The 40,648-nt window shown below is 47.4% G+C and carries 40 protein-coding genes and 3 tRNA genes; 32 read left to right on the plus strand and 11 right to left on the minus strand.

Features of this window, described 5'->3' with window-relative positions:
- The first annotated feature begins 295 nt into the window (after positions 1 to 295).
- Positions 296 to 718, plus strand: coding sequence for a GNAT family N-acetyltransferase (locus tag CIK04_RS16870; protein WP_038939872.1), 423 nt, complete (start codon positions 296 to 298; stop codon positions 716 to 718).
- 56 nt (positions 719 to 774) lie between these two features.
- Here CIK04_RS16870 and CIK04_RS16875 read toward each other — a convergent pair whose 3' ends face one another.
- Positions 775 to 2,484: a phospho-sugar mutase gene (locus tag CIK04_RS16875; RefSeq protein WP_097352171.1), complete on the minus strand. Its 1,710-nt coding sequence runs from the start codon at positions 2,482 to 2,484 to the stop codon at positions 775 to 777.
- Between the two features lie 353 nt (positions 2,485 to 2,837).
- On the opposite strand from CIK04_RS16875, the gene coxB reads away from it, so the two are divergent.
- Genes coxB through CIK04_RS16895 form a run of 4 tightly spaced genes read left to right on the plus strand, consistent with a single transcriptional unit; the run spans position 2,838 to position 7,101 of the window.
- On the plus strand, positions 2,838 to 3,974 hold the full coding sequence (coxB, locus tag CIK04_RS16880) for a cytochrome c oxidase subunit II (protein ID WP_232708608.1): 1,137 nt from the start codon (positions 2,838 to 2,840) through the stop codon (positions 3,972 to 3,974).
- Entirely contained in the window at positions 3,971 to 5,602 is a 1,632-nt protein-coding gene (ctaD, locus tag CIK04_RS16885) for a cytochrome c oxidase subunit I (protein ID WP_097352170.1), read from the plus strand. Before coxB ends, ctaD begins: the two co-directional genes overlap by 4 nt.
- A 6-nt stretch (positions 5,603 to 5,608) precedes the next feature.
- Complete coding sequence (locus CIK04_RS16890; protein WP_017419618.1) at positions 5,609 to 6,220, plus strand: cytochrome c oxidase assembly protein; 612 nt, start codon at positions 5,609 to 5,611, stop codon at positions 6,218 to 6,220.
- Positions 6,217 to 7,101: a cytochrome c oxidase subunit 3 gene (locus tag CIK04_RS16895; protein ID WP_097352169.1), complete on the plus strand. Its 885-nt coding sequence runs from the start codon at positions 6,217 to 6,219 to the stop codon at positions 7,099 to 7,101. Before CIK04_RS16890 ends, CIK04_RS16895 begins: the two co-directional genes overlap by 4 nt.
- 10 nt (positions 7,102 to 7,111) lie before the next feature.
- Here the strand turns inward: CIK04_RS16895 and CIK04_RS16900 are convergent, their stop codons facing one another.
- A complete protein-coding gene (locus tag CIK04_RS16900) occupies positions 7,112 to 7,336 on the minus strand; it encodes a DUF2909 domain-containing protein (RefSeq protein WP_015728103.1) in 225 nt (74 codons plus the stop codon).
- 1 nt (position 7,337) lies between these two features.
- Here CIK04_RS16900 and CIK04_RS16905 point away from each other — a divergent pair, with 1 nt between their 5' ends.
- The 4 genes from CIK04_RS16905 to cyoE are packed head-to-tail and all read left to right on the plus strand — an operon-like array spanning position 7,338 to position 10,559.
- Entirely contained in the window at positions 7,338 to 8,114 is a 777-nt protein-coding gene (locus tag CIK04_RS16905) for an SURF1 family protein (protein ID WP_039537446.1), read from the plus strand.
- A complete protein-coding gene (locus tag CIK04_RS16910) occupies positions 8,095 to 8,628 on the plus strand; it encodes a hypothetical protein (RefSeq protein WP_038969018.1) in 534 nt (177 codons plus the stop codon). The genes CIK04_RS16905 and CIK04_RS16910 overlap by 20 nt, the downstream gene beginning before the upstream one ends.
- 13 nt (positions 8,629 to 8,641) lie before the next feature.
- Positions 8,642 to 9,667 (plus strand): heme A synthase, encoded by a 1,026-nt coding sequence (locus CIK04_RS16915; protein ID WP_176463362.1) that lies wholly within the window; start codon positions 8,642 to 8,644, stop codon positions 9,665 to 9,667.
- On the plus strand, positions 9,660 to 10,559 hold the full coding sequence (cyoE, locus tag CIK04_RS16920) for a heme o synthase (RefSeq protein ID WP_097352167.1): 900 nt from the start codon (positions 9,660 to 9,662) through the stop codon (positions 10,557 to 10,559). The genes CIK04_RS16915 and cyoE overlap by 8 nt, the downstream gene beginning before the upstream one ends.
- Before the next feature lie 115 nt (positions 10,560 to 10,674).
- Here cyoE and CIK04_RS16925 read toward each other — a convergent pair whose 3' ends face one another.
- Positions 10,675 to 11,748, minus strand: a complete 1,074-nt coding sequence (locus tag CIK04_RS16925) for an OmpA family protein (protein WP_038939858.1) — start codon at positions 11,746 to 11,748, stop codon at positions 10,675 to 10,677.
- Between the two features lie 379 nt (positions 11,749 to 12,127).
- On the opposite strand from CIK04_RS16925, the gene aroG reads away from it, so the two are divergent.
- Positions 12,128 to 13,180, plus strand: a complete 1,053-nt coding sequence (aroG, locus tag CIK04_RS16930) for a 3-deoxy-7-phosphoheptulonate synthase AroG (protein ID WP_017419625.1) — start codon at positions 12,128 to 12,130, stop codon at positions 13,178 to 13,180.
- Between the two features lie 312 nt (positions 13,181 to 13,492).
- On the plus strand, positions 13,493 to 15,055 hold the full coding sequence (locus CIK04_RS16935) for a methyl-accepting chemotaxis protein (RefSeq protein ID WP_097352166.1): 1,563 nt from the start codon (positions 13,493 to 13,495) through the stop codon (positions 15,053 to 15,055).
- Positions 15,056 to 15,104: 49 nt separating this feature from the next.
- Here the strand turns inward: CIK04_RS16935 and CIK04_RS16940 are convergent, their stop codons facing one another.
- From CIK04_RS16940 to tkt, 3 genes are all read right to left on the minus strand, one after another.
- On the minus strand, positions 15,105 to 17,498 hold the full coding sequence (locus tag CIK04_RS16940) for an EAL domain-containing protein (RefSeq protein WP_097352165.1): 2,394 nt from the start codon (positions 17,496 to 17,498) through the stop codon (positions 15,105 to 15,107).
- A complete protein-coding gene (locus tag CIK04_RS16945; RefSeq protein WP_176463363.1) occupies positions 17,495 to 18,103 on the minus strand; it encodes a methylamine utilization protein in 609 nt (202 codons plus the stop codon). The genes CIK04_RS16940 and CIK04_RS16945 overlap by 4 nt, the downstream gene beginning before the upstream one ends.
- 264 nt (positions 18,104 to 18,367) lie before the next feature.
- Positions 18,368 to 20,362, minus strand: a complete 1,995-nt coding sequence (gene tkt / locus CIK04_RS16950; protein WP_128824634.1) for a transketolase — start codon at positions 20,360 to 20,362, stop codon at positions 18,368 to 18,370.
- A 329-nt stretch (positions 20,363 to 20,691) separates the two neighbouring features.
- Between tkt and metK the strand changes: the two genes are divergently transcribed.
- From metK to CIK04_RS16970, 4 genes are all read left to right on the plus strand, one after another.
- Positions 20,692 to 21,846, plus strand: coding sequence for a methionine adenosyltransferase (gene metK / locus CIK04_RS16955; protein ID WP_011079472.1), 1,155 nt, complete (start codon positions 20,692 to 20,694; stop codon positions 21,844 to 21,846).
- Between the two features lie 253 nt (positions 21,847 to 22,099).
- Positions 22,100 to 22,894: a DUF2189 domain-containing protein gene (locus tag CIK04_RS16960; protein ID WP_038941472.1), complete on the plus strand. Its 795-nt coding sequence runs from the start codon at positions 22,100 to 22,102 to the stop codon at positions 22,892 to 22,894.
- Positions 22,895 to 22,967: 73 nt separating this feature from the next.
- Positions 22,968 to 23,474 (plus strand): SprT family zinc-dependent metalloprotease, encoded by a 507-nt coding sequence (locus CIK04_RS16965; protein WP_097353558.1) that lies wholly within the window; start codon positions 22,968 to 22,970, stop codon positions 23,472 to 23,474.
- A 102-nt stretch (positions 23,475 to 23,576) separates the two neighbouring features.
- Positions 23,577 to 24,272, plus strand: a complete 696-nt coding sequence (locus CIK04_RS16970) for an endonuclease (RefSeq protein ID WP_038941475.1) — start codon at positions 23,577 to 23,579, stop codon at positions 24,270 to 24,272.
- 45 nt (positions 24,273 to 24,317) lie between these two features.
- Here the strand turns inward: CIK04_RS16970 and CIK04_RS16975 are convergent, their stop codons facing one another.
- Positions 24,318 to 25,652, minus strand: a complete 1,335-nt coding sequence (locus CIK04_RS16975) for a hypothetical protein (protein WP_097353559.1) — start codon at positions 25,650 to 25,652, stop codon at positions 24,318 to 24,320.
- 236 nt (positions 25,653 to 25,888) lie between these two features.
- Between CIK04_RS16975 and rsmE the strand changes: the two genes are divergently transcribed.
- From rsmE to ruvX, 4 genes are read left to right on the plus strand one after another with little or no spacing between them, the layout of a single operon-like run.
- Complete coding sequence (gene rsmE / locus CIK04_RS16980) at positions 25,889 to 26,620, plus strand: 16S rRNA (uracil(1498)-N(3))-methyltransferase (protein WP_017428735.1); 732 nt, start codon at positions 25,889 to 25,891, stop codon at positions 26,618 to 26,620.
- A 14-nt stretch (positions 26,621 to 26,634) separates the two neighbouring features.
- Positions 26,635 to 27,588, plus strand: coding sequence for a glutathione synthase (gene gshB, locus CIK04_RS16985; RefSeq protein WP_097353560.1), 954 nt, complete (start codon positions 26,635 to 26,637; stop codon positions 27,586 to 27,588).
- Between the two features lie 52 nt (positions 27,589 to 27,640).
- Positions 27,641 to 28,204, plus strand: a complete 564-nt coding sequence (locus CIK04_RS16990; RefSeq protein ID WP_011079465.1) for a YqgE/AlgH family protein — start codon at positions 27,641 to 27,643, stop codon at positions 28,202 to 28,204.
- A 21-nt stretch (positions 28,205 to 28,225) separates the two neighbouring features.
- Positions 28,226 to 28,648: a Holliday junction resolvase RuvX gene (ruvX, locus tag CIK04_RS16995; RefSeq protein ID WP_011079464.1), complete on the plus strand. Its 423-nt coding sequence runs from the start codon at positions 28,226 to 28,228 to the stop codon at positions 28,646 to 28,648.
- Between the two features lie 90 nt (positions 28,649 to 28,738).
- Here ruvX and CIK04_RS17000 read toward each other — a convergent pair whose 3' ends face one another.
- Entirely contained in the window at positions 28,739 to 29,845 is a 1,107-nt protein-coding gene (locus CIK04_RS17000) for a PilT/PilU family type 4a pilus ATPase (RefSeq protein WP_039449206.1), read from the minus strand.
- 18 nt (positions 29,846 to 29,863) lie between these two features.
- Positions 29,864 to 30,901 (minus strand): type IV pilus twitching motility protein PilT, encoded by a 1,038-nt coding sequence (locus CIK04_RS17005; protein WP_026050359.1) that lies wholly within the window; start codon positions 30,899 to 30,901, stop codon positions 29,864 to 29,866.
- A gap of 24 nt (positions 30,902 to 30,925) precedes the next feature.
- Here CIK04_RS17005 and CIK04_RS17010 point away from each other — a divergent pair, with 24 nt between their 5' ends.
- From CIK04_RS17010 to hemW, 7 genes are read left to right on the plus strand one after another with little or no spacing between them, the layout of a single operon-like run.
- The gene (locus CIK04_RS17010) at positions 30,926 to 31,636 is read left to right on the plus strand and encodes a YggS family pyridoxal phosphate-dependent enzyme (protein WP_038969416.1); all 711 of its coding nucleotides are present in this window, start codon (positions 30,926 to 30,928) and stop codon (positions 31,634 to 31,636) included.
- Positions 31,637 to 31,670: 34 nt separating this feature from the next.
- Entirely contained in the window at positions 31,671 to 32,489 is an 819-nt protein-coding gene (gene proC / locus CIK04_RS17015; protein WP_097353561.1) for a pyrroline-5-carboxylate reductase, read from the plus strand.
- 41 nt (positions 32,490 to 32,530) lie between these two features.
- Entirely contained in the window at positions 32,531 to 33,088 is a 558-nt protein-coding gene (locus CIK04_RS17020) for a YggT family protein (RefSeq protein ID WP_013571095.1), read from the plus strand.
- A complete protein-coding gene (yggU, locus tag CIK04_RS17025; RefSeq protein ID WP_013571094.1) occupies positions 33,088 to 33,378 on the plus strand; it encodes a DUF167 family protein YggU in 291 nt (96 codons plus the stop codon). The genes CIK04_RS17020 and yggU overlap by 1 nt, the downstream gene beginning before the upstream one ends.
- Before the next feature lie 42 nt (positions 33,379 to 33,420).
- On the plus strand, positions 33,421 to 33,852 hold the full coding sequence (locus CIK04_RS17030; RefSeq protein WP_038941482.1) for a DUF4426 domain-containing protein: 432 nt from the start codon (positions 33,421 to 33,423) through the stop codon (positions 33,850 to 33,852).
- A gap of 10 nt (positions 33,853 to 33,862) precedes the next feature.
- A complete protein-coding gene (locus CIK04_RS17035) occupies positions 33,863 to 34,465 on the plus strand; it encodes an XTP/dITP diphosphatase (protein WP_038964745.1) in 603 nt (200 codons plus the stop codon).
- A 9-nt stretch (positions 34,466 to 34,474) separates the two neighbouring features.
- Positions 34,475 to 35,647, plus strand: coding sequence for a radical SAM family heme chaperone HemW (gene hemW, locus CIK04_RS17040; protein WP_097353562.1), 1,173 nt, complete (start codon positions 34,475 to 34,477; stop codon positions 35,645 to 35,647).
- A gap of 72 nt (positions 35,648 to 35,719) precedes the next feature.
- Here hemW and glsB read toward each other — a convergent pair whose 3' ends face one another.
- Positions 35,720 to 36,640 carry a glutaminase B gene (gene glsB / locus CIK04_RS17045; RefSeq protein WP_045589549.1) on the minus strand — a complete coding sequence of 307 codons (921 nt, stop codon included), beginning with the start codon at positions 36,638 to 36,640 and terminating at the stop codon, positions 35,720 to 35,722.
- A gap of 126 nt (positions 36,641 to 36,766) precedes the next feature.
- On the minus strand, positions 36,767 to 37,486 hold the full coding sequence (gene trmB / locus CIK04_RS17050; protein WP_026050362.1) for a tRNA (guanosine(46)-N7)-methyltransferase TrmB: 720 nt from the start codon (positions 37,484 to 37,486) through the stop codon (positions 36,767 to 36,769).
- 165 nt (positions 37,487 to 37,651) lie between these two features.
- On the opposite strand from trmB, the gene mutY reads away from it, so the two are divergent.
- The 6 genes from mutY to CIK04_RS17080 all read left to right on the plus strand — a co-directional run bounded on the left by mutY (position 37,652) and on the right by CIK04_RS17080 (position 40,634).
- The gene (gene mutY, locus CIK04_RS17055; RefSeq protein ID WP_097353563.1) at positions 37,652 to 38,704 is read left to right on the plus strand and encodes an A/G-specific adenine glycosylase; all 1,053 of its coding nucleotides are present in this window, start codon (positions 37,652 to 37,654) and stop codon (positions 38,702 to 38,704) included.
- A gap of 21 nt (positions 38,705 to 38,725) precedes the next feature.
- Positions 38,726 to 38,998 carry an oxidative damage protection protein gene (locus tag CIK04_RS17060; RefSeq protein WP_097353564.1) on the plus strand — a complete coding sequence of 91 codons (273 nt, stop codon included), beginning with the start codon at positions 38,726 to 38,728 and terminating at the stop codon, positions 38,996 to 38,998.
- Positions 38,999 to 39,077: 79 nt separating this feature from the next.
- Positions 39,078 to 40,217, plus strand: coding sequence for a membrane-bound lytic murein transglycosylase MltC (gene mltC, locus CIK04_RS17065; RefSeq protein WP_038941486.1), 1,140 nt, complete (start codon positions 39,078 to 39,080; stop codon positions 40,215 to 40,217).
- Positions 40,218 to 40,318: 101 nt separating this feature from the next.
- Positions 40,319 to 40,394, plus strand: a tRNA-Phe gene (locus tag CIK04_RS17070).
- Positions 40,395 to 40,443: 49 nt separating this feature from the next.
- Positions 40,444 to 40,519 (plus strand) — tRNA-Thr (locus tag CIK04_RS17075).
- 39 nt (positions 40,520 to 40,558) lie between these two features.
- Positions 40,559 to 40,634: transfer RNA gene (locus tag CIK04_RS17080), tRNA-Asn, on the plus strand.
- Positions 40,635 to 40,648: the final 14 nt, after the last annotated feature.

Genomic DNA, 40,648 nt, shown 5'->3' on the forward strand with positions numbered 1-40,648 from the left:
GCGACGTTTCGGCTTTATCAGCKACAAAGTGATGGGGGCGGTGTTTGTTTTCTTATCTCTTTGGATGTTATTGAATTTTAACTCGTGATAGATTGTTTGACCTAAAAGCCGGCGCCGCTGGCTTTTTTCTTAACTAGGGCTCGTAATAGCAAAAACCAAAGCATAAAAAACTAAGCCGGCGCCGCTGGCTTTTTTCTTAACTAGGGCTCGTAATAGCAAAAACCAAAGCATAAAAAACTAAGCCGCGATGCTTACGTTTAGCGTTGCGGGTAACGATCACACGGGAGGAAGGCGCATGGACTTGAAAACAGAATTTACCTTTGACCTACAAAATGAAGAATTTGAAACCATTCGTCAGGGGATTCGTGCTTACAATGCTCAACATCTTCCTGATGGCGAAGTGAAAAAGATCGGCTGTTTTGTTCGTAATGAGGACGGCAAATTGGTCGGCGGCCTAACGGGTGAGTGGTTTACCAACAGCGTCTTTGTGGAATTTCTTTGGTTAGATGAACACTACCGTCAACATGGCTTAGGCAGCCAATTGATGCAGCGTTTAGAACACGAGGTAAAACCTCAAGGGGTGACGGATATTTGTCTTGATACCTACAGTTTCCAAGCGTTGGATTTTTATCTCAAATTGGGGTTTGAGAAGGTTGGCCAATATAGCAATTACCCAGCAAAAGGCATCAATAAGTACTTCTTGCAAAAAGTCATTTAATCATTAGACAGGTATAGCAAAAGAGCACACTCATACGTCGAGTGTGCTCTTTGTTTTTATGACGATGACAAACTTTGTTGATGGGCTGCAATGAGCGTATTCATTTTGCTCTCGGCCTTAAACTGTGCGGTTTGGTAATCCAACTCAGCAGGAAAATCGCTAATCACCTCGTAGTAGCACTTCAGCTTCGGCTCAGTGCCTGAAGGGCGGACGATAACGCGTGAGCGATCTTCAAGGTGATAGATCAGAACATCGCTGGCAGGCAGGTTAATCGCTTCTGTCACGCCATTGGTCACGTATCGTAACGACGCTTTGAGATCTTCAATCACCGTTACTTTCTGCCCTGCTATGATTTTAGGCGGTTTGGCTCTCAGTTGGTCACCGATGGGTGGCGAATCAGGCGATAAGGCAATACTGCGCTGCGCGTTAAAATAGAAGCCATGTTGACGATAAAGCTGCTCTAATTTATCCCACAAGGTAAGGCCATTTTCTTTCAGTTGTGCCGTTAGCTGGGCAAACGCGACCAGCGCTGACAAACCGTCTTTATCCCAAACTTTATTGCCTACGGTGTAGCCTAGCGCTTCCTCATACGCAAACAGGAACTGCTTGTTATCGCTTTGCTGAGCCATAGCAACATTAGTGAGCCACTTAAAGCCTGTGAGCGTTTGGTAGTAATGGGCACCGTGCTGTTTGGCGATGTCAGCCAACAAGCGAGAAGAGACAATGGTGTTGCCAACCAGTTGTTTGCTGGCATCCACGCTGCTGAGGAGATAGTCGGCGAACAACGCACCCACTTGATCCCCTGTGAGCATTTGGTAGTTGCCATCCGGTTTGCGAACAGCAACGGCGAAGCGGTCGGCATCTGGGTCATTGGCACAAGCAATCTCTGCATCGACGGTTTTTGCCAGATCCATCACCATATCCATTGCCCCAGCTTCTTCTGGGTTCGGGAAGTTGACCGTCGGAAATGTGCCATCAGGCTCTCGTTGTTCAGGCACACTCAGTACATGAGTAAAACCGGCATCGGCCAGCAATGTCTCGGCCATCTCAGCGCCGACACCATGCATAGCGGTGTACGCGATGGAGATACCAACCGCATGGTCCGATTTTAACAATGGGTGAGTGTTCATCGCTTGGCGATACGTTTGGTAGTAGTCATCTTTGAGCCAAACCAAAAGGCCGTGTTTTTCCGCATCACTCAATGACATGAGAGGGATAGGTTTGTGCGTCGCTTGCTCAATCTCGCCGGCAATACCCGCGTCATGAGGTGGAATGATTTGTGCGCCATTTTCCCAATAGACTTTAAAGCCGTTGTATTCCGGTGGGTTGTGGCTTGCGGTAACCACTACTGCCGCAGCGGCATTAAACTGTTTGACACCAAATGCCACCACTGGTGTTGGGGCCACTTTATGGGTGAGGTAAACCTTAATACCCAACGCCGTGAGTACAGCGGCCGTGTCGTGAGCAAATTGCTTCGAATCGGTTCGGCCATCATAGCCAATCACCACACCACGACCAGCCGCGTTACGAATCGTCTCGATGAGATAATGTCCGAGCCCTGTCGCGGTTTCTTGAATGACAAGTCGGTTCATGCGATTTGGTCCCGAACCGACTTTTCCACGTAATCCGGCGGTACCAAATTCAAGCCTGCCGCGAAAACGGTCTTGCAATTCTTCCGTCATCTTCTCATCAATGAGGTACTGAAGTTCTTCACGGGTGCGTGGATCCGGATCTCTGGCCAACCAGTCGGTGACTTGTTTGAGCATACGATTTTTCCTTACTCTCTCTGTTTTCTTTAAATTAAATGATAATAAATATCATTTCCGTGATGCCAAACGATTACTGAAATCATAAAAATTTCATTTGTTCTAAAGATAGACAATTTCTCTACCTTAAGTGTTCTTATTGACAAGATTGTTTGTTGTTTTGTGGATATTTTCTTGAAGAAAGCCATAACTGAGTCTAGCTTTTTAACATAAATATAACAAAGAGTGTTGAAATCAGGGTTTTGCCCTTTTTTTACTGGTTTGTTCGGTAGTTGCAGTCCGAAATGATCAATCTCAACGTTGGCGCGGTGAGTCAGAGGAGACAGCTTTTGAAGAAACGATTTCTCACACTGATGGGGCTGTTTGACCTGATGCTAGTAGGCTTCGGTGCGCCAGCCATTGCATCGCAAACAGAGTTCAATATGACCCAAGGGGTCACACAGATCAGTCAGCAGGTGTATGAGCTGCACATGCTGATTTTTTATATCTGCTGTGCCATTGCATTGACTGTGTTTGGGGCCATGTTCTATGCCATTTTCAAACACCGAAAATCGAAAGGGGCCGTCGCCGCGCATTTTCATGAAAGCACCAAAGTGGAAGTGATATGGACGGTGATTCCGATTTTGATCCTCGTCGCGATGGCGATTCCTGCCACCAAAACGTTGGTAGCGATGGAGGACACATCTCAATCTGATCTGACGGTTAAAATTACCGGTTCTCAGTGGAAATGGCACTACAGCTATTTCGGGGAAGACGTTGAGTTTTTCAGTTTACTGGCGACCTCGCAAAAGCAGATTGATGGTCTTGAAGTTAAAGGGGCCAATTATTTGTTGGAAGTGGATAATCCTCTGGTCGTTCCCATCAATCGTAAGATCCGTTTTCTTCTCACTTCTGATGATGTCATTCATTCGTGGTGGGTGCCCGACTTTGCGGTGAAGAAAGATACTATCCCCGGTTTCATCAATGAAGCATGGACGCGCATCGACAAGCCCGGGGTATACCGTGGCCAGTGTGCTGAGTTGTGTGGTCGAGCGCATGGTTTTATGCCCGTAGTGGTGCATGCCATGGAAGAGAACGATTTTGAACAATGGCTTGCGAGCAAGAAAACCGAGTTAGCCGAAGCGAAACAAGCGGCAGCATCGGCACTGACGCAAACATTGTCGCTGGATGAGTTGATGGCTCAAGGTGAAGCAATTTACGCCGCGCGATGCGCGGTTTGCCATCAAGCCAATGGCATGGGGATCCCTGGAGCCTTTCCGGCCATTAAAGGCAGTGCGATTGCGACTGGGGATCGCGACAAGCACATCGACATTGTTCTTAATGGTAAAGCAGGAACCGCAATGCAAGCTTTTGCCAATCAGCTTTCCGAGCAAGAGATTGCTTCGGTGATCACGTATCAACGCAATGCCTTTGGTAATGACACAGGTGATGCGGTGCAAGCGGCTGACGTCAACGCCCATAAAGCGCAGAGTCGCGGGGAGGGACAATGAGTCAATTTGAAAAACCGGTCAAATCTGCGTCGGCAGAAAGTGAACTGCCTAGTGCTGTGGCAGTGGAAAGCGATGCTCATGAACATCATCAACCTTCTGGCATAGGCCGTTGGATCTACTCCACCAATCACAAAGACATTGGCACGCTCTACCTTTGGTTTAGCTTCATCATGTTTTTAACCGGTGGTGCGATGGCAATGGTTATTCGCGCCGAACTCTTTCAACCGGGTTTGCAATTGGTGGACCCGCAATTCTTTAATCAAATGACCACAGTTCACGGTTTGGTGATGGTGTTTGGCGCGGTGATGCCGGCCTTTACTGGCCTTGCCAACTGGATGATCCCGATGATGATTGGTGCGCCCGATATGGCGTTGCCAAGAATGAATAACTTGAGCTTTTGGATTTTGCCTTTTGCTTTTTTAATCCTCATTGGTTCGCTGTTTTTGCCCGGCGGCGGTCCTGATTTTGGTTGGACTTTCTATGCGCCACTTTCGACCAAGTATGGCCCCGATAGTACGGCGCTGTTTGTGTTTTCTGTGCACATTATGGGGATCAGCTCCATCATGGGCGCGATCAATGTGATAGTGACCATCGTCAATATGCGTGCACCGGGTATGACCTGGTTTAAGCTACCTATGTTCGTTTGGACTTGGTTGATTACGGCATTTTTGTTGATTGCTGTGATGCCCGTGTTGGCAGGGGCTGTGACCATGGTGCTGACCGATAAGTATTTCGGCACCAGTTTCTTTGACGCGGCGGGTGGTGGTGACCCTGTGATGTTCCAACACATCTTTTGGTTCTTCGGCCACCCTGAAGTCTACATCATGATTTTGCCGTCTTTCGGTATTGTCTCCGCCATCATCCCAGCGTTTAGTGGCAAAAAGCTTTTTGGCTATCATTCTATGGTTTACGCCACCTGCAGTATTGCATTGCTCTCGTTTGTTGTGTGGGCACACCATATGTTCACCACTGGCATGCCGGTATTTGCCGAGCTGTTCTTTATGTATTGCACCATGCTGATCGCTGTTCCGACTGGGGTTAAAGTGTTTAACTGGGTTGCGACTATGTGGCGCGGCTCGTTGACGTTTGAAACGCCGATGTTGTTTGCAATTGCCTTTATTGTGTTGTTCACCATTGGTGGTTTCTCCGGCCTGATGTTAGCGATTGTTCCAGCGGATTTTCAATATCACGACACCTATTTTGTGGTGGCCCATTTCCACTATGTACTGGTGTCTGGTGCTGTGTTCTCCATCATGGCGGCGGCCTATTATTGGTTGCCCAAGTGGACGGGGCATATGTACGACCAGCGGCTAAGTTTGTGGCATTTTTGGTGCTCGGTGATTTCAGTCAATGTCCTTTTTTTCCCAATGCATTTCCTTGGCTTGGCGGGTATGCCGCGACGTATTCCAGACTACGCGATTCAGTTTGCTGATGTGAATCAGATTGTCTCGATTGGCGGATTTGCCTTTGGCTTGTCGCAGCTTATCTTCCTCTGGTTGGTGATTAAATGCGTCAAAGGGGGTGACAAGGCCGCAGCCAAACCGTGGGAAAGAGCGGAAGGGTTGGAGTGGACAGTGCCAAGCCCAGCCCCACATCACACTTTCTCGACCCCGCCAAAAGTGGATTGAGGTGACATGATGACGAAAGGAAGATCGAATCACGTTCTGACTCTTAAGCTGACGATGGCGGCTTTGGCGATGTTTGGTTTCGGTTTTGCTTTGGTGCCTCTGTATGACGTGATGTGCGATGTGCTTGGCATCAATGGTAAAACCGATAACGTTGCCGTGGCGGCTCCGGTAGGGTTACAGATTGATACCAGCAGAACCATTCGCGTCGAGTTCATGGCGCATGTTTCACCGGATATGCCGTGGAGCTTCAAACCACAATCGGTCACGCTCAATGTGCATCCGGGAGAAGTGATTCAAACGGCGTATCTGGCGCAAAACCTCAGCCAAGAGATCTTAGTTGGTCAGGCCGTGCCTTCGGTGTCTCCGGGGCAGGGCGCAGCATTTTTCAACAAGATTGAGTGTTTTTGTTTTAATCGCCAACCCATTGAAGGAAATCAGTTGGCACAGATGCCACTGATTTTCTACATCGAGCCTGACTTACCAACCGAGATTCACACATTAACGCTCTCTTATACCTTGTATCGTTTACCCGTTGAACAAGCCGACAGAGAGAAACTCGCGCAACTATCTGGACTCAAGGAGGCAACCAATCCAGTGCCTCAGGGAGCTGAGCTATGAGTAACAAACATCCGTCCTATTACGTTCCTGCCCAAAGCAATTGGCCGATTCTTGGCGCTTTTGCGCTGTTTATGATTGCTGTCGGGGCTGGCATGACCGTTCAGGGAACGCAAATAGAAGGGCCCGTGGGGCCAATCGGCAATGTGATTTTAATCATCGGTTTTTTCACCTTGCTGTATATGTTGGCAGGGTGGTTTAGCAATGTGATCACCGAGTCACTCACCGGAAAATACAGCGAGCAGATTGCCCGCTCGTTTCGACAAGGAATGAGTTGGTTTATTTTTTCTGAGGTGATGTTTTTCGGGGCGTTTTTTGGTGCGCTTTTCTATGCAAGAATGGTGGCAGTGCCGTGGCTTGGCGGGGCCGATAACAATGTGATGACGCATGAGATCTTATGGCCAAGCTTTGAAGCCCTGTGGCCTTTGACCACCACACCGTCTGGTCAAGAAACACATGCGATGCCATGGCAGGGAATCCCTTTGGTTAACACCATCATTTTGTTGACCTCATCGATTACCCTGCATTTGGCGCATACCAGCTTAGAGAAAAATCAACGTATGGCGTTGATTGTTTGGTTGGAGATCACCATCGTTCTTGCGGGCTTCTTCCTTTTCTATCAAGTAGAAGAATATGCCCATGCTTATCAGGAAATGGGATTGACACTGCAATCGGGCATTTATGGCAATACCTTCTTCCTCTTGACGGGTTTTCACGGCATGCATGTGTTCTTGGGTACGACGTTTTTGATCGTGTTACTCGGACGCATCGCCAAAGACCATTTTACGCCGAAAGATCATTTCGCCTTTCAAGCGGGTAGTTGGTATTGGCATTTTGTTGACGTGGTTTGGCTCTGTTTGTTTGTTTTTGTCTACGTTCTGTAATGCAATCAATTTAGTATGGTCTTGGGTTGGGTTCTACCCAACCTGTTGTTAATGCAATCAGCAGAAACAGCACGACCAATGCGGAGAGCATCACTCTGCGCCCCAAATAGTGGCTCATGGATTTCCCATTGGGAGAAGAGTCGGCTCGCACCATATGGAATAGGGCTAAACCCAAGTTGGCAATAATGAACAATAGCAAAAGAACCAGTATCAATTTGAATAGAAATATCGGCATAGTGACTCCGAAAGCTGCGTTGATCCGATCGCCCGGCGCCATTGTCGCCGCATTGTTAACTTTGGTCGTATTTACCCTGTTGGTCAAACTGGGTTTATGGCAGCTCTCGCGTGCAGAGGAAAAATCGCAACTTGAAATAGAGTTACAACAGCGTGCTTTGCAAGCACCGCAGCCCTTGCTTGATGTGCTCAACGTGGAACACGCAGCCGCGTTTTCGGTGACGGGAGTGAGAGTGGAAACCAATGTCGCGCCAAGTGCGTTGCCCATTGTGCTGCTCGACAACCAAACGTGGAACGGGAAAGTGGGTTATCTCGCTTATCAAGTGATGGCATTGATGGATGAACCGGGAAGTTATCTGCTGGTGGAACTCGGTTTTGTCGACGGTGGTTTACAACGCCAATCTCTCCCCAAAGTACAAGGCTTTCATGAGCCTCTGTTTTTAACCGGGCGGTTGTACCAAAAATCCGTTAACCCATTGAGTGACCGCCTCCATTTAGAACTGAGTGATCCCATACGAGTGCAAAACATGGTGATAGCGGATCTCAGTAAACAACTCAACGTAAGTCTCATACCGACATTGTTTCAGCCTGATAACCTCACCCATTGGCCCTATCCTCAACCTTGGCAGCCACTGAATATGGGGAGTCAAAAACATTTTGCCTATGCGATGCAGTGGTTCGCGATGGCTCTGGTTCTATTGTTGATTTCTTCGATGATTTTTGTTCGCTACCTACGCATTCGCCGCAAGGAGGTGTCGCATGATTTCCACACAAAATAGAGGGCGTTTCATTCTGCTGCTGTTGGTTTTCACATTTGCTTTGCCCGCCATTGTCGCGAAGGTGGTATTGGAACAACATTGGTACCAATCCGGTGTTTCAAATAAAGGGGAGTTAATAGAACCCTACACCACCTTACAAAGTCTCGGGCAGGAGAACCCATTTCAGGGAAAAGGGTGGCAACTGGCGTATTTGTTGCCCACGTCTTGTGAAGCACTTTGCCAGCAGCAACTTCATCTCTTAGGCCAAAATCATCTCGCTTTGGGCAAATATCAAGAGAGAGTCGAAGCAGTAGTTTGGGCATTTTCTCCAACAACAACTAATCTTAATTATGAGCAGGTTGTGATAACAAAACAGATTGAAAGCGTTTTGAAACCGGGGGATATGGTGATCGTCGATCCACTAGGTCAGTTGGTGATGCGCTACCCAGTGAATGCCACCAAGTCACTCATAGAGCAAAATAAAGAAATACTCTCAGATCTGAGGAAGCTGCTTAAACTTTCGCGAGTTGGTTGAAGGGGAGGGAACCATGAATCTTCATCGGATTATGGTACAAATTGCGTTGGTGTTAACGTCGGTGGTGATACTACTTGGTGCTTACACGCGGCTTTCTGATGCAGGGTTGGGATGCCCTGACTGGCCCGGTTGTTACGGCCATCTCACGGTGCCGAATACCGCGGCGGAATTGAGCGTCGTAGAGGATAACTTTCCAGGCATGATGGTTGAGCCAAGCAAAGCGTGGCTGGAAATGATTCATCGCTATTTTGCAGGTAGCTTGGGTGTGCTGATTTTCGCCATTACGTTACTCTGTCTGTTTAAAGCCAAAGCACCGAAGGTGGTGCCGATTGTGCTCTCACTGTTGGTTGTTGCTCAAGCGTTGCTAGGTATGTGGACTGTGACCATGAAACTCATGCCAGTGGTGGTGATGGCGCATTTGCTCGGTGGCTTCTTACTGTTTGTGTTGCTTGCGATTCTCTATTGCCAACTCAAACCAACCGAATTTATGGTGGACTGGCAGTTTGTCGATCCCAGACTGCGGTTTTTCTCATTTTTCGTTATCGCCGTGGTGGCTTTGCAAATCCTTTTAGGCGGGTGGACGTCATCCAATTACGCGGCACTAATGTGCAGTGAACTGCCGATTTGTGAAGGGGATTGGGTAAGCTATCTGGATTGGAAGAACGCGTTCGATTTTTGGAGTTTAGGCCACCACACCTATGAGTTTGGCGTTTTGGAATACCCAGCCAGAATGACCATTCACGTCACGCATCGTATCGGCGCCATGGTTACATTTTTCTGTGTGATGACCTACTGTTTTTGGCTCTATCAACAAAGCGAACCTATCGTTCAGCAACTGGCCATTGCGATTGGGTTGATTCTGTTGGCACAGGTGGGATTGGGCATCAGTAATGTTCTCTATCAGTTGCCACTCTCTGTCGCGGTGGCTCACAACTTAGGTGCCGCACTACTGATTATGTTGGTGAGTGTGAGCAGCTATGTGCTTTGGCAGGAACAGCCGGGTATAGAACTCAATTTCGAGGGATTTAAATATGAGTAAAACATTATCCGTCGACAAGCCACAAACACGATCTTCATGGAGTACTTACTGGACGCTTACCAAGCCCAAAGTGGTCGCGTTGATGTTGTTGACATCAGTGGTTGGAATGAGCTTGGCGCCTCATGAGCAGTTTACGTGGCATCAGGCACTGATCGCCTTGATCGGCATTGCGCTCATGGCGGGATCGGCGGCAGCGTTCAATCATCTGATTGATAGAAGAATCGATGCCAAAATGGCAAGAACATATCGTCGGCCGCTTCCTAAAGGGGATGTCAGCCCCTTCAATGTGCTGTTGTTTGCGCTTCTGATTGGTTCGTTAGGGTTTCTATCGCTAATGCTTTGGGTAAATAGCCTCACTGCCTATCTCACCTTTGCCAGTTTGTTGGGCTATGCGGTGGTTTATACGCTCTATTTAAAACGAGCGACCCCTCAAAATATCGTGATTGCAGGTATTGCTGGTGCGATGCCGCCTTTATTGGGTTGGACATCGATAACGGGTGAGTTACATCCTCATGCATGGTTGTTGGTGATGATCATTTTCATTTGGACCCCTCCGCATTTTTGGGCGTTGGCGATTCACAGAAAAGAGGATTATGCCAAGGTGAATATCCCCATGCTGCCAGTGACGCATGGCGTTGAATACACCAAAACGTCGATTCTTCTCTATGCCATTCTGCTGGCGTTGGTTTGTATGCTGCCCGTATTGGTTGGAATGGCCAGCTATCTCTATTTATTTAGTGCACTGGTGCTGAATGTCTGTTTTGTGCTGTATGCGATAAAACTCAAGTTTCGAGCTGAAGAACGCACCGCGATCGAGATGTTTCGTTTCTCGATCTACTTTTTGTTGCTGTTGTTTTGCGCTTTGTTACTTGATCAGAAACTGGCTGGGTAAGTTGCGACTCATCCTCTTTGTCTTGCGATGGAGAAGCATGCTGAGAATCGATGGGATGGTGGTTAAGATGGCAAAAAGGGAGCAACTTGCTCCCTTTTGTCATAATGTCACAGGCTTACTGTGCTGGTTGTTGTAGCTCTTGGTACTCAAAGCTAGGAATCGTCACTTCTACACGACGGTTTTGAGCACGACCTTCAGCTGTTTTGTTTGAAGCAATAGGTTGAGATTCACCGGCACCACGCACCTTAAGCTGCTCTGCTTTTACACCTTGCTCGACCAAGTAATCCGCGACCGCTTGAGCGCGCTGCTCAGAGATACGTTGGTTCACTTTTTCAGAGCCGGTTGAATCGGTATGGCCAACAATTTCAGCTTCTGCATCTGGGTATTTAATCAATACTTCAGCCAATGGAGCTAACGCTTGTTTACCGCCAGCAGACAATTTGCTGCTGCCTGTTGCGAATAGCTCTTGGTTGTATTGCTGATTAGAGAATTTGGTCACCCACTCTGGTTTAGGTTCAGGTTTTGGCTCTTCAGCTAAAAGAATTGGTTCAGCAACAGGCTCTTCTTGCTTCACTTCTTCAGCTGGTCTTGGCTCAACTGCCGTTTCATTAGCTGCCGCCGCCGCAGTGGCTGCTGAGCTGGCACCACCAAACAGATAGGTAATACCGATACCAAAGAAATTCGCGTCCATATCTTTCACGATGTCATCGGACATATCTTGATAACGCTGGTACTCTGCACGCGCTTTAAAGCTTTCGGTTAATGCGTATTCAAGCCCCAAAGAGCCAGTCGGAACAAGGTCTTTGTCATCGCCATAGATCATGTATGCCGCGCCAATTTTGGCAAAAGCATCGAGTTTTTCATTCAGTGGTAGGCTGAACTTCGGTGCCAGTGTGTAAGCGGCCAGCTTTGCTTCAGAGAAATAACCGTTAGAGAAGTTCGTTTCATGCTCACCAAGAAGGTCGATCCCTAGCTCAGCAGAGACATGTTTGCTGAAGTTGTAGCCGTAATAAAGGCCAAAACCTGCGGACTCGTCGTCACACTTTGAGCTTACGTAACAAGCGTCGTCTAGATTTACATAGCCAATTTTGCCCCCGAAATAGAGATCTGACCAAGCTGCGTTCGCTGTTGCTGAGAAAAAACCACTGCTAGCGAGCACCGCAGATAGGGTGACGGCTAATTTTTTCATATATTTTCCTTAATTTACGCTTAAGTTCATCAATGTGCATATTGGTGCTGTTTAATATATTTTAAAAATCACCAATTCCAATTTGATGTGTTTATTTTTTCTCATTCTAGTAACAAAATGTAATTGAAAAAATAGCATTCCAACCAATAGATTCGTACAAATGCTAATTTCTAAAGAATAAGACAACTATGTTTGAGTGTAATTATTTTTTTACATGGTGTGTAAAGCGTAAAATTATTTAAAAATTTGCCTTCTTTTAAAAAAAGTGCTTGCGGTATTGTTTTTCTGCCGATAAGTTACTTGCCTATACCAAGAAGAAAGGGCGGTCGGTAGCCGTATCCCTAAAATTTTCGCCCAGAGATAGTGATAGGAAGAAGCAATGTTCCAAACAGATGATGTAAGAATTAATAACGTTAAAGAGTTACTTCCACCAGTAGCTGTTTTAGAGAAGTACCCAGCGACTGAAACCGCTTCTTCGACAACCTTCCAATCGAGAAATGACATTCACAACATTCTCATCGGCAAAGACGATCGTCTGCTGGTTATTGTCGGCCCTTGCTCTATCCACGATCCTGTAGCCGCGGTTGAATACGGCAAGCGTTTGAAAACGCTGCGTGACGAACTCAAAGGTGATCTTGAAATTGTTATGCGCGTTTACTTTGAAAAGCCACGTACCACGGTGGGCTGGAAAGGTTTGATTAATGACCCGTACCTCAACGATACCTACAAGTTGAATGATGGTTTACGCATGGGCCGAAAACTGTTGTTGGATCTTACCGATATGGGTCTTCCAACGGCGAGTGAGTTCCTTGACATGATCACACCACAGTATGTGGCAGATTTGATCAGTTGGGGTGCTATTGGTGCGCGTACCACGGAATCTCAGGTTCACCGTGAACTGGCCTCGGGTCTTTCTTGTCCGGTTGGTTTTAAAAATGGCACGGATGGCAACATTAAGATTGCAAGTGATGCGATTCGCTCAGCAAGTGCTTCTCACCATTTCCTATCGGTAACGAAATACGGCCATTCTGCTATCGTTGAAACCGCGGGTAATCCAGACTGCCACATTATTTTGCGTGGTGGTAAAGAGCCAAACTACAGTGCAGCGCATGTTTCAGCAGTAAAAGAAGAGCTAGCTACATCGGGTTTACCACAAAAAGTAATGATCGACTTCAGCCACGCCAACAGCTCCAAGCAGTATAAGCGTCAAATGTTGGTCGCCGACGATGTCTCTGAGCAGCTAGCGGCCGGTGAAGAAGCTATCTTTGGGGTGATGATCGAATCACATCTTGTGGAAGGTCGACAAGATCTTGTGGAAGGTAAAGCGGCGACTTATGGTCAGTCGATTACCGACGCTTGTATCGGTTGGGAAGATACTGAAACTGTGCTTCGCCAATTGGCAAATGCAGTGGCAGCTCGTCGAGCAAAATAGCCCTGTTTCGTCACCCATTGTGTTATTGAGTAAGCCAGCGATTCGCTGGCTTTTCTTTTTCAATGTGATGCGCAATGAAAAGAGCGATAAGAGTCCTGCTTTTGCGAGCCATAGAGAAGGTGCTAACTTCTGTCTATTTTAAAATCACTCATGTCTTTTGTTCTCATTTTAGCTCACACCATATTGATATTAAGAAACTGGATGTGTGTGAAATGTGTTGGTTAGTTTAAAATTTGATATCAACATTTTGTAATAAAGAGAAATATTGTGTATATATCTGCCCACAATTACTCTCCATAACAAAAGTTTATAATGTCAGCACTTATTTCTAATTCAGCTCATGAAACTCTCCTGAAAGAGCACGAACAGCTCGTTTCTACTACTGATTTAAAAGGTGTGATCACCTATTGTAACGAGGCATTTTGCCGAATCGCCGAATTCAGTGAACAAGAACTGTTGGGTGAAAACCACAATATTGTGCGTCACAGTGATATGCCCAAAGCGGCATTTGGCGATATGTGGCAAAACCTAAAGCAAGGGAAAGCTTGGCGAGGTATCGTGAAAAATCGAACCAAGTCAGGTGGTTTTTACTGGGTTGATGCCTATGTGACGCCCATTTATGAAAATGGTGTGATGTCTGGCTACCAATCAGTGCGTGTTAAGCCAAAACGCGAATGGGTCGAGATAGCGTCCAAAGCCTATCACTCTTTACTGGATGCGGAGCGAAATGGCCGGCAGTGGTCACTCAAACTGAATGATTCACTTCGATACGCGATCTTGCTGGGTTCTATCTCGGCACCGGTGCTTGCGCAAATGCTGAGTTTGGACGGCACATATTCTGTTTTGGCCAACTTGATGCCTTTGACTACATTGGCACTGCTGTTTAGGCAAGAGTTAATTGATACACCTCAGCAGTTAAAGGCGCTACAAAGTAAATTTGATAGCGTGAGTCGTTTAATTTATTCCGGAAAAAACCAGTTCTCTATCGCTGATTTTCATTTAAAAATGGCGTCGGCTCGCATTCGCACGGTCCTGGGGCGGATGACGGATTCTGCTAGACCTTTACAGCAATTAGCAGATGATTTGAGTGCGACGACAGAGGAAGTGTCACAAGCGTTGGGTCAGCAGGCGTCGGATATTCGCCAAGTTCAACAAGCAACGGACTCGATGGAGGTGGCGGCTCGATCAGTAGTGAGCAGCACGCAAGACGCTGATCGCCTAATCGAAGAAACAGCTCAGCGCTGTGTTGCAGCAAAGCAAAGTATCGATCAAACCCATCGGAACTTAGAACAGTTGATGCTGCAGGCTGAAAAAGCGACGGCAACAACGTATCAGTTATCCGAACAGGCACAGAAAGTCAGTCAGTTTATGGAGGAAATTGGTGGCATTGCGGAACAAACGAACTTACTGGCTTTGAACGCTGCGATTGAAGCGGCTAGGGCCGGTGAGCAAGGTCGAGGTTTCGCGGTGGTCGCTGATGAAGTTCGTGCATTGTCGGGCAGAACGTCAAATGCCACACTGCAAATTAGAAGCAGTATCGACACCATGCTGGCTACCATTCAATCTTGGCAAAACGACATTCTAGAGAATAAACAGCAAACGGAATCGTGTTCAGAAGTCGCCGCAATCAGCGCTGAACGATTATTGGAGGTGGAGAAAATGATGTGCTCTATGAGTCAATTGATGGAGACAGTAGCAGCGTCGGCGGACAATCAAATGCAACTCTCCAGTCAGGTGAATCAACACATTCATTCGATTGTGACCACTTCGGAACAAAATCTTGCAGCGACCTATTCCGTGGAAGAAAACAGCCAGAAGCTGAAGTCTCGAGTGGACGATTTCTATCAGCTTGCCTATCGATTTGAAGAGAAATAGGTGCAGCGATGATAAAAGCAAACCCCGTCGCTGTTTGATTCGGCGGGTTCTAACCTTTTTTCTGCAAACTCTCCACCGTGTATGGGTTCGATTGCATCCACTCTTCTCGCCATGCAATAAATTCTTCCAAGGCTATTGGTTTGCTTACACAATAGCCTTGTATTTCATTACAGCCTAGCTCTTTAAGTGATTCAAATAAGGCGTAGGATTCCACGCCTTCTGCCACCACCTGTAACCCTAAACTATGCGCAAGGTGGATGGTGGAACTCACGATCACCTTATCATTTGGATTTTCCAGCATGTTTAAGACAAACGATTTGTCGACTTTCAATTCATTGACGGGTAACCGCTGTAGATAGCCAAGGGAAGAATAGCCAGTACCAAAGTCATCGATAGAGAGATGAAAGCCCATTTGAGACAACTGCAGCAACGTCAGTTCTGATGTTGCTGGATCATCCATGATGGCGCTTTCCGTGATTTCTAAACAGAGGCCACTGGCAGGAACATTGTATTCGCTGAGCCAGTGTTTTAAGTCATCGATTAGTTGCGGGTTAATCAAATCCCACGTCGAGAGATTGACCGAAATGGTCAGTTGACCGGAGAGTGGTTGTAACTCGCGCCAATGCTGAATTACTTGTTGTATCATCCAGCGCGTCAACTCCCTTACATAACCCGTTTGTTCAGCAAAAGGGACAAAGAAGAAGGGGGCAAGCAAGCCTCTTTCCGGATGCTGCCAACGAATCAGCGCCTCTGCTGACGACACCACTTTGGTTGTGGCCGTGACTTTGGGTTGAAGATAGACGCGTAACTCGTTTTGTAATAGCGCCTTCCTCAATTCTGACAATAGCGAAAGGTTCTCTGGAATGGCGGTGACTAAGGCACTGTCGTAGAAAACCACTTGTTCTTTTTTGCGTTTGGCGCTGTACATGGCGATCTGGGAGGCGTTGATTAAGCTGTCGACATCCACGCCATCGCTTGGCCAAGTGGCGACTCCGATAGAGACACTGATATCAATTGGGGTATCGTTGATATAGAAAGGGGTATCAAGACGTTGCTTGAGCGTCGCAACACTGTCAGCCAGCTCACCACTGTTGGTTTTAATTTCACACACAAACTCGTCACCACTGATTCGAGCCGCAAAAAGAGAAATGCTTTCCGAGGTTAACGTGAGTCTTTGCGCCATCTCTTGCAACACCGCATCGCCAACATGGTAACCCAGTACATCATTGATGTGTTTGAAGCGGTCTAGGTTGATGGTGATGACCGAAATTGACTTGAGCGACGGATGGGCCAGCGCTTGTTTCAAGTGTTGTCGGAAGTGTTCCCGGTTTGGAAGATGCGTCAAAGTATCGAAGTAAGCGAGTTGAGTGATGGTCTGTTTTTGCTCCTCAAGACGTCCGCGCATTTGATCAAATCCCCGTGTCAGTTGACCAATTTCATCAGGACGCTGTGTACCTTCAATCGTTGCCGTGTAGTTGCCGTCGGCGAGTGCTTTGGTTGCTTTGGTGAGTGTGATTAAAGGGCGGATAACGCGATGAGATAAGGCGAGAACGGCAAGAGTGAAGAGCACAATCGCCAATCCAGATACCCATAAATATTGAGACGCAAGCTTATCAAAGCGAAGGCTTGCCGCATCCAAAGATTCAAGGAAAACAACGTGAATCCAATGCTGGTTCGGCAGTTTTTCCGTCAGCGTTTCGGTGACGAAGATTCTGTCGGCGATGGAGCGATCCTGCATAGTTGAACTCGCGATGGTACGAGGTTCAGGCAAGGAAGAGAAGTAGGCTTTTATTGGCGCTTCGTTCGATACCACGTAAATGTTCGATGAATCGCTGAGAGATGAAAGTAGCGCAATATCAACTCCAGCCAATTGGCTTGCAAGACTGATTCGCTGGTGGGAGATCTCAAAACCAAACAGCACATAACCAATAATGCGCGGCGCTCTGATTGGCGCGAGGACAAACTGAGTCGGCTTACCTTTGTAGATCATGAGATGGTATGGCCTCGCGGTCGTAAACTGTTTAATGGCGGTGACGAGATCTTTGCGTGAGGCTTCGGAAATGTTGTCTTCAGACAGCGCCTGCAATTCCCATTGGTGATCGATAAGCACAGCAATAGAGGCATCCACCCTGGCTGCGTTGTTTTGCAGTGCTGAGGTAATAGTTTGTTGATCTTGGGTGGCTACCGCGGTGCGAAAGCCAAAATCAGACGCCAGTAGGTCGGCGTTTTCTTGTAAACGGAAACTGGCTTGAGTCAATAACTGATCCCATACTCGCTTCGAGACCTCGAGCGTCTCTCGTATCTCTTCGCGAATGTGGGCTTCTACCGTCACTTGCACCAATGCGTAACTGACAAATTGGATCGAAATGAGAAAGGCAAGAACGAACGTGATAAACCGACGGGAAAGACTAGTCCTTAGGTAGTGGCCAGATAGCGAGTTCACAGATTCCCTCCTAACGCGGGCATCACCACTTCGACAGCAGCATTGTTTTCAGTTAAAACGGCGTTTTGAGTGACTAAGGGAGAGCCAAAGGGTAACGCAGAATGCCACACTTCAATCTGATAGGTATCGGCCTGTTGCTGAGTGAAATACACTTCACCTTGATTGTTTGTTTTGGCAAAGAGTGGCGTGTCGGAGACTAGAATCCATGCCAGCATGCTATCGTGAATATTGCAGCCAATCTCAACAACCCCCGCCTTATCAAACACGACGGGTTTTTCAGGCCGACCTGAATAGAGTTTGAGTTCAAATGTTTTTGCGTTTGAGAACGAGTAAACATGGTGTCGAACTCTATCACGATTAGGAAATTCGACAGCACTGCCTTTGGTGATCACCAATACATTCGGGGTAAAAGTTCGGTGGTTTTGGCTTAATTCAGTCACAGGCATCGGCTGGAGAGACTGAAGAAGCGCTTCTGACTTGAGAAGCACGACCGCGTTTTCAAGAGGTTCCCCTTGTTCAGTGAGCACCCTTACCGTCAAATCCGCGGCGAAGCAGGGCAAGGAAACTAGAGACAACCACAGTATGTGAATAGTTCGTTTGCTCACGATGTTATTTCCTCAATAGCTTAGGGGTGTTTTTGGATCTGGCATCGCTTCTTGTGACGGCTTGATAGCGGTGATGTTTTAACTATAGATGAAAGATGGCAAACAGAATGTTTGATGCAAGAAGAAAGCGGTTTGTGCGTTTGTTCAGCCAGTGGAAGGTGGGCAAAATCGACGGGTGTGTTAGCCTCGCTCGACATGGCAAGGATAATAAAAAGCCCCGCTAAATAAAGCAGGGCTTTGAGTTTGATTTGTCTGAAATCGTGATTACGCGAGAAGTTCTTTCGCTGTGTTCACTACGTTTTCTACAGTGAAACCAAACATTTCGAACAGCTGGTCAGCAGGTGCTGATTCACCGAAAGTCGTCATACCGATGATGCGACCGTCGAAGCCTACGTACTTGTACCAGAAATCCGCAATGCCCGCTTCGATAGCGATACGTGCTGTTACGTCTGATGGCAATACAGATTCACGGTAAGCCGCGTCTTGCTTGTCGAAAGTATCAGTAGCAGGCATTGAAACCACACGCACTTTCTTACCTTCAGCGGTTAGTTGTTCAGCCGCTTTCACTGCTAGCTCAACTTCTGAACCCGTCGCGATTAGGATCAGCTCAGGCTTACCATCGCTGTCTTTCAGGATGTAACCACCTTTGGCGATGTCTGCCACTTGCTCAGCACTGCGTGGTTGCTGTGCTAGGTTTTGACGAGAGAAAATCAGTGCCGATGGACCATCTTTACGCTCAATCGCCAGTTTCCATGCAACTGCCGATTCCACTTGGTCACATGGACGCCATGTGCTCATGTTTGGCGTTAGACGCAGTGATGCGATTTGCTCAACCGGTTGGTGAGTTGGGCCATCTTCGCCAAGACCGATAGAATCGTGCGTGTACACTTGGATGTTCTGAATCTTCATCAGAGCCGCCATGCGCATTGCGTTACGTGCGTATTCCATGAACATCAGGAAGGTTGCGCCGTAAGGTACGAAACCGCCGTGTAGCGCGATACCGTTCATGATCGCTGTCATACCGAATTCACGTACTCCATAGTGGATGTAGTTACCAGAGAAGTCGTTTGCTTCTAGCGACTTAGAACCCGACCACATGGTGAGGTTAGAAGGCGCTAGGTCAGCAGAGCCGCCCATGAATTCTGGCAGCATTTTACCAAACGCTTCTAGCGCGTTTTGCGATGCTTTACGTGATGCGATGTTCGCTGGGTTTGCTTGAAGATCTGCAATGATTTGGTTTGCTTTCTCTTCCCACTGAGCTGGAAGCTCGCCATTTACGCGGCGTTTGAACTCTGCGGCAAGCTCTGGATATGCTGCTTCATAAGCTGCAAATTTCTCGTTCCACGCTGCTTCCTTAGCTGCGCCTGCTTCCTTCGCTGACCATTCTGCGTACACTTCTTGCGGAATTTCAAAAGGACCGTGCTCCCAACCTAGTTCTTTACGTGTTGCTGCAATTTCTTCCGCACCTAGTGGTGCTCCGTGACAGTCGTGTGAACCCGATTTGTTTGGTGAACCAAAACCGATGATAGTTTTAGTACAGATTAGAGTTGGGCGAGGATCTGCTTTAGCRGCTTCAATTGCTGCGTTGATCGCTTCAGCATTGTGACCATCCACWGCTGGGATAACGTGCCAGCCGTAMGCTTCGAAACGCTTAGGCGTATCGTCAGARAACCARCCTTCAACGTGACCGTCGATAGAGATGCCGTTGTCATCCCAGAATGCAATCAGTTTACCAAGRCCTAGCGTACCCGCTAGAGARCAWGCCTCGTGCGAGATACCTTCCATCAGACAGCCATCACCCATGAACACGTAAGTGAAGTGGTCAACGATGTCGTGGCCWGSTTTGTTGAACTGCGCTGCGAGCGCTTTCTCAGCCATTGCCATACCAACCGCGTTGGTGATGCCTTGACCTAGAGGGCCCGTYGTTGTTTCGATACCAGGCGCGTAGCCGTATTCTGGGTGGCCCGGAGTCTTAGAATGCAATTGACGGAAGTTTTTCAGATCATCGATAGAAAGCTCGTAACCGCTWAGGTGCAGTAGCGAGTAAATCAGCATCGAGCCGTGGCCGTTAGAGAGTACRAAACGGTCGCGATCAGCCCACTCTGGGTTTGATGGGTTGTGGTTTAGGTGGCCACGCCAAAGAACTTCAGCGATGTCCGCCATACCCATAGGTGCGCCTGGGTGGCCTGAGTTTGCTTTTTGTACGCCGTCCATGCTGAGTGCGCGGATTGCATTAGCGAGATGTTTACGAGAAGGCATGTCTGCTCCTGAGTGCATTAAGCGAATTGATAACATAGAAAATCGAGTGGTGATTATTTTCGCAAAGCAATCTCTCGACTGCAAACGATTTACCTGAACAATTTGTGGAAATGTAAGCGACTTAATGCCATTTCACTGAGAAAAAAACATTTTCTCACTCGATTAAGCAAACGTTTGGTTTTCGCTAATAATAAAAAAGAGCTTGTAATTCGAGCATTCAAAACTAGAATAGACGTCTAGATGTAGAAACACCTACAAAAATTATTGTATTTCCTACTGCTGGAGCATGCATTCTCACAGCAGATTAGATTAATAAAAGTGGAGCTCTCATGGCTAAGCACCTGTTTACTTCTGAGTCGGTTTCAGAAGGTCATCCAGATAAAATTGCAGACCAGATTTCTGATGCGGTTCTTGATGCGATTCTTGAACAAGACCCAAAAGCGCGTGTTGCATGTGAAACGTACGTAAAAACTGGCATGGTAATGGTCGGTGGTGAAATCACCACTTCTGCATGGGTTGATATCGAAGAGTTAACTCGTGAAACTGTGCGTGAAATTGGTTATGTACATTCAGATATGGGTTTCGATGCAAACTCATGTGCAGTACTGAACACTATCGGTAAACAGTCTCCAGACATCAACCAAGGTGTTGATAAAGCCGATCCTAAAGAGCAAGGCGCGGGCGACCAAGGCATCATGTTCGGTTACGCATGTAACGAAACTGAAGTTCTTATGCCAGCACCCATCACTTACGCTCACCGTTTGATGGAGCGTCAAGCAAAAGTTCGTAAAGATGGCACACTGCCATGGTTGCGTCCTGATGCAAAATCACAGGTTACTTTCCAATACGAGCAAGGCAAAATTGTTGGTATTGATGCGGTTGTTCTTTCAACTCAGCACTGCGATTCTATCTCCACTCCAGATCTTCGCGAAGCGGTTATGGAAGAGATCATCAAGCCAGTTCTTCCTTCTGAATGGCTAAACAAAGAAACCAAATACTTCATCAACCCAACCGGTCGTTTCGTTATCGGTGGTCCTATGGGTGACTGTGGTTTGACTGGTCGTAAGATCATCGTTGATACCTACGGCGGCGCAGCTCGTCACGGTGGTGGTGCTTTCTCTGGTAAAGATCCATCGAAAGTAGACCGTTCTGCCGCATACGCAGCGCGTTACGTAGCGAAAAACATCGTCGCAGCTGGTATGGCTGACCGTTGTGAAATCCAACTTTCTTACGCAATCGGTGTTGCGGATCCAACCTCTATCATGGTTGAAACATTCGGTACCGAGAAAGTATCTCACGACATCATCATTGAAGCGGTGCGTCAGTTCTTCGACCTACGTCCATACGGTCTACAAGAAATGCTGAATCTACTTCAGCCAATCTACAAGAAGACTGCAGCATACGGTCACTTCGGTCGCGAAGAGTTCCCATGGGAAGCGACTGACAAAGCAGCACTACTGCGCGAGTTTGCTGGTATCAAGTAAGATACAACTCATCTCACTATCCAAAGCCTTCGCCAAATGCGAAGGCTTTTTCATTTGTGCGACGAAAAATTCGCCATGGCATTTGTATTTTTAACTAACTCCAACGATAGTTAAATAAATGTTAAATGAGATTTATCTCTCATCTTAACGACAACAAAACAGATGCTAACGGTAATAAAAGAGAGCTTGCCCCGCATCTGAAACCTACTGACAGTCAACGTCAGTCTGACAGTGAATCGATCAAGGAGGAGCTATGCCTCGTACCGTAGACCCATCGGATCTGGAGCAAAAACGAAAGGACGTGCCCGATCACGAATACGCTCGCACTATTCCATGTAACCAACTCAGTGTGTCCGCCCCGTTTCACTGGCTAGCACTTGGCTTGCATGACTTCATTCGAATGCCACTTATCAGCGCCTTTTATGGCTTATGCTTCATGGCTGCCGCCATCGGTATTGTGCTGCTGGTTGAATGGCAAGGAACTCATTTGGTGGTAATGCCCAGCTTGGTGGTATACATGCTCATCGGCCCATTTCTTGCGCTTGGTTTGTATGATGCCAGTTGGGAAAGAGAACGCGGCCATAGCGCCAGCCTACTCCACTCAATGAAAGCCATTGGACGCAACTCTTCTTCTCAATGGGCCTTTGCGGTGCTGTTAGCGGTGTGCATGATTTTCTGGATGCGCATTGCCGCTTTACTCCATGCCCTCTACCCTTCTGTGCAAGGCGCACCACTTACAGAGTTTCTTCCTTTCTTAGTGATTGGTTCACTCGTTGGTTTCGTCCTGGCCAGTATCGTCTTCAGCATTTCTGCGTTTTCGATTCCGATGATGATGGAACGCCGAGTCGATATGATGACAGCGGTTTTCAGCAGCTTTAATGCCGTGAAGTCCAACATTCCGGCAATGATTGTTTGGGCAGCCATTATTGCTGGTGGCATTCTGATTGGCTTTGCCACTTACGGCATTGGTATGCTCTTCACCATGCCGATACTTGGCTACGCCACGTGGCACGCCTACCATGAAACCATCAAGAAAAAACACCACTAGGGTCTTTACCCCTAGAAGCATCAACAGATAATGCTATTATTTGCCCTCATCACACCATGAGGGCAAATTTTTGATGAAAAAGATCGAGTTTGAGCTGCACTACCAAGCCCAAAAAGCACTGCACGCTTGTATCGATAAAGCCAACCACTACTTTCAGCGCCAGTTTCCAATGCCACTTCTTAGCTATCAATTAAGAGGCAAAGCGGCAGGTAAGGCGTATCTGCAACTCAATCAAATTCGTCTTAACCCGATTTTGTTCAAAGAGAACAAAACGGCTTTCTTGGAAGAAGTGATTCCTCATGAAGTGGCTCACTTGCTCACTTATCAGTTATATGGCCGAGTTAAACCTCATGGCGTAGAATGGCAATCCATCATGCAAGGCGTCTTTCTCTTGCCCGCCAACACAACGCATCAATTTGCAGTTGCTTCCGTGCAAGGAAAAACCTTCCAATATCGCTGCCAATGTCGCGAGTTTCCGTTAACCATCCGTCGCCACAACAAAGTTCTGCGTAATGAGGCCAGCTATACCTGCCAAAAGTGCCGACAAACCTTGCTCTTCACCGGTGTCCAACTCTCATAGCGTGGCACTCTCCCCCTGTTGCTATTTATTAACTTACTTATTACATTGAATAAAATACGCGTGCTAGAATGCTAAAAGTCATACTTTTTAAAGACTTTTAGCATGAAGCGATTACTCATTTTTATTGCCTCGTTCACTGCCTTTGCGATCCAGGCCGCGCCACCCAGCTCCTTCTCAGCCGCCAAACAACAGGCGGTGAAGATCTACCAAGATCATCCCGTTAGCTTTTACTGTGGCTGCGACATTGAATGGCAAGGCAAGAAAGGCGTTCCTAACTTGGAGGCATGCGGTTACCAAGTACGCAAGCAGCAAACTCGCGCCTCGCGTATTGAATGGGAGCATGTCGTCCCCGCTTGGCAATTTGGCCACCAGCGTCAATGCTGGCAAAAAGGTGGACGCAAAAACTGCAGTAAAAATGATCAACAGTTTCGCTTGATGGAAGCGGACTTACACAACCTCACGCCAGCGATCGGCGAAGTCAATGGCGATCGTTCAAACTTCAACTTCAGTCAGTGGAATGGCGTAGATGGTGTCAGCTATGGGCGCTGTGAAATGCAGGTCAACTTCAAACAACGTAAAGTCATGCCGCCAGACAGAGCACGCGGCTCTATTGCACGTACTTATCTTTACATGAGCCAAGAGTATGGCTTTCAGCTTTCCAAGCAACAACAGCAACTGATGCAGGCTTGGAACAAATCATACCCCGTTGATGAATGGGAGTGCACAAGAGATGATCGCATTGCCAAGATTCAAGGCAATCATAATCCGTTTGTGCAGCAATCCTGTACCGTGAGATAAAAATATCCCAGCGCTTTGGCTGGGATATATGTTAGGAGCAAATAATCACTCTTTAGCACCGATATCTTCTAGGTAACCAAAGCGCTCTCCTGCTTTAGAATACGGAGCAGCAAAACGAGCACCGGCGGCACTATCATAATTAGCCCCTAGAGTCTCACACCACCCTTTTCCTATTGGCATCGCCGTTGGCACTGAGGAAACGGGAGGCAAATTCTCCTCGATCACTTGAGGCGTTTGATTGAGAATTTGCTGAGCAACAAACAGTACTCTACTACGTACATTTTTATCGGATAAACGATCTCTTTGTCCCCAAAGTATTTTCCAGTCATCGCAGGTGTATGCTTCTGTTTGGGGAACGCTTACAAAGGCCACTTCATTAATAGCGCCATATTTTTTGTGCATCATATAGTTTTCAAACAACGTTGCGACATCTTCTCGCTCGGTCGAATAGCCATAAAAGGCAGCGGCACCGTCTGTTTCAAATTCTCCTCCAGCCTGCTCTCCCGTTGAATTTCGCACTAGGTCCGTCATCGGTTTACCATGAAACGATGTCGCAGCCGCCTCAAGAAGCAGTTGCGACGTTAAACCATGTGTGGAGCTAAGCTGAGAGTAGATGTGATTGGCATCTTCAACCTCATTAAGGATAGTGCCACGGCTAGCGAGCTCAATTAGGTCGTGGGGTGGAAGCAAATCATTGGCATGTGCCAGTTCATGCGCCAACAGCCTAAACAGGCCGGGGGCAATCTTCTCTGCACTGCGAGTGCTATTTCGCATCGAATCATACTGATTGGAGACTGTTACATAGTTAAGTGTCTGGCCATAGACATAGCGAGACGCATTTTCGTACGTAAACTCCCGAGCGAACTCCTTACGATAATCGTCTTGTTGATGAATCGTTCTCCAATCGGAGTAATCTCGCCAAAGGTAACGCGCATCAATGTACATTGATGCCGTCCGTGAATGATAAAAAGAAGGACGGATGTCATAACTCAGGACTATCGTGTTCAGTGGTTTGAACAAATTCAGCAAATCTTGATCATTTATCGCTTTAAGCGCTGCGATAAAGCTTTCTGCCATCCATTGATGTGATACGAGCAGCCTGCTTTGAATCTCTTCAAGGGTTATATCATCAGCTCGATTAGCGCCGATTGGGCGTATTTTTTCCAACGAGCAAGACAGATTTTGTTTGTAAATCTTGGCACACTCGATGGCCGTGGTGGATAAATCACTCTCTTGGTAAGAATAAATTTTATTCAGTGAAGGATCCCCTTTGATGTTGGGGCTACCAAGCTCACCAGGGCCATCAGAAGATGATCCTGAGTTACACCCAGCCATCGTTGTTAGCAATGCACAAACCATTGCCAGTTTGGTCTTATTCATAACACTTTCCATTATTTTTCATTATTGTTTATCTCTTAAACACCTAAGCCATTGAGTAAATTCGCAAAAGCCAAAGCATCAAGAACGAAAGAAATTATTCACACCAAGAATGAATTACAATTAAATCCTCCTCAAATTATGAACTCACGCTTAAATTACTTAACTGACTTGTTTTTTGCCCTCGCAGCATCCATGTTAATCTCTAAATATTCGCGTAGTCAGGAACTTGAAATACCATGCGTATCCCTCGAATTTATCATCCAGAAACCATTCAACATCTAGGTGTTATCGCACTATGCGACGACGCTGCAGGCCATATCGGACGTGTATTACGCATGAAAGAAGGCCAAGAAGTCTTACTCTTTGACGGCAGTGGCGCTGAGTTTCCCGCCGTGATCAGTGAAGTGGGTAAGAAGAGTGTGATGGTCGAACTCAGTGAAAGGGTTGAGCGTAACAGTGAGTCCCCGCTCGATCTTCATCTTGGGCAGGTCATTTCCCGTGGTGAAAAAATGGAGTTCACTATCCAAAAATCGGTAGAGCTGGGTGTGAACACCATTACTCCGCTGATTTCTGACCGTTGTGGTGTGAAGCTAGATGAAAAACGTTTCGAGAAAAAACTCGCACAATGGCAAAAAATTGCGATCAGTGCGTGTGAGCAATGTGGCCGTAATACCATTCCTGAAATTCGCCCAATCATGTCTTTAGAAGCTTGGTGTGCAGAAGAGTACGATGGACTTAAACTCAATCTACACCCACGCGCAAAATACTCCATCAACACCCTGCCAGAGCCTGTCACAAAAGTACGCTTGCTGATTGGTCCTGAGGGCGGTCTCTCTTCTGAAGAGATCGACATGACACAACAATATCAATTCGAAGAAACGCTGCTAGGACCACGTGTATTGCGCACAGAAACGGCAGCGTTAACCGCAATTACCGCCTTACAGGTTCGTTTCGGCGATCTGGGATAACACGGAGAACAGTGATGATCAAACTCGGCATCGTAATGGATCCAATTTCGTCCATTAACATTAAAAAAGATTCTAGCTTCGCCATGATGCTAGAAGCTCAACGTCGCGGTTGGGAAATCCATTATATGGAGATGAATGATCTACACTTAGATCAAGGCGTTGCTATTGCTGACACCAAAGTGGTGCAACTGAAAGAAGATCCGAATGGTTGGTATGAGTTCACATCAGAACAAACCATCGAGTTGGCGGAACTGGATGCGGTCTTGATGCGTAAGGATCCTCCGTTTGATACGGAGTACATTTACGCGACGTACATTCTTGAGCGAGCAGAAGAGCAAGGCATCTTGGTCGTCAACAAGCCTCAAAGCTTACGCGATTGCAATGAGAAGCTCTTTACCGCTTGGTTCCCAGAACTAACGCCAACCACGATCGTGACGCGCAAAGCAGAGAAAATTAAAGCGTTTCGCCAAGAACATGGCGACATCATTTTAAAACCGCTGGATGGTATGGGTGGTGCTTCTATTTTCCGTGTGAAGGAGAATGATCCTAACGTTTCTGTGATCATCGAAACACTGACCAACCATGGCCAAAATTACGCAATGGCGCAAACTTTCGTGCCTGACATCAGCAACGGTGACAAACGCATTTTGGTGGTGGATGGCGAACCGATGCCTTATTGCTTAGCGCGTATTCCTGCGAAAGGGGAAACTCGTGGTAACTTGGCTGCAGGTGGCCGTGGCGAACCTCGTCCACTGAGCGAAACCGATCTAAAAATTGCTAACGCAGTGGCTCCAACATTAAAAGAAAAAGGGCTTATTTTTGTTGGCTTGGATGTGATAGGCGATAAACTGACGGAAATTAACGTCACCAGTCCAACCTGTATTCGCGAAATTGAAGCAGCCTTCGATATCTCGATTACTGGTAAACTAATGGACGCAATTGAACGTCGTTTACAAGCTCAAGCTTAAACATGGTGTACAGAGCCAGCAATGGCTCTGCTGTAACAGATTGGAGTCCTGTATGAACCTGACAAATCATTTTCTGGTTGCGATGCCGGGTATGAAAGATCCCTACTTTCAGCACAGCGTCATCTATATCTGTGAACACAATGAAGAAGGCGCAATGGGCTTAATGATCAACGCGCCTATTGATATCACCGTGGGCAAAATGCTCGAGCAAGTCGATGTCCAGCCTGTTCATCCTCAGTTGAACACCTCAAGTCTGACAAAGCCAGTCTACAATGGTGGGCCAGTCGCTGAAGATCGCGGCTTCATTCTCCATAGACCGAAAGATTTCTATGAGTCGAGCTTGCAAATGACCGAGCAGATCTCGGTTACCACCTCAAAAGATATTTTGACTGTGCTTGGCACAGAAGCGGAACCAAGCAGCTACATCGTCGCACTCGGTTACTCAGGCTGGAGTGCTGGGCAACTCGAAGCCGAGTTAGCGGAGAACTCGTGGCTCACAGTTGAAGCCAATCCTGATATTATTTTTGACACACCGATAGCAATGCGCTGGCAAAAAGCCGTGCAAATGCTTGGAATTCACGCGTCTCAGCTTTCCGATCAAGCTGGTCACGCTTAACCCGTTTGACTTAGGTTATTTATGTCTCGCACCATCATGGCATTCGATTTTGGCACCAAAAGCATTGGTAGTGCCATCGGCCAAGAAATTACTGGCACCGCATCACCACTGAAGGCTTTCAAAGCCAATGACGGCATTCCAAATTGGGATGAGATTGAAAAGCAAATCAAAGAGTGGCAACCCAATTTATTGGTGGTGGGATTGCCGACAGATTTACACGGCAAGGCCTTAGAAACCATTACTCCACGCGCGAAGAAGTTTGCTCAACGCCTACAAGGGCGCTTCGGTCTTCCGGTTGAGTTGCATGATGAACGCCTATCGACTACGGAAGCGCGTTCTGAGCTGTTCTCTATGGGCGGTTACAAAGCTTTGAGCAAAGGCAACGTCGATTGCCAATCTGCGGTAATTATTTTAGAGAGTTGGTTTGAAGCTCAGTGGGGCTAACTCACCGAAGACTCTTCACCTTCGCACTCCCTAAACAAAACGAGAGACTTCTGGTCTCTCGTTTTTTCATGGTGTTTTGGCACTGCCGAACTAATCCATATCAATCTTCACGTTTGCCAAAGAACCGGGAGTGCTAAGATCGCCTCGTTGTGTTTTCAACATTAAACGTAAGTCGTTCGCTGAGTCAGCACTGTGCAACGCGTCTTCCTCACTGATTTTTCCTTTCACCACTAATTTATAGAGTGATTGGTCAAAGGTCTGCATACCGACCTCTTTCGACTTCGCCATGGTCATTTTCAGCTCATGCAAATCGCCACGACGGATCAAATCCGACACGCGTGGGCTGTTCAGTAACACCTCGAACACACCGTGACGACCTTTACCATTTTTGTCACGAATCAACTGCTGACCCACCACCCCTTTTAGGTTCATGGAGAGATCAAACAAAAACTGCTCTTTTTGCTCTTTAGGCACCAAGTGTAAGATGCGTTCCAGCGCTTGGTTGGCGTTGTTGGCATGTAGCGTCGCCATACACAAGTGACCCGTTTCAGCAAACGTCATCGCGTATTCCATGGTTTCGCGACTGCGAATCTCACCGATCAGAATCATATCTGGCGCTTGACGCAGCGAGTTCTTCAATGCGACTTCATAGCTTTCCGTATCCAAGCCGACTTCTCGCTGGGTGACAATACAGCGTTTATGTTCGTGAACAAATTCAATTGGGTCTTCCACCGTCAAAATGTGTCCACCACGGTGGGTATTTCGATAGCCTGTCATCGCAGCCATGGTGGTCGATTTACCCGAGCCCGTTGCCCCCACCACCAGCACCAATCCACGCTTGGCAATCGCTAAGTCTTGCAAAACATGAGGCAGCTTAAGTTCCTCAAAGGTTGGAATGTTGGTTTCAATGCGGCGAATTACCGCACCAGGAAGCTCTCGTTGGTAGAAGGCACTGACACGAAAACGGCCCGAATCTCGTACAATGGCAAAGTTTGACTCGCGGCTTTTGCGAAAGTCAGCGCGCCGCTCTTCGTCCATCGCCCCATCCAGCAGTTGAGCTACTTCAATTTGCGATAATTTTTCGCCTTGCGGCCGCAGCTCACCATCGACACGAAACAGCACGGGGGCACCAACCGTGATATAAAGATCCGACGCTTTAAGCGTGATCATCCCTTCTAAAATCTTGTTTAAATCCATGCTCATTGCAGACCTCAGTTAAAACTGGATAGTTTCAATCTCAATTTTGGCGTCGACTTCTTCTTTGGCCACTTTGCCCTGTGCCATCAACTGACGCGCATTCTGTTCCATCGTCTGCATGCCGTGCGCAGCCCCTGTTTGGATAATGGAGTACATCTGTGCCACTTTATCTTCACGGATCAAGTTACGAATGGCAGGCGTCGCCATCATGATTTCATGACACGCCACTCGCCCGCCTCCAATGCGTTTCAGCAGTTTCTGGGCGATAACGGCGCGCAGTGATTCAGAAAGCATTGAGCGCACCATGTCTTTGTCACTGCCAGGGAACACATCAATAATACGGTCAATGGTTTTTGCTGCACTACTGGTGTGCAACGTACCAAACACCAAGTGGCCCGTTTCTGCCGCGGTGAGCGCTAGGCTGATGGTCTCTTGGTCACGTAACTCACCCACTAAAATCACATCCGGGTCTTCACGCAAGGCACTGCGCAACGCATTTTTAAAACTGTGAGTGTCGCGATGAACTTCGCGTTGGTTAATCAAACATTTCTGATTTTGGTGAACAAATTCAATCGGATCTTCAATGGTCAGAATGTGTTTGTTGTAGTTTCGGTTAATGTAATCCACCATCGCCGCTAACGTGGTTGATTTACCTGAACCTGTCGGCCCGGTGACCAGCACCAAGCCTTTTTCACACTTCGCAATTTTTTCAAAAATTTGCGGGCACTCAAGCTCTTCCAAGGTCGGGATATTGGTTGGAATGGTACGAAACACCGCAGAGCAGCCACGAGATTGGTTGAAGGCGTTAACACGAAAGCGACCTACGTTAGGCAATTCAAAGGAAAAATCGACTTCCAATTTCTCTTCAAACTCACTGCGCTGTGAATCGTTCATGATCTCAAAAACCAAACGATGCACATCAGCATGATTAAATGCGGGCACACCGAGCTTTCTTACATCGCCATCTATGCGTACCATAGGAGGCACACCCGCAGAAAGATGTAGATCTGATGCGTTATGTTTTACACTAAAATCCAGTAACTCAGTGATATCCATTATTTTTCCCTTAAAAGACTTGCGATGAACAGTATTCAACAAAACATTGAACATATCACCACACAGATTCACGACTCTACGCAAAAGTGTGGACGAGCTCGAGACTCAGTGCAACTTTTAGCGGTCAGTAAAACCAAACCTGTCGAGGCGATTCTCGAAGCCTATCATGCTGGTCAAAGGGCTTTTGGTGAGAACTACGTGCAAGAAGGCGTAGAAAAAGTCCGATTTTTTGCCGAGCAACACCCTGAGAAATCCATCGAGTGGCATTTCATCGGTCCTATTCAATCGAATAAAAGTCGCTTAGTGGCGGAGCACTTTGCGTGGGTACATACCATTGATCGTGACAAAATCGCTCAACGTTTAAATGATCAACGCCCAGCAGAGCTCCCACCACTGCAAGTGCTGATCCAAGTGAACACCAGCGGCGAAGCCTCTAAGTCAGGTGTATCCGGTGAGGAAATATTTGCACTTGCTGAGTTGATTTCACGCTTGCCCAACCTCACTTTAAGGGGGTTGATGTCAATCCCTGAAAACGTCGATGACCACGCTGCTCAGTTAGCGGCATTCCAACCGCTTGCTGAGCTACAACAACGCTTAGCTCAACGCTATCCAAGCGTGGATACTTTATCGATGGGCATGAGCGGCGACATGGATGCCGCCATCGAATCAGGTTCAACCATGGTGCGTATTGGCACCGCCATTTTTGGCCATCGCGATTACAGCAATAAAGCGTAACTCGGCGACTTTTACTTACTAGCGGAACAGAAATATGGAACATAAGAACATCGCTTTTATCGGTGCTGGCAATATGGTGAGAGCCATTGTCTCTGGCTTAGTGGCGGACGGTTACCCTGCCGATAGAATCACCGCCACCGCACCCAGCGAGACGCGTCGTTTGCCCCTTGAGCAGCAGTTTGGCATTCAGACCACCAGCGATAATTTTATGGCAGCCACGCAAGCAGACGTGATCGTCCTTTCTGTGAAACCGCAAATGATGGAAGAAGTGTGCAAACCGCTACAATCCATCGACTTCTCCAATAAGCTGGTTATTTCGATTGCTGCTGGCATTAGCTGCGCGCGATTAAATGACATGCTGGCCACTCAACTCAACTTAGTGCGCGTCATGCCCAATACCCCATCGCAACTCAGGTTAGGCATGAGCGGCTTATATGCTCCAACCTCAGTGGCAGAGCAAGATCGCCACTTTGCCGAACAGTTGATGCAAGCGGTCGGCAAAACCTGCTGGGTCGATGAAGAATCTGGCATTAATCATGTCATTGCGGCGGCAGGCAGTGCTCCTGCGTATTTCTTCCTCTTTATGGAAGCCATGCAAGCTGAAGCGATGGCACAAGGATTTGATAAGCAAACCGCTCGTTTGCTGGTTCAGCAATCCGCATTGGGGGCGGCCAGTATGGTGGTGGAAAACCCAGACACCGAACTGGCGACTCTACGCGAGAACGTCACCTCCAAAGGAGGGACGACCGCCGAAGCATTACGTACTTTCAATGAACATCAACTCTCTGATATCGTAGCCAAGGCCATGCAAGCGGCAGTGGCTCGTGCGCAAGAGATGGAAAAACTGTTTTAATCACCTGGCTGCTTAGCAGCTCTACGTTTTGAGGGGCATCTATGAATGCAATGAGTTTTCTGATTTCGACGCTGTTTGATCTCTATATCATGGTCGTGATCTTACGAATTTGGCTGCAAGCCGCGCGTGCGGATTTTTACAATCCATTTTCGCAATTTATCGTCAAAGCAACCCAACCCGTAATCGGCCCGCTGCGCCGTGTGATCCCATCCATTGGTAGTCTAGATCTGGCAACCGTATTGTTTGCCTACGTCTTGTGTGTGTTGAAGTTTGTTGCGCTGATCCTGATTGCTTCTGGTGGTTCCGTCACCTTTAGTGCCGATTTCCTCTACCTTGGTTTACTGTCACTGGTGAAAGCCGCTGGTGGTCTGTTGTTCTGGGTACTGTTGATTCGTGCGATTCTGAGCTGGGTGAGCCAAGGTCGCAGCCCTATCGAATACGTGTTCCATCAATTAACTGAACCTATGCTGGCACCGATTCGTCGTATTTTGCCCGCCATGGGGGGCTTTGACTTAAGCGTGCTAGTGCTGTTCATCGCTCTGCAATTCGCTAACTTCTTGATGGGCGATGTGATTGGCCCGATTTGGTATCAGTTGTAATGAGCCAAGCGGTTTGGCTTGATGGTGAGGATGTGGTGCTTCGTCTCTACATCCAACCCAAAGCAAGTCGTGATAAAATCCTTGGCTTGCATGGTGATGAACTGAAAATTGCCATCACCGCGCCCCCCGTCGATGGGAAAGCAAATGGGCATTTAACCAAGTTACTGGGTAAGTGGTTTAAAGTTGCTAAAAGTCTGGTCACGATAGAAAAAGGAGAACTCGGACGGCACAAACAAGTGCGTGTTCACGCTCCACAACAAATACCAGACGAAGTAAAAGCCATCTTGTGATGGCTTTTTGTTTACCGCCAATAACGAGTAAGGAAGTCTACAATGAACAAATGGATGGTTGCATTACTGAGTTGTCTGATGGCTCTACCAACATGGGCAGAACAATTCAAAACCATTAAAGATGCGGAAGTGCATTACGTCGCATTCAATTCCACCTTTTTAACCCCAAAAGTGGCGAGAAGCTATGGGCTAAAACGTAACGAATACAGTGCCATTATCAACATCAGTGTGTTGGACAAAAGCCGTGTAGGAAAACCAGCACTCGACGCCACCATATCGGGCCAAGCCAAGAATTTACTCGGCCAGATTCGTACTCTGGAATTTAAGCGTGTCCAAGAAGGGAGCGCGATTTATTATTTAGCGGAGTTGCCGATCAGCCACGAAGAGACCCTGACCTTCGATCTTGATGTCAACGCAGGCATCAAAGGCGCAGGCAAACTCAAATTTACCCAAAAGTTTTATGTTGAAGAATAACGAGAACACCATGAAAAAGATCGTATTAGCCACAGGTAACCAAGGCAAAGTTCGCGAAATGGCAGACCTACTTGCCGATTTCGGTTTTGATGTCGTCGCACAAAGCGAATTCAATGTGTCTGAAGTGGCTGAAACGGGCACAACTTTCATTGAAAATGCCATCATCAAGGCGCGTCACGCCGCTAAAGAGACCGGGCTTGCAGCGATTGCGGATGATTCAGGTTTAGAAGTGGATTTTCTTCAGGGCGCTCCAGGAATTTACTCTGCACGTTACGCAGGAGAGAAAGCCTCAGATCAAGAGAACCTAGAAAAGCTCTTAAAAGCGATGGAAGGCGTGCCAGAAGCGCAACGCACCGCGCGTTTCCATTGCGTGTTGGTGTTGATGCGCCACGAAAACGACCCAACCCCTATTGTCTGCCACGGCAAATGGGAAGGCCGCATTCTAACGCAAGCACACGGTGACAATGGCTTTGGCTACGACCCCATCTTCTTCGTCCCAGAAGACAACTGCGCTTCTGCCGAGCTTGAACCTGCGCGCAAGAAACAACTCTCTCATCGTGGCAAAGCGTTGAAACAGCTTTTTGCTACGCTACGTGAACAGCCTTTGGTGTAAGGTACTCGCATGTTAACGCCCCCAGCACTCAGTTTGTATGTTCACATCCCATGGTGTGTACAAAAGTGCCCTTATTGCGACTTCAACTCTCACGCACTCAAAGAGCAGATTCCAGAGCAGATGTACATCAATGCGCTGCTGGAAGATCTTGACCGTGACATCGAAAAGTATCAGCTTCACCGCGCACCAAGGCCACTGCACTCGATTTTTATCGGCGGTGGCACACCAAGCCTCATCTCAGCAGAAGGCATTCGAGATCTTTTGCAAGGGATCGAAAAACGCATTCCCTTTACGCCTTCGATCGAGATCACCATGGAAGCCAATCCCGGCACCATCGAAGCGGAGCGTTTTGCCGGCTATCGCAAAGCAGGGATCACACGCATATCCATCGGCGTACAAAGTTTTGAGCAGCAAAAGCTTGAGCGTTTGGGACGTATTCACGGCCAAGATGAAGCCGTGAACGCAGCGAGACTGGCTCATCAAATTGGCTTGAACAGTTTTAACCTCGATCTCATGCACGGTTTGCCCGATCAAAGCATCGAACAAGCTCTGGCCGATCTGGACAAAGCGATTGAGCTTAATCCGCCTCATCTTTCTTGGTACCAGCTCACCATTGAGCCAAATACCATGTTCTACTACAAGCCGCCGGTTCTCCCCGACGACGACCAGTTGTGGGACATCTTTGAGCAAGGCCATCAGAAACTCACACAAGCAGGATACGTGCAGTACGAGATTTCCGGTTACAGCAAACCCGGTTATCAATGTCAGCACAATCTTAACTACTGGCGCTTTGGCGATTACTTAGGGATTGGCTGTGGCTCACACGGCAAACTGAGCTTTGCTGACGGGCGCATCATTCGCACCACCAAAATTAAGCATCCGAAGGGCTACTTGGCGGCGCATCAAAATATGGTCAAACCTTATCTTGATAGCGAACAGTTGGTCGAAGAGATCGATCGTCCGTTTGAGTTCTTTATGAATCGCTTTAGATTGATGGAAGCGTGCCCGAAACAAGATTTTATTGACACAACCGGGCTACCACTGAGTTTTATCGAGACAACCATTCAATGGGCCGTTGAGATGGGCTATTTGAATGACAACGAAACCAGTTGGCAAATCACAGAGAAAGGTAAGCTGTTCCTAAACGACTTGCTCGAAGCGTTTATGGCTGAAGAAGATTAAGCCAGTTCGATAAATGACAAAAGGGTTGGCGCACGGACACCAACCCTTTCCTTTATTCATGACATCGCTTCTTTAGAAAATCGAACGCCCAATTCGCTCAGAAAGCAACTCTAGCGCTTTCGTGCCCGCTAACGAGTTTCCTGAAGGGTCTAACTCTGGTGACCAAACCGCAATGGTCATCTCCCCCGGCACGATGGCGATGATCCCACCGCCCACGCCCGATTTGCCTGGCATCCCCACACGATACGCAAACTCCCCCGCCCCATCGTACAAGCCACAAGTGGCTAATAAGGCATTAAGCTGTTTGGTTTGCACAGGGCTAATAATGCGTTGGTCTGTGTGTACCGACACGCCTTTGTTGGCTAAATAACTAAAGGTCTTCGCCAAATCGACGCAACTCATTTTTAACGCACAGGCATGAAAATAGTTATGTAGAACAGGGATAACGTCATTCTCAAAATTGCCAAATGAACGCATCAGATAAGCAATGGCCGCATTGCGGTCGCTGTGCATCATTTCAGAAGCAGCCACCACTTTGTCGTAACAGATATGCGTTTCACCTGAAAGCTGACGGACAAATTCCAGCAAACGCTGGCGTGGCGCAGATAAACGGCTGGCGAGCAGATCGGCCACCACTATCGCCCCCGCATTAATGAACGGGTTGCGCGGAATACCCTGTTCCATTTCTAACTGAATCAGCGAATTAAACGCTTGCCCAGAAGGCTCCTTACCCACTCGACGCCAAATTTCGTCCGGCTGATATAGGCCCATGGCAAGCGTTAAACTCAGCGCTTTAGAAATGGATTGTATCGAGAACGCCTCATCGGCATCTCCCGCTTTGATCACCTCACCTTGATTGGTGTACACCGCGATAGCAAGCTTATGCGCTGGCACTCGGGCCAAAGCAGGAATATAGTTGGCGACTTTCCCACGCCCAATCAAAGGGCGAACTTCATGCAAAATTTCGTTGAGCAGTTCTTTTGTTGGCTTCATGACAGACTTTACCAAACCATTATTGTGTTTATTGTAGGGTCAAAAAAGCCAACATTTCTCAATGTTGGCTCTTCTTTTTCGCAGTGTGCTGATTTTATAAAAACCAGTCAAACAATAAATCCGCGATTAGCTCACTCGCTTAAATTTAATATCCCACACACCGTGGCCAAGACGATGACCACGCGCTTCGAATTTGGTCAGCGGACGCTCTTCAGGGCGTGGAATATAATCGCCTTCTTGGGCAATATTGCTGTAACCTGGCGCTTGGTTCATGATTTCAATCATGTGCTCAGCGTAGTTTTCCCAATCCGTCGCCATATGGAAGATACCTTCATTCGGGATCAGCTTTTGACGAACCATTTCCGCAAACTCAAGCTGTACAATACGACGCTTGTGATGGCGCTTTTTGTGCCATGGGTCTGGGAAGAACAATTGCAACGTCGCTAGGCTGTCGTTCGGAATCATGTGCTCAAACACTTCAACCGCATCATGACACATCACACGCAGATTGGTGATGCCTGCGTCACGAGCGTCTGACAGACAGGCACCAACGCCAGGGCTGTGCACTTCAATACCAAAGAAGTTCTTTTCTGGGGCATTTTTCGCCATTTCAACCAAAGAAGCGCCCATACCAAAGCCAATTTCAAGCACGACAGGATTATCGTTACCAAATACCTCTTTCCAATCAAGAAGTTGCTTTTGGTAATCGATGCCCATTGTTGGCCAGCACTCTTTCATCGCATTTTCTTGACCTTTGGTTAAACGGCCTTCGCGACGAACAAAACTGCGGATTTTGCGGATCAGCTTGCCGTCTTCATTGTATTCGTTAGTGGTGACTTCACTCATGGATTCTGCCTGCACATTGATTAATCAAAGCGGGGATTATCCAAAGAATTTTCTTTGGTGCAAGTGTTATCAATAAAAACCATTATCCCCACACTTTGTCGGTTGTACTTTCACCACAATCTGTGGTGCAATTTTGCCTACAAATAATAGAACACAGAGCATGTCGTGACACCTTTTGCCAGCGCCATTTTGAAATGGTATGACGCCTACGGAAGAAAAAACCTTCCTTGGCAACACAATAAGAGCGCCTACAGCGTTTGGTTATCGGAAATTATGCTGCAACAAACGCAAGTTGCGACCGTGATTCCCTATTACCAACGTTTTTTACAGCGCTTCCCGAGCGTGGTTGATCTCGCTAACGCCGAGCAAGATGAGGTGCTTCATCTCTGGACGGGGTTAGGCTACTACGCTCGCGCACGCAATCTGCACAAAGCCGCAAAAATGGTGGCCGAGCAATATCATGGTGAATTTCCATTGGAACTGGAGCAGATGAATGCCCTGCCGGGGATTGGCCGCTCCACCGCCGCTGCCGTGCTCTCTTCGGTTCACAAACAGCCACATGCCATTCTTGATGGCAATGTGAAACGCACCTTATCTCGCGCCTTTGCCGTTGAAGGTTGGCCTGGGCAAAAAACGGTCGAAAACCAATTGTGGCAATTAGCGGAAGCACACACACCCAATACCGATGTCGATAAATACAACCAAGCGATGATGGATATGGGGGCAATGGTCTGCACACGCAGCAAACCCAAATGCACATTGTGCCCTGTGGCCGAGCTATGCCAAGCCAACAAACAAGGTAACCCACTGGACTACCCCGGTAAAAAGCCTAAAAAAGAGAAACCCGTGAAAGAAACGTGGTTTGCCATGCTGCACTACAACAATCAAGTGTGGTTAGAACAAAGGCCACAAAGTGGCATTTGGGGCGGATTGTTTTGCTTTCCGCAAAATGAGCATGCACAACTTGAAGCACTGCTCGAGAAGCGAGGCATAAAAGAGAGTGATATTCGCACACAAAAAACCTTAATTGCTTTTCGCCATACTTTTAGCCATTACCATCTCGACATCACCCCGATTTTGCTGGACCTATCAAAGCAACCTGACATGGTGATGGAAGCCAGCAATGGTCTTTGGTATAACTTAGCCAATCCCGAAGAAGTTGGGTTAGCGGCTCCCGTCAAACAATTGCTGGAGAGCTTGCCCCATGAACTTCGTTAATGCTTTATTTAAGGAGTCATTATGAGCCACACTGTGTTTTGTGCTCGTCTAAACAAAGAAGCTGATGGTTTAGATTTTCAGTTGTACCCAGGAGAGCTTGGAAAGCGCATATTTGACAACATTTCTAAAGAAGCTTGGGGTCAGTGGCAGCATAAGCAAACCATGTTGATCAATGAGAAAAAGCTCAACATGATGGATCCTGAACATCGAAAATTGCTCGAAACTGAAATGGTCAACTTCCTCTTTGAAGGTAAAGAAGTCCATATCGAAGGTTACACACCACCGAGCAAATAATCTGGTTTTCTTCATGGTTAATCAATGACATCATAGCCAACGCTTTGATGTCATTTTTTTAGGTTTGAATAGGTAAACGATGAATAAGTTTGGGTATTTTTTAGCAGCATTACTCCTCACCGGTTGTAGCCGCGAATTTATCGAAAACATCTATGACGTCAATTACCAACCGACCAACCGCTTTGCTAAAAATCTCGCAGAGCTGCCAGGACAATTCGAAAAAGACACGGCGGCACTGGATGCTTTGATCAACAGCTTCTCAGGCAATATTGAAAAACGCTGGGGGAGCCGAGAAATCAAAATGGCCGGCAAAAGTAACTATGTGAAATACATAGATAATTACCTCAGCCGCGCCGATGTTAACTTTACCAATGGTACCATTGTCATAGAGACCGTCTCACCAACGGAACCAGAACAGCATCTAAAAAATGCCATTATCACTACTCTGCTGACTCCAGATGATCCGGCCAATGTCGATCTTTTCTCCTCCAAAGAGATTCGTTTGGAAGGGCAACCTTTTCTCTATAATCAAGTGTTAGATCAAGACAAACAAGCTATCCAGTGGAGCTGGCGAGCCAATCGCTTTGCCGATTATCTGATCGCGAATAAACTCAAGACACGCACGGTTGATTTTAAGAAAGCCTACTACGTTGAAATACCCATGGTGGCAGACCACGTGGACAAACGCAGTTATAAATACGCCGATATCGTACGCCGCGCCTCAAGAAAGTACGACATTCCCGAAGATCTGATTTACGCCATCATCAAAACCGAAAGCAGTTTCAACCCTTATGCCGTGAGCTGGGCAAACGCCTATGGCTTAATGCAAGTCGTACCGAAAACCGCAGGCCGTGATGTGTTCAACTTGGTTAAAAATCGCAGTGGCGAACCTAGCCCGGAATATCTCTTTAACCCAGAAAACAATATCGACACCGGAACGGCCTATTTTTATCTGCTTAAAAATCGCTATCTAAAAGAGGTTAATCATCCAACATCGCTCGAGTACTCGATGATTTCTGCCTACAACGGTGGCACAGGTGGAGTACTCAACACCTTTAACCGTAATGATCGCAAACGGGCGATGCGCGACCTCAACTCACTGCAACCCAATCAAGTGTATTGGGCATTAACCAAAAAACACCCCAATGCGGAGGCTCGCCGTTATTTGGAAAAAGTAACCAAATTCAAGCAAGACTTTAACCAAGGAGCATCGCTTTAGTTGACGCATGTCTACTTTCTAAACACTCACGCTTTTTTTTGAATTTTTTTCCAAAAATCGGTTGACGAGCGAGATGAAAATCCGTTTAATAGCGCTCCGTTGCCCGGATAGCTCAGTCGGTAGAGCAGAGGATTGAAAATCCTCGTGTCGGTGGTTCGATTCCGCCTCCGGGCACCACGAATTAAAATCGTTGGTGCGAAATGTACGAGCGATAAAAATATAGTGTGCCGACTTAGCTCAGTAGGTAGAGCAACTGACTTGTAATCAGTAGGTCACCAGTTCGATTCCGGTAGTCGGCACCATTTACAATAACTCTTGTATAGCAAGAGAGACAGAATAGTTCCTCCTTAGCTCAGTCGGTAGAGCGACGGACTGTTAATCCGCAGGTCGCTGGTTCGAGCCCAGCAGGAGGAGCCACCTTTAAAAGCCAA

The organism is Vibrio sp. 03_296 (assembly GCF_002265885.1).

Coding starts and splice junctions, on each gene's coding strand:
- CIK04_RS16870 (WP_038939872.1), top strand. CDS start 296: ATGGACTTGAAAACAGAATTTACCTTTGACCTACAAAATGAAGAATTT.
- CIK04_RS16875 (WP_097352171.1), bottom strand. CDS start 2,484: ATGCTCAAACAAGTCACCGACTGGTTGGCCAGAGATCCGGATCCACGC.
- coxB (WP_232708608.1), top strand. CDS start 2,838: ATGGGGCTGTTTGACCTGATGCTAGTAGGCTTCGGTGCGCCAGCCATT.
- ctaD (WP_097352170.1), top strand. CDS start 3,971: ATGAGTCAATTTGAAAAACCGGTCAAATCTGCGTCGGCAGAAAGTGAA.
- CIK04_RS16890 (WP_017419618.1), top strand. CDS start 5,609: ATGATGACGAAAGGAAGATCGAATCACGTTCTGACTCTTAAGCTGACG.
- CIK04_RS16895 (WP_097352169.1), top strand. CDS start 6,217: ATGAGTAACAAACATCCGTCCTATTACGTTCCTGCCCAAAGCAATTGG.
- CIK04_RS16900 (WP_015728103.1), bottom strand. CDS start 7,336: ATGCCGATATTTCTATTCAAATTGATACTGGTTCTTTTGCTATTGTTC.
- CIK04_RS16910 (WP_038969018.1), top strand. CDS start 8,095: ATGATTTCCACACAAAATAGAGGGCGTTTCATTCTGCTGCTGTTGGTT.
- CIK04_RS16915 (WP_176463362.1), top strand. CDS start 8,642: ATGAATCTTCATCGGATTATGGTACAAATTGCGTTGGTGTTAACGTCG.
- cyoE (WP_097352167.1), top strand. CDS start 9,660: ATGAGTAAAACATTATCCGTCGACAAGCCACAAACACGATCTTCATGG.
- CIK04_RS16925 (WP_038939858.1), bottom strand. CDS start 11,748: ATGAAAAAATTAGCCGTCACCCTATCTGCGGTGCTCGCTAGCAGTGGT.
- aroG (WP_017419625.1), top strand. CDS start 12,128: ATGTTCCAAACAGATGATGTAAGAATTAATAACGTTAAAGAGTTACTT.
- CIK04_RS16935 (WP_097352166.1), top strand. CDS start 13,493: ATGTCAGCACTTATTTCTAATTCAGCTCATGAAACTCTCCTGAAAGAG.
- metK (WP_011079472.1), top strand. CDS start 20,692: ATGGCTAAGCACCTGTTTACTTCTGAGTCGGTTTCAGAAGGTCATCCA.
- CIK04_RS16960 (WP_038941472.1), top strand. CDS start 22,100: ATGCCTCGTACCGTAGACCCATCGGATCTGGAGCAAAAACGAAAGGAC.
- CIK04_RS16965 (WP_097353558.1), top strand. CDS start 22,968: ATGAAAAAGATCGAGTTTGAGCTGCACTACCAAGCCCAAAAAGCACTG.
- CIK04_RS16970 (WP_038941475.1), top strand. CDS start 23,577: ATGAAGCGATTACTCATTTTTATTGCCTCGTTCACTGCCTTTGCGATC.
- CIK04_RS16975 (WP_097353559.1), bottom strand. CDS start 25,652: ATGAATAAGACCAAACTGGCAATGGTTTGTGCATTGCTAACAACGATG.
- rsmE (WP_017428735.1), top strand. CDS start 25,889: ATGCGTATCCCTCGAATTTATCATCCAGAAACCATTCAACATCTAGGT.
- gshB (WP_097353560.1), top strand. CDS start 26,635: ATGATCAAACTCGGCATCGTAATGGATCCAATTTCGTCCATTAACATT.
- CIK04_RS16990 (WP_011079465.1), top strand. CDS start 27,641: ATGAACCTGACAAATCATTTTCTGGTTGCGATGCCGGGTATGAAAGAT.
- ruvX (WP_011079464.1), top strand. CDS start 28,226: ATGTCTCGCACCATCATGGCATTCGATTTTGGCACCAAAAGCATTGGT.
- CIK04_RS17000 (WP_039449206.1), bottom strand. CDS start 29,845: ATGGATTTAAACAAGATTTTAGAAGGGATGATCACGCTTAAAGCGTCG.
- CIK04_RS17005 (WP_026050359.1), bottom strand. CDS start 30,901: ATGGATATCACTGAGTTACTGGATTTTAGTGTAAAACATAACGCATCA.
- CIK04_RS17010 (WP_038969416.1), top strand. CDS start 30,926: ATGAACAGTATTCAACAAAACATTGAACATATCACCACACAGATTCAC.
- proC (WP_097353561.1), top strand. CDS start 31,671: ATGGAACATAAGAACATCGCTTTTATCGGTGCTGGCAATATGGTGAGA.
- CIK04_RS17020 (WP_013571095.1), top strand. CDS start 32,531: ATGAATGCAATGAGTTTTCTGATTTCGACGCTGTTTGATCTCTATATC.
- yggU (WP_013571094.1), top strand. CDS start 33,088: ATGAGCCAAGCGGTTTGGCTTGATGGTGAGGATGTGGTGCTTCGTCTC.
- CIK04_RS17030 (WP_038941482.1), top strand. CDS start 33,421: ATGAACAAATGGATGGTTGCATTACTGAGTTGTCTGATGGCTCTACCA.
- CIK04_RS17035 (WP_038964745.1), top strand. CDS start 33,863: ATGAAAAAGATCGTATTAGCCACAGGTAACCAAGGCAAAGTTCGCGAA.
- hemW (WP_097353562.1), top strand. CDS start 34,475: ATGTTAACGCCCCCAGCACTCAGTTTGTATGTTCACATCCCATGGTGT.
- glsB (WP_045589549.1), bottom strand. CDS start 36,640: ATGAAGCCAACAAAAGAACTGCTCAACGAAATTTTGCATGAAGTTCGC.
- trmB (WP_026050362.1), bottom strand. CDS start 37,486: ATGAGTGAAGTCACCACTAACGAATACAATGAAGACGGCAAGCTGATC.
- CIK04_RS17060 (WP_097353564.1), top strand. CDS start 38,726: ATGAGCCACACTGTGTTTTGTGCTCGTCTAAACAAAGAAGCTGATGGT.
- mltC (WP_038941486.1), top strand. CDS start 39,078: ATGAATAAGTTTGGGTATTTTTTAGCAGCATTACTCCTCACCGGTTGT.